This is a genomic window from Nocardia testacea NBRC 100365 (assembly GCF_000308775.1).
Classification (GTDB): domain Bacteria; phylum Actinomycetota; class Actinomycetes; order Mycobacteriales; family Mycobacteriaceae; genus Nocardia; species Nocardia testacea.
On sequence record NZ_BAGJ01000272.1, the window covers coordinates 1 to 57395 of the forward strand.

The 57395-nt window shown below is 69.3% G+C and carries 52 protein-coding genes, 1 tRNA gene, 2 pseudogenes and 1 riboswitch (1 of these 56 running past the window's edge); of the genes and pseudogenes, 22 read left to right on the forward strand and 33 right to left on the reverse strand.

The genetic code is table 11. The annotated features are described in order from the left end of the window. Nucleotides 1-679: pseudogene (locus ON38_RS31400) on the forward strand (glycosyltransferase); the annotation flags it as partial. Nucleotides 680-1205: 526 nt separating this feature from the next. Here ON38_RS31400 and ON38_RS31405 read toward each other — a convergent pair. The 4 genes from ON38_RS31405 to ON38_RS31420 form a co-directional block, all read right to left on the reverse strand. Then, entirely contained in the window at nucleotides 1206-1391 is a 186-nt protein-coding gene (locus tag ON38_RS31405) for a hypothetical protein (protein WP_039828820.1), read from the reverse strand. A gap of 64 nt (nucleotides 1392-1455) precedes the next feature. Continuing rightward, a complete protein-coding gene (locus ON38_RS31410) occupies nucleotides 1456-1863 on the reverse strand; it encodes a YciI family protein (protein WP_039828821.1) in 408 nt (135 codons plus the stop codon). Nucleotides 1864-2599: 736 nt separating this feature from the next. Further along, nucleotides 2600-3466, reverse strand: coding sequence for a hypothetical protein (locus ON38_RS31415; protein WP_157182022.1), 867 nt, complete (start codon nucleotides 3464-3466; stop codon nucleotides 2600-2602). 215 nt (nucleotides 3467-3681) lie between these two features. Beyond that, a complete protein-coding gene (locus tag ON38_RS31420; RefSeq protein WP_039828951.1) occupies nucleotides 3682-4326 on the reverse strand; it encodes a recombinase family protein in 645 nt (214 codons plus the stop codon). Between the two features lie 991 nt (nucleotides 4327-5317). Between ON38_RS31420 and ON38_RS37810 the strand changes: the two genes are divergently transcribed. Genes ON38_RS37810 through ON38_RS31440 form a run of 4 tightly spaced genes read left to right on the forward strand, consistent with a single transcriptional unit; the run spans nucleotide 5318 to nucleotide 10110 of the window. Beyond that, nucleotides 5318-6295, forward strand: a complete 978-nt coding sequence (locus ON38_RS37810) for an ornithine cyclodeaminase family protein (protein ID WP_039828824.1) — start codon at nucleotides 5318-5320, stop codon at nucleotides 6293-6295. Further along, nucleotides 6286-7632 (forward strand): type III PLP-dependent enzyme domain-containing protein, encoded by a 1347-nt coding sequence (locus ON38_RS31430; RefSeq protein WP_039828827.1) that lies wholly within the window; start codon nucleotides 6286-6288, stop codon nucleotides 7630-7632. The genes ON38_RS37810 and ON38_RS31430 overlap by 10 nt, the downstream gene beginning before the upstream one ends. After that, nucleotides 7629-8699, forward strand: a complete 1071-nt coding sequence (locus ON38_RS31435; protein WP_083873253.1) for a PLP-dependent cysteine synthase family protein — start codon at nucleotides 7629-7631, stop codon at nucleotides 8697-8699. Before ON38_RS31430 ends, ON38_RS31435 begins: the two co-directional genes overlap by 4 nt. A 7-nt stretch (nucleotides 8700-8706) precedes the next feature. Beyond that, nucleotides 8707-10110: an MATE family efflux transporter gene (locus tag ON38_RS31440; RefSeq protein WP_039828829.1), complete on the forward strand. Its 1404-nt coding sequence runs from the start codon at nucleotides 8707-8709 to the stop codon at nucleotides 10108-10110. A gap of 107 nt (nucleotides 10111-10217) precedes the next feature. On the opposite strand, the gene ON38_RS31445 is transcribed toward ON38_RS31440, so the two are convergent. Then, nucleotides 10218-10631: a MarR family winged helix-turn-helix transcriptional regulator gene (locus ON38_RS31445; protein WP_039828830.1), complete on the reverse strand. Its 414-nt coding sequence runs from the start codon at nucleotides 10629-10631 to the stop codon at nucleotides 10218-10220. A 78-nt stretch (nucleotides 10632-10709) separates the two neighbouring features. Here ON38_RS31445 and ON38_RS31450 point away from each other — a divergent pair, with 78 nt between their 5' ends. The 4 genes from ON38_RS31450 (at nucleotide 10710) to ON38_RS31465 (ending at nucleotide 13456) form a co-directional block, all read left to right on the forward strand. Further along, nucleotides 10710-11237: a winged helix DNA-binding protein gene (locus ON38_RS31450; RefSeq protein ID WP_157182023.1), complete on the forward strand. Its 528-nt coding sequence runs from the start codon at nucleotides 10710-10712 to the stop codon at nucleotides 11235-11237. Nucleotides 11238-11420: 183 nt separating this feature from the next. Then, nucleotides 11421-11684, forward strand: coding sequence for a hypothetical protein (locus ON38_RS31455; RefSeq protein WP_039828831.1), 264 nt, complete (start codon nucleotides 11421-11423; stop codon nucleotides 11682-11684). A 215-nt stretch (nucleotides 11685-11899) separates the two neighbouring features. Next, on the forward strand, nucleotides 11900-12670 hold the full coding sequence (locus ON38_RS36540; RefSeq protein WP_157182024.1) for a VOC family protein: 771 nt from the start codon (nucleotides 11900-11902) through the stop codon (nucleotides 12668-12670). Nucleotides 12671-12787: 117 nt separating this feature from the next. Next, nucleotides 12788-13456 carry a hypothetical protein gene (locus tag ON38_RS31465; protein WP_039828832.1) on the forward strand — a complete coding sequence of 223 codons (669 nt, stop codon included), beginning with the start codon at nucleotides 12788-12790 and terminating at the stop codon, nucleotides 13454-13456. A gap of 14 nt (nucleotides 13457-13470) precedes the next feature. Here ON38_RS31465 and ON38_RS31470 read toward each other — a convergent pair whose 3' ends face one another. Further along, on the reverse strand, nucleotides 13471-13704 hold the full coding sequence (locus ON38_RS31470) for a hypothetical protein (protein ID WP_039828833.1): 234 nt from the start codon (nucleotides 13702-13704) through the stop codon (nucleotides 13471-13473). Between the two features lie 18 nt (nucleotides 13705-13722). Here ON38_RS31470 and ON38_RS31475 point away from each other — a divergent pair, with 18 nt between their 5' ends. Next, nucleotides 13723-14379, forward strand: a complete 657-nt coding sequence (locus ON38_RS31475; RefSeq protein WP_039828834.1) for a hypothetical protein — start codon at nucleotides 13723-13725, stop codon at nucleotides 14377-14379. Between the two features lie 45 nt (nucleotides 14380-14424). Here ON38_RS31475 and ON38_RS31480 read toward each other — a convergent pair whose 3' ends face one another. Further along, on the reverse strand, nucleotides 14425-14751 hold the full coding sequence (locus ON38_RS31480) for a histone-like nucleoid-structuring protein Lsr2 (protein ID WP_039828958.1): 327 nt from the start codon (nucleotides 14749-14751) through the stop codon (nucleotides 14425-14427). Between the two features lie 289 nt (nucleotides 14752-15040). After that, on the reverse strand, nucleotides 15041-15415 hold the full coding sequence (locus tag ON38_RS31485; RefSeq protein ID WP_039828835.1) for a WDGH domain-containing protein: 375 nt from the start codon (nucleotides 15413-15415) through the stop codon (nucleotides 15041-15043). A 67-nt stretch (nucleotides 15416-15482) separates the two neighbouring features. Here ON38_RS31485 and ON38_RS31490 point away from each other — a divergent pair, with 67 nt between their 5' ends. Then, on the forward strand, nucleotides 15483-16451 hold the full coding sequence (locus ON38_RS31490) for an ADP-ribosylglycohydrolase family protein (protein WP_051165530.1): 969 nt from the start codon (nucleotides 15483-15485) through the stop codon (nucleotides 16449-16451). Nucleotides 16452-16533: 82 nt separating this feature from the next. Here the strand turns inward: ON38_RS31490 and ON38_RS31495 are convergent, their stop codons facing one another. Next, nucleotides 16534-16887: a UBP-type zinc finger domain-containing protein gene (locus ON38_RS31495; RefSeq protein ID WP_039828960.1), complete on the reverse strand. Its 354-nt coding sequence runs from the start codon at nucleotides 16885-16887 to the stop codon at nucleotides 16534-16536. A gap of 319 nt (nucleotides 16888-17206) precedes the next feature. Here ON38_RS31495 and ON38_RS31500 point away from each other — a divergent pair, with 319 nt between their 5' ends. Further along, on the forward strand, nucleotides 17207-18583 hold the full coding sequence (locus tag ON38_RS31500; RefSeq protein WP_039828837.1) for a cytochrome P450: 1377 nt from the start codon (nucleotides 17207-17209) through the stop codon (nucleotides 18581-18583). Nucleotides 18584-18632: 49 nt separating this feature from the next. On the opposite strand, the gene ON38_RS31505 is transcribed toward ON38_RS31500, so the two are convergent. Both ON38_RS31505 and ON38_RS31510 read right to left on the reverse strand, forming a co-directional pair. Then, a complete protein-coding gene (locus ON38_RS31505; protein WP_039828839.1) occupies nucleotides 18633-19040 on the reverse strand; it encodes a four-helix bundle copper-binding protein in 408 nt (135 codons plus the stop codon). Between the two features lie 117 nt (nucleotides 19041-19157). Beyond that, nucleotides 19158-20105, reverse strand: a complete 948-nt coding sequence (locus ON38_RS31510) for a helix-turn-helix transcriptional regulator (RefSeq protein ID WP_039828840.1) — start codon at nucleotides 20103-20105, stop codon at nucleotides 19158-19160. Between the two features lie 463 nt (nucleotides 20106-20568). Between ON38_RS31510 and ON38_RS31515 the strand changes: the two genes are divergently transcribed. Next, on the forward strand, nucleotides 20569-21390 hold the full coding sequence (locus ON38_RS31515) for a SigB/SigF/SigG family RNA polymerase sigma factor (RefSeq protein WP_051165531.1): 822 nt from the start codon (nucleotides 20569-20571) through the stop codon (nucleotides 21388-21390). A gap of 198 nt (nucleotides 21391-21588) precedes the next feature. Next, nucleotides 21589-22002, forward strand: coding sequence for a nuclear transport factor 2 family protein (locus tag ON38_RS31520; RefSeq protein WP_039828841.1), 414 nt, complete (start codon nucleotides 21589-21591; stop codon nucleotides 22000-22002). 201 nt (nucleotides 22003-22203) lie between these two features. Here ON38_RS31520 and ON38_RS31525 read toward each other — a convergent pair whose 3' ends face one another. Genes ON38_RS31525 through ON38_RS31545 form a run of 5 tightly spaced genes read right to left on the reverse strand, consistent with a single transcriptional unit; the run spans nucleotide 22204 to nucleotide 26722 of the window. After that, nucleotides 22204-22692, reverse strand: a complete 489-nt coding sequence (locus ON38_RS31525; protein WP_245564456.1) for an OsmC family protein — start codon at nucleotides 22690-22692, stop codon at nucleotides 22204-22206. Beyond that, nucleotides 22689-24038 carry an LLM class flavin-dependent oxidoreductase gene (locus ON38_RS31530; RefSeq protein WP_039828843.1) on the reverse strand — a complete coding sequence of 450 codons (1350 nt, stop codon included), beginning with the start codon at nucleotides 24036-24038 and terminating at the stop codon, nucleotides 22689-22691. The genes ON38_RS31525 and ON38_RS31530 overlap by 4 nt, the downstream gene beginning before the upstream one ends. A 25-nt stretch (nucleotides 24039-24063) precedes the next feature. Continuing rightward, on the reverse strand, nucleotides 24064-25137 hold the full coding sequence (locus ON38_RS31535) for an NrtA/SsuA/CpmA family ABC transporter substrate-binding protein (protein ID WP_039828844.1): 1074 nt from the start codon (nucleotides 25135-25137) through the stop codon (nucleotides 24064-24066). Further along, complete coding sequence (locus ON38_RS31540) at nucleotides 25134-25889, reverse strand: ABC transporter ATP-binding protein (RefSeq protein ID WP_039828845.1); 756 nt, start codon at nucleotides 25887-25889, stop codon at nucleotides 25134-25136. The genes ON38_RS31535 and ON38_RS31540 overlap by 4 nt, the downstream gene beginning before the upstream one ends. Continuing rightward, the gene (locus ON38_RS31545) at nucleotides 25886-26722 is read right to left on the reverse strand and encodes an ABC transporter permease subunit (protein ID WP_083873256.1); all 837 of its coding nucleotides are present in this window, start codon (nucleotides 26720-26722) and stop codon (nucleotides 25886-25888) included. Before ON38_RS31545 ends, ON38_RS31540 begins: the two co-directional genes overlap by 4 nt. Before the next feature lie 177 nt (nucleotides 26723-26899). Here ON38_RS31545 and ON38_RS31550 point away from each other — a divergent pair, with 177 nt between their 5' ends. Beyond that, nucleotides 26900-27535, forward strand: a complete 636-nt coding sequence (locus ON38_RS31550; protein ID WP_039828847.1) for a GntR family transcriptional regulator — start codon at nucleotides 26900-26902, stop codon at nucleotides 27533-27535. Between the two features lie 122 nt (nucleotides 27536-27657). Here the strand turns inward: ON38_RS31550 and ON38_RS31555 are convergent, their stop codons facing one another. From ON38_RS31555 to ON38_RS31565, 3 genes are all read right to left on the reverse strand, one after another. Then, a complete protein-coding gene (locus ON38_RS31555; RefSeq protein ID WP_039828849.1) occupies nucleotides 27658-28836 on the reverse strand; it encodes an acyl-CoA dehydrogenase family protein in 1179 nt (392 codons plus the stop codon). A 165-nt stretch (nucleotides 28837-29001) separates the two neighbouring features. Beyond that, entirely contained in the window at nucleotides 29002-29844 is an 843-nt protein-coding gene (locus ON38_RS31560; RefSeq protein ID WP_083873257.1) for an IclR family transcriptional regulator, read from the reverse strand. Nucleotides 29845-30038: 194 nt separating this feature from the next. Then, nucleotides 30039-30740, reverse strand: a complete 702-nt coding sequence (locus ON38_RS31565) for an SDR family NAD(P)-dependent oxidoreductase (protein ID WP_083873258.1) — start codon at nucleotides 30738-30740, stop codon at nucleotides 30039-30041. A gap of 73 nt (nucleotides 30741-30813) precedes the next feature. Here ON38_RS31565 and casG point away from each other — a divergent pair, with 73 nt between their 5' ends. Beyond that, the gene (gene casG / locus ON38_RS31570; RefSeq protein ID WP_039828851.1) at nucleotides 30814-32478 is read left to right on the forward strand and encodes a steroid-24-oyl-CoA synthetase; all 1665 of its coding nucleotides are present in this window, start codon (nucleotides 30814-30816) and stop codon (nucleotides 32476-32478) included. Here casG and ON38_RS31575 read toward each other — a convergent pair. Then, nucleotides 32468-33088, reverse strand: coding sequence for a TetR/AcrR family transcriptional regulator (locus ON38_RS31575; RefSeq protein ID WP_039828853.1), 621 nt, complete (start codon nucleotides 33086-33088; stop codon nucleotides 32468-32470). The two genes, casG and ON38_RS31575, sit on opposite strands and share 11 nt — an antisense overlap. Nucleotides 33089-33352: 264 nt before the next feature. On the opposite strand from ON38_RS31575, the gene ON38_RS31580 reads away from it, so the two are divergent. Next, nucleotides 33353-34195 carry a mycofactocin-coupled SDR family oxidoreductase gene (locus ON38_RS31580; protein ID WP_039828854.1) on the forward strand — a complete coding sequence of 281 codons (843 nt, stop codon included), beginning with the start codon at nucleotides 33353-33355 and terminating at the stop codon, nucleotides 34193-34195. 133 nt (nucleotides 34196-34328) lie between these two features. After that, nucleotides 34329-35201: a P1 family peptidase gene (locus ON38_RS31585; protein WP_039828855.1), complete on the forward strand. Its 873-nt coding sequence runs from the start codon at nucleotides 34329-34331 to the stop codon at nucleotides 35199-35201. Nucleotides 35202-35272: 71 nt separating this feature from the next. Here the strand turns inward: ON38_RS31585 and ON38_RS31590 are convergent, their stop codons facing one another. Then, complete coding sequence (locus ON38_RS31590) at nucleotides 35273-36016, reverse strand: hypothetical protein (protein WP_157182025.1); 744 nt, start codon at nucleotides 36014-36016, stop codon at nucleotides 35273-35275. A gap of 289 nt (nucleotides 36017-36305) precedes the next feature. Between ON38_RS31590 and ON38_RS31595 the strand changes: the two genes are divergently transcribed. Further along, nucleotides 36306-37154 (forward strand): DUF4253 domain-containing protein, encoded by an 849-nt coding sequence (locus ON38_RS31595; RefSeq protein ID WP_051165532.1) that lies wholly within the window; start codon nucleotides 36306-36308, stop codon nucleotides 37152-37154. 479 nt (nucleotides 37155-37633) lie between these two features. Here the strand turns inward: ON38_RS31595 and ON38_RS31600 are convergent, their stop codons facing one another. The 6 genes from ON38_RS31600 to ON38_RS31625 form a co-directional block, all read right to left on the reverse strand. Continuing rightward, nucleotides 37634-38971 (reverse strand): NAD(P)/FAD-dependent oxidoreductase, encoded by a 1338-nt coding sequence (locus ON38_RS31600; RefSeq protein ID WP_245564464.1) that lies wholly within the window; start codon nucleotides 38969-38971, stop codon nucleotides 37634-37636. Nucleotides 38972-39052: 81 nt separating this feature from the next. Next, nucleotides 39053-40279: an ATP-binding protein gene (locus ON38_RS31605; RefSeq protein WP_245564466.1), complete on the reverse strand. Its 1227-nt coding sequence runs from the start codon at nucleotides 40277-40279 to the stop codon at nucleotides 39053-39055. Between the two features lie 168 nt (nucleotides 40280-40447). After that, on the reverse strand, nucleotides 40448-41395 hold the full coding sequence (locus ON38_RS31610; RefSeq protein ID WP_218000875.1) for an alpha/beta hydrolase fold domain-containing protein: 948 nt from the start codon (nucleotides 41393-41395) through the stop codon (nucleotides 40448-40450). Continuing rightward, entirely contained in the window at nucleotides 41382-43406 is a 2025-nt protein-coding gene (locus tag ON38_RS31615; protein WP_039828858.1) for a CocE/NonD family hydrolase, read from the reverse strand. The genes ON38_RS31610 and ON38_RS31615 overlap by 14 nt, the downstream gene beginning before the upstream one ends. A 214-nt stretch (nucleotides 43407-43620) precedes the next feature. Beyond that, nucleotides 43621-45771 (reverse strand): catalase, encoded by a 2151-nt coding sequence (locus tag ON38_RS31620; protein ID WP_083873260.1) that lies wholly within the window; start codon nucleotides 45769-45771, stop codon nucleotides 43621-43623. Between the two features lie 204 nt (nucleotides 45772-45975). Beyond that, complete coding sequence (locus ON38_RS31625; protein ID WP_039828859.1) at nucleotides 45976-46587, reverse strand: LysE family translocator; 612 nt, start codon at nucleotides 46585-46587, stop codon at nucleotides 45976-45978. 206 nt (nucleotides 46588-46793) lie between these two features. On the opposite strand from ON38_RS31625, the gene ON38_RS31630 reads away from it, so the two are divergent. Next, nucleotides 46794-48017 carry a globin domain-containing protein gene (locus ON38_RS31630; RefSeq protein ID WP_039828977.1) on the forward strand — a complete coding sequence of 408 codons (1224 nt, stop codon included), beginning with the start codon at nucleotides 46794-46796 and terminating at the stop codon, nucleotides 48015-48017. A gap of 10 nt (nucleotides 48018-48027) precedes the next feature. Here ON38_RS31630 and ON38_RS31635 read toward each other — a convergent pair whose 3' ends face one another. Further along, the gene (locus tag ON38_RS31635; protein WP_051165534.1) at nucleotides 48028-48780 is read right to left on the reverse strand and encodes a MerR family transcriptional regulator; all 753 of its coding nucleotides are present in this window, start codon (nucleotides 48778-48780) and stop codon (nucleotides 48028-48030) included. A gap of 27 nt (nucleotides 48781-48807) precedes the next feature. On the opposite strand from ON38_RS31635, the gene ON38_RS31640 reads away from it, so the two are divergent. After that, a complete protein-coding gene (locus tag ON38_RS31640; protein ID WP_039828860.1) occupies nucleotides 48808-49278 on the forward strand; it encodes a DUF6194 family protein in 471 nt (156 codons plus the stop codon). A gap of 131 nt (nucleotides 49279-49409) precedes the next feature. On the opposite strand, the pseudogene ON38_RS31645 reads toward ON38_RS31640, so the two are convergent. The 4 genes and pseudogenes from ON38_RS31645 to ON38_RS31660 form a co-directional block, all read right to left on the reverse strand. Next, a pseudogene (locus ON38_RS31645) lies at nucleotides 49410-50549 on the reverse strand (bifunctional 2-methylcitrate synthase/citrate synthase); the annotation flags it as partial. Then, complete coding sequence (prpB, locus tag ON38_RS31650; RefSeq protein WP_039828861.1) at nucleotides 50549-51463, reverse strand: methylisocitrate lyase; 915 nt, start codon at nucleotides 51461-51463, stop codon at nucleotides 50549-50551. The gene prpB and the pseudogene ON38_RS31645, both read right to left, overlap by 1 nt. Next, the gene (gene prpD / locus ON38_RS31655; protein WP_039828862.1) at nucleotides 51460-52965 is read right to left on the reverse strand and encodes a 2-methylcitrate dehydratase PrpD; all 1506 of its coding nucleotides are present in this window, start codon (nucleotides 52963-52965) and stop codon (nucleotides 51460-51462) included. Before prpD ends, prpB begins: the two co-directional genes overlap by 4 nt. 867 nt (nucleotides 52966-53832) lie before the next feature. Further along, complete coding sequence (locus ON38_RS31660; RefSeq protein WP_174372478.1) at nucleotides 53833-55260, reverse strand: short-chain fatty acyl-CoA regulator family protein; 1428 nt, start codon at nucleotides 55258-55260, stop codon at nucleotides 53833-53835. A gap of 297 nt (nucleotides 55261-55557) precedes the next feature. Next, a riboswitch (cobalamin riboswitch) is annotated at nucleotides 55558-55782 on the reverse strand. Nucleotides 55783-56337: 555 nt separating this feature from the next. Between ON38_RS31660 and ON38_RS31670 the strand changes: the two genes are divergently transcribed. Beyond that, a tRNA-Pro gene (locus ON38_RS31670) sits at nucleotides 56338-56411 on the forward strand. A 509-nt stretch (nucleotides 56412-56920) separates the two neighbouring features. On the opposite strand, the gene ON38_RS34520 is transcribed toward ON38_RS31670, so the two are convergent. Next, nucleotides 56921-57395, reverse strand: partial view of a hypothetical protein gene (locus ON38_RS34520; protein ID WP_051165536.1) — the 3' portion only. It continues 413 nt past the right edge of the window; only the last 475 of its 888 coding nucleotides appear in the window; the start codon falls outside the window, past its right edge; the stop codon is at nucleotides 56921-56923.

Genomic DNA, 57395 nt, shown 5'->3' on the forward strand with positions numbered 1-57395 from the left:
ACTCGGTGTGCTGGCCCGGCGCACCGAGACCGCCGCGGCGCCCCGGCTCGCGGCGGTGATCGCGAATTCCCGTGCGGTGGCCGACCGGGTCAGGGACTGGTGGGGGCTGCCCGCCACGGTCGTCTATCCCCCGGTGCACCTGGACCGCTTCGCCGCGGACCCGGCGGTACCGCGGGAGGACTTCCTCCTGTTCGCCGGCCGCCTGGTCCCCTACAAACGCCCCGACCTGGCCATTCGTGCCGCCCAGCGGGCCGGCCTGCGCCTGGTCGTGGTCGGCGACGGCCGCTATCGCCGCCGGTTGGAGGCGCTCGCCGGTCCGGAAACCACCTTCCTGGGCGCCGCCCCGGACGCTGTCCTGGCCGATATGTACCGCCGCTGCCGAGCCCTGCTCATGCCCGGGGTGGAGGATTTCGGCATCGTGCCGGTGGAGGCGATGGCCTGCGGGGCGCCCGTCCTCGCGGTGGGCGCGGGCGGCGCCCTGGACACCGTCGTCCCCGGAGTCACCGGCGGGCATATCGCGGCCGGCGCCGACGAGGAGGTGATCGACGGATTCGCCGCTGCCCTGCGCGACCCGTCCACCACCGACCTGGACCCGGCCCGGATCCGCGGCCACGCCCAATCGTTCGCTCCCCCGGTGTTCCGGGCCCGTATGGCGGACACCGTTGAGCGAGTACTGCGAACGCGCGACGCCACGGTGGTGCCGGACGCCCACAGCTCCGGCCCTTCCGCCGCTACTCCGCGCCCCGGTTCCGGAACGGTGCGTACCGATCCCGGGGACGCCCCTGGATTTTCCGTATCTCCGCGACCGTATCGTTGACGATCGCGAAACTGGTGAAGGTGAGCGGATAGTATTCCGCCGACATGGCGTCCCGGCGGGTCGGCACGCGCAGCTCGCCCTCGGCTCCGTCGTACGTCTCCAGCACCGCCCGGAAACCGGCCTCCTCGTCCTGGTGCACCACCGATGTCCGCCGCCCGCGAGGCGCCGCGAAGGTCAGGCGCCACACCGTCTCCCACCGGCCTCTCTCGTCCGCCTGGAAAGCCGATCGAGTGCTACCGGAACGTTTCGCGCCGACGTTCCTCGCCCCGGTCTCGCCGAAGGCTGTGGCGGAGACGGCGATCAGCGAGTCCTCGCGCGGCCACCTGGTCAGGCCGCGGCGATACAGAGCGCCGCTCGGCGTGTATCGACGTGAATGACCTCGGCGAACTCAGTGCGCGGCGACCTGGTCTGCAATCACCACCGACTCTTCGTATCCCGGCAGGAAGAAGGCGACGACGAACGCGGCGAGCGCCGAACCTGCGGCAATGATCATGAGGACGCGGAAGGCGTTCTCGGTCGGAACCGCCGTGCCCTCGACAGCCATGGTCATCTCGGCGAGTACGAGACCGGTCACGGCACTGGCTGCCGAAGTCCCACCGCCAGCACCGCGGGAACCAGCTCCCGCAGCAGCGCGTCGTTCACTCGGCCGCCGAAAGCGTCTCGGTGAGCAGCGGCCGGATCTCGAGCCATTCGTAGATCGGTTCACCGCGGTACCCGGGCGCGGCGGACAGCTCCGCCGCCAGTTCGAGTGCTCGATCCCAGGATTCCACGTCGATCACCATCCACCCCGCGATGAGGTCCTTGGTCTCGGCGAAGGGCCCGTCGGTTACCGGCGGGCGCCCGGCGCCATCGCCCCGCACGAAGGTCCCCTCGGGTGCCAGCGCCCGTTCGTCCACGAACTCGCCGTTGTCCCGCAATTTGTCCGCGAAATCCCGCATGTACTGGATATGCGCGTCCACCTCCTCCGGCGTCCAGCGGTCCATCGGCACAAAATCACCAACGGGGGTGGGGCCGCCGCGGTAGTGCTTCAGCAGCAGGTACTTCATGACGGTTCTCCTTCGTCGTCGCGACCCTCGTGGCCGCTCTCACCCCTGAGACGGAGCCCGCACGGCGTTCTCGACATCCCCGGCCCGGCGAATCCGAAATATTTTTCCGGCGCCTCGGGCAAACCTGCCACAGCACTGTCTCCGCGGCCGGCCGGACACAGTTGCTCGCACTCGACCCCGGGCATTCCCTGATCCAATGTCCCGTCTGCCGCCGAGTCGTTTGGCATGGAGTCCGCCAGCGGGCCGATGCCGTCTACTGCTCGACAGCATGTGAGAGCAAGGCGGCGCGGCAGCGACGACGGTAACCATGACGGACAGCGGTAACGAAACCGCTCCATTCCGGAGCCGCGATCTCACAAGGGATCGAGTCGCCACGAAGGCACGCACGCGGCGGATGTCTGGCGGCACCAACGTGCGGGTACACCCGCTTCACCAACAGGCCCGCACCTCGGCGAGGCGGCCGCCGGTCACCGTACCAGGGGGTCCGGTAGCAACCGCCGAAAAACAACGGATATGCCCGTTCTACCTGGTTGGTGCGGGCGCAGAGAGGAGGTTGAACGGGTCGGAGCGGACTTTCGGCAGTGCTCTCGTCAGGAGATATGTCATATCTGCCCGATTTTCGGCCGATACTACGGCCTCTCTGTGGAGACGCGGGCGTACCCGATGAGCGCTCCTCCTCCGCCATCACGGCAAGATCGAGTGGCGGTGCGCCTTGGCGGGTGTCCGCTCCCGCTTCTCAGGGGGATGGTTCTGTTTCCTCGGGCAGTGTTCGGGGGCGTTGCCGGAGTTGTTCGGCGATGGATGTGGCGAAATCGTCGACGGGGATGAGTTTCTCGCCGGGGGAAGCGATGCCGAGCTGGGTCAGGCCTTCGGCGTAGTTCTGGTTCCGCAGGGGGTAGACCGCGAGATCGGCGGTGGTGCCGTCGCCGGATTTCAGGGTGAAGTAGGCGGGCTCGAGGTTCGTCCGGCCCGCCCAGAGTCGGGCGTCGTTGACCCGGCCCTGATGCCGGATTTCGATGTCGTTGTTGTGCCGCGCCACTTCCGGAGGCGAGGCGGTGTCGTAGGGGGCGAGGTCGCGTGCCAGCTTGGAGTAGTCACGGGACCGGACCACGATGGCTGTTTCCCCGTCAACACTCAAGCGCAGGTACCGGTGTGGGTCGATCACCTGGTCCAGCCATTGCGGAAGTGGGCGGGTCTCGGGCATGCGCAAGGAAATTTCCCTGGTCCAGCCTGTTTCGCCGGCAGGGTGCAGCCGGAAGTCGAGGTGGCCGTGGACCGTGTCGTCCAGGACATCCTGTGGTGGTGCGTTGGTGCCGGTATCGCGGACAACAGCATGTAGTTCCCGGTTTCCGCGGTCGCCGGTACTGCGCAGTTCCACCTGAACCTTTCCCCGCGTGGACTGCAACGCGTAGGAAACGGTGTCGGCCACGGTCAGCCCGGCGTCATCGACCCGCTTCACAGGCCAGTCGGGCAATTGCCCACGCATCCAATCCCATACCCCCGCGTCGGTATGGCGTCGTCCGCCGAAGTCGACGGAGCGCACAGCAGCTCGATCGATATCGAGCACTACGGTGCGGGAAGCCCGGTCGGCGGAAGTCGCCACGCCGGCCGCACCGCTGCCGGGTGAGCCGTCGCCACCGCGCCGCACGTGATCGGCTCCCTCCACCGAGGCATGTCCGATGACATGATCGGCCTCTCGGACGCCATGGGCCCGCCGGTGTATCCAGTCGCTATGCCCCTCGGACCGGACACGAAGCAGCGCTCGTAGATCATCACGCAGACGCCCGATCAGGTCTCGAGCACTGTCGCCTGCGCCCTTCATCGGACCGAGGAAGCGAGCCCCAATTCGGGCAGATACTTGTATAGCGTGGTCCGCGAGACCCCCAGCAGGCGCGCGATCGAAGACACCGACTCATCCGGCCGGGTCAACAGCGCGCGGGCCTGCCGGATCTGCTCCTCGCTCATCGCCGGAGGCCGGCCCAGGCGCTGCCCACGGGCCCGCGCCGCGGCCAGGCCTTCATGGGTGCCCTCGACGATCAGCTCGCGGATGAACTCGGCCAGCGCGGCGAACACGTGGAACACCAGGCGCCCGCCCGGGGTGGTGGTGTCGAGAGATTCGTGCAGCGACCGGAACCCGATCCCGCGGCGGCGCAGGTCGGCCACGATCGAGATCAGATCCTGCAGAGAGCGGCCGAGCCGGTCCAGGGAAGCGACCACGAGGGTGTCGCCGGCGCGCATGTAGTCCAGGCACGCCGACAACTGTTCGCGCTCGGCATCCTTCCCGGACTTCTTGTCAGCGAACACCTTCTTGCAGCCGACGGCCTTCAGGGCTCGGGTCTGCCGGTCCAGGTTCTGGTCGCGGGTGGAGACGCGGACGTATCCGATCAGCGCTCCTCCCCCGCCGACCGGATCCAGGGCATCGCCGTCGAGGGAGAGTGGTTCGAGCGCATCGGTATCCGTCACCCCCGAATCGTACATAAAAGGATGATCCGCCGTTGTTGAACACTCAAACTTTGCGACATGTTTTTGAACAACGCCGTTCTCGGTCGACCTGGACATTCGGGCGCCAGAGCCCGTTTCCGCCCGACTGTTCAAAAAAATCGACTAATGAACAACTCTGTCGGGGGTTGCCTTTCGTGCCGGGTACTCAGTTCCGCCGCTTCAGGAGGCGCTGCCCGAGAAACGCCTCGTCGTTCAGCTTGATGTCGGCGACGGTTCCCAGCGCTTTCGCCGGACCGCAAGGTTGGGAGCGGCGCGCTGTGGTGTCTCGCTCGGCGTCGGCAGGCGCATGCCTGGAGGCCCATTCGCCGGCCGGTTGCGTAGTGAGACCCCTTCGACGTACAAAGTGGTCGAATGCGCATATCCATGTAGCCGAATACAGTTCGTCGATTGCGGAAGTTTGTGCAGCGACCGCAACTCGTCTGCGTAATCTGCGAAACCCGTTGCGGCAGAATTCTTATCGACTCACCCGCGAAGGGCCAACCGGCACTGTCGCGGCCCGTCGAGGGCATCGGCGGCCCCGGCCGACGGGCACCCGGCCACGGCTTCGACCGGCCGCCGACGCGGCTCCGCCGGTCGATACGTGTCACACATCACCACTACCAAACGCTAACGAAAACCATTATCGTTAACGTACGATGCTGGACATGATCATCACGCGGCACCGAAGATGTTCGGCCGCAATATATCTCGGCCCCGGCCGTGACCTTCCTCGGAAGCCTTCGCCCGGCTCGGCCGCCCCCGGACCTTCGGCGACGACGGATCCGGCTCGCCCGGTGACCGCCCGCGCTGTCGGGCGCGCGCCACCGGGCGCCCGACCGGCGTCACCGCTGAAAGCGTCTCCGTCCCACCGGTCCCTGCCACCCGCCCCGGGCCTGCTGCCGCTGTACCGCATTCGGACGAACGCCTCGCGCGCCGGTTCCCGCCTCGTCGAACCACACGACATCGGAGTTCCATGAGTAACGCCCTGCACATCCTGACCCGGACCGATCTGGCCGATATCGATATCACCCCGGACGAGGTGATCGAACTCGTCGAGGAGGGATATGCGGCCTTCGCCCGCGGTGAATCACGCTGTCCGGTCAAACTCATGATGTCGCTACCGGATACCGAACGCGACGCCGTCTCCTATTCCATGCTCGGCTACGACGGTTCGCTCGAGCACCTCGGTTTCAAGACCTCCTACCGCCAGGGCAGTACCAGCGCGGAGAAGTACTACACGACCATCAGCCTCTACGACGACACCACGGGCCTACCGTTCGCGTTCATGGACTGCCAGCGCGTCGGCGCCGCGCGTACACCGGCCACCACCGCCATCACCGCGAAACACGCTGCCCGCGAGGGCGCGACGAGCGCCCTCATGATCGGCACCGGCGTCCAGGGCCGCAACACACTCCCCTACCTGCTCACCGCCCTGCCCGGTCTCGAGCGTCTGCGCCTGTACGGCACCCATCCCGACGGCATCGCCGAGAGCCGGGCGGCGCTGCGACGCTGGTTCCCGGACCGGGAACTCGAACTCGTCGACGATGTACCCGCGGCGGTCGCCGAATCCGACATCGTGGTGGTGGCCTCCGGGCGCGCCGCCCATCCGAAGGTGCGGACCGAATGGCTGCGTCCGGGCGGCCTGCTGATCTCGGTGGCCAGCAAAGGAGTCGAGAGCGGCGCCCTGCGTGCCGCGAACTACACGATCGCGACCAGCACCGGCCAGCTGGGCGTCACCGGGACCCGCCTGGCGGGCGCGGACGGCGAACTGGTCATCGATGCCGAGCTCCCCGAGATCGTGGCCGGCCGGGCCCCGGGCCGGCGGGACGCGGACGACCGGGTGTTCGCCTTCTCCAGCGGGATGATCATCACCGATATCCCGGTGGCGCACGCCCTGGCGACCCGGGCCGTGGCGGCCGGTCGTGGACAGCAGGTGCGGTTGTGGACCTGACCGCGACGGTTACCCTGCCCACCCTGCCCGCGATCGAACCCGAGTGGCAGCGCACCCTGCGGGCCGACCGGCGCGTACTCTTCGATATCCACCACGCGACCGGCGGACCGTTCCATCTGGTCCATCCCCCGAGTTTCGCCGCCAATCTGCGCGCTTTCCAGGATGTGCTGGCCCGGCACGCAGTGCGCGGCCAGGTGTACTACGGCAAGAAGGCCAACAAGGCCGGATGCTGGCTCACGGTCGCGGCCGACCTCGACGCCGGAGTCGACGTCGCCTCCGAACCGGAACTCGTCCACGCGTTGGCCCACGGGGTACGCGGGCGCGACCTCGGCGTGACGGGCGCGGCCAAAACCGATGCCCTGCTGCGGTTGGCGGCCCGCCACGGCTGTCTGGTCGCCGTCGACGCGCTCGACGAACTGGACCGCGCCGCCGAGATCGCCCGCACGGCGGGCCGGTTGCGGATCCTGTTGCGGCGGTTGCCGCCGGGTGCGCCGCACAGTCGCTTCGGATTGTCGGATCCCGACCTCGAGCGGGCGCTCGGCCGGTGCGTGGAACTGCGGGAAAACCTCGAGCTCGCCGGGTTCTCGTTCCACCTCGACGGGTACGCGGTCGCGCCGCGGGCGGAGCTGGCCCACGACATGATCGAGTGGTGTATCCGGGCGCGCGCACAGGGGCTGCCGGCCAGCGCGATATCGATCGGTGGCGGGTTCGCCTGCCGCTACCTGCGCGACGAGGATTGGGCCGCCTTCGCCCGCGATCGGTGCGACGACTGGTTCCACGCGGGCAAACAGTTCGAGAAGTTCTATCCCTACGCGCAGCATCCGACCGGCGCGGCCATGCTCGACGCGGTACTGACCGCCCGGTCGCGGGGTCGCACCCTGGCCGAACGGTTGCGTGCCGCCGATATCGCACTGCTGCTGGAACCCGGTCGCGCGCTGCTCATCGACGCGGGTTTCACCGTGTTCCCGGTCCTCGGTTTCAAACAGCACGCCGACTACGGCATCACCACCGCCCACGGACTGAGCATGAGCGTCTCCGAGCAGTGGAAGGGTAGCGAGTTCCTGCCCGATCCGATCCTGATCCCGCGCGCCGCCGACCCGGAAGCCCGGCCGGTGGCCTCCTGTGTCGGCGGGGCCAGCTGTATGGAATACGACGTGCTCACCTGGCGCAAGGTCCTCCTCCCCCAGCAGCCGCGTCCCGGCGATCTGCTGCTGTACCCGAACACCGCCGGTTACCAGATGGACAAGAACGAGAGCGAATTCCATCAGCTTCCGCTTCCGCCGAAGATCGTGGTGACCGCGGCGGAGGATCGGTGGCAGTGGAGACTGGACCGGTGACCGCCACGATCCCGTTCGGCAGCGAGAATGTCGTGCGCCGCGCCTCCGACCTGATCGGCGCCACTCCCCTGTTCGAACTGGTGCGTACCGGGTCCGGTAGCAGACTGCTGCTCAAGCTCGAGCAGTTCAACCCGACCGGTTCGGCCAAGGTGCGGATGGCCCGGGAAATGGTGCTGGCGGCCGAACGCAGCGGCGATCTCGCCCCCGGCGGCCATATCGTGGAACCCACGTCCGGCAATACCGGCACCGGCCTGGCCCTCATCGCCCTCGAACGTGGCTACGCCTTCACCGCGGTGGTCGACGGCCATGCCGCGGCGGACAAACTCCGGGCCATGCGCGCCATGGGCGCGCGGCTGGTGACGGTCGACGGCGACGGCAGCGCCGGGCCGAGCAGCGTGCGGCGGCGGCACCTCGCCGCCGAGATCGCCGCCGCCACCGGCGCCTACCGGCCCGACCAGCACAACAACCCGCACAACAACGCCGGCTATCGGGAACTGGCCGGCGAACTGCGCAAGGACCTGGCGACCGATATCGACTACCTGGTCGGCGCGGTGGGCACCGGCGGATCGCTGTGCGGCACCGTGGAGGAGCTGCGCCGGCTGGGGTCGCGGGTGTACGCCGTCGGCGTGGAACCGGTGGGTTCCATCATCTTCGGCGGCGAACCCGGCTCCTACTGGCAGACCGGGGCGGGCAGTCCGGCCGGCTTCCCGGTGGGCGGCAATATGCGCTATGAGCTGATCGACGAGAACTGCCGCGTCGGCGATATCGACGCCTTCGCCACGGCCCGGGTGGTGGCGCGGCGTACCGGCATCCTGATCGGCGGCACGGCGGGCGCGGCCGTCCATGTGGCGTTGCGCCGGCTGGTCCGGGTGCCGCCGGGCAGCACCGTGGTGGTGCTGGCGTGCGACGCCGGCGAGAAATATCTCGACACCGTGTACGACGACGACTGGCTGGCCGAGCGCGGCCTCTACGATCGGGCCGCCCGGCAACGCATGGTGCGGCTCTGCCGCGCCTACGACGAATCGGTGCGACTCGCGGCCCTCGATCTCCGGCGACAGGGAGCGTGAGCAACAGATGACGTTTCGATGGCACCCCTATCGGGCGATCCTGGCGCTCGCCGCTCCGATCGCCGGAATCCAGCTCGCCCAGGTGGCGCTCACCACGGTCGATCTGGCGATGATGGGATTTCTCGGCGTGGCGGCCGTCGCGGCGGGAGGCCTGGCGCTGCTGCTGTACAACCAGTTGCGCACCATGTGCGTGGGTATGGTCACCGGCGTCGGAAACCTGATCGCGGCGGCGGCCGGAAGGGGCGAGAAACGCACCGGCACCGGCGAACTCGACGCCGCGGCGCGCACCGAGATCCACGGATACCTGCGCGCCGCGCTGTTCGTCGCCACCGTAACCTCGGTGGGCGGCGCGCTCGCGCTGGTCGCGCTCGGCTACGCCCTGCGCTGGATGGGGCAGGACACCGCGGTGCTCGAGCTGGCCCGCCCGATCATCTGGACACTCGCGCCCGGCCTGGTGCCGATGCTGTGGCTCAACGTTCTCCGGCAGTTCGCCGTCGGCATGCGCCGGGCGGGTTCGCTGCTGCGGGTCACGCTGTGGTCGGTCGGGGTCAACGCACTGCTCGACGCGTTGTTCGTCTTCGGCTGGTTCGGCGTGCCGAAACTCGGACTCGCGGGGATCGGTCTGGCCACCACGCTGGTCCAGTGCTGGACCTGCGCCGTCTATCTACGCAGCGTCCGGCGCGATCCGGTGCTCGGTGCCCTGCTGTCGCTGCGCGCCTGGCAGGCCGACCGTGCCACGGTGGTGCGTATCGTGCGCATGGGGACACCGATCGCGCTGACCTACGGTGCGGAAGCGGCGATCACCTCGATCGCCACCGTCCTGATGGGCGGATTCGGCGCGGTCGCGCTGGCCGCGAGCAATATCGTGAACCAGCTCGCCTATATCGTCTACCAGGTCAATATCGGCCTGTCGCAGGGCTCGTCGATCCTGCTGAGCCGCACCGTGGGCCAGGGCGACCGGGACGCGGTGGCCGCTATCGCGCGCCGGACGTTCACCCTCGGTTTCACCTTCATGACAGCGGTCGGCCTGCTCTACGTGCTGGCACCACATCTCGTGCTCGCCCCGTTCCTCGGCTCGCATCGCGAGGACACCGCGGTGGTCGCGGCCGCCACCACCCTGCTGTGGTTCGCCATCGTCCAGCAGTACTGCAAAGGCGCCCAGAATCTCTGCGTCGGTCTGCTGCGCGGGATCGGGAACACGAAGGCCGGTATGCAGAGCACCCTCATCGGATACTTCGCCCTCGGCGTGCCCGCGATGGCGGTGTTCGGTATCGCGCTCGGCTGGCACGGTCCAGGTGTCTGGCTCGGCCTGTGCCTGGGATTCGGAGCGACGGCGTTCCTGGTGCAGCGTAGGTTCCGGCGCGAGCTCCGGGACCGCGTGCCGGGTGGGCACCTGGCCGCGCGCACCTGAACAGGCCCCACCGGCTCGGGCGCGACGCCGCGTACCCGCGGGACCGTAGCGGGGACCGCAACACACCGGACCCCGGCGGTACCCCGGCGTTTCCACGGGCCGGGGTACTAGGGCATCGCCCGCACGAATCGATCGAGCAAACGCGCGAATTCGCCGCGCTCGTCCGCGGTCCAGCCGGTCATGGCGGTTTCGAAAGCGGCCCGGCGGCGGGCGTGGGACCGTTCGAGGATCTCCCGTCCACGCTCGGTGAGGACCAGCACCGAACGTCTGCCGTCGGCCTGGTCGGCGACCCGGCGGACCAGATCCTCGGCGACCGCGGCAGCCACCAGTTTGCTGGCCCGCGGCTGGTCCACGGCCAGGGCGGAGGCCACCGCGGAGACCGAGGGGTGCGGCGTCGCCTCGATCACGTCCAGCACGTCGAAGGATTGCCCGGCCGGTTCGCCCTCTTTCGCGAGCGCGCGCCGGGTCTGTCGGCGGCGGATCGCCACCATCGCTCGTTCTACGCGCTCGACATCATCCACCCCGACATGTTATTACGGACATATACATGTCCAATGACAACTAATTATGATTTGTCATGTATTCGAATGGAGACTCCGATGAACGTCCGCACCCTGCTGTTCGGCGCCGCCACCCTGCTACTCGTCCCGCTGGCCGCCGCCTGCGGCGAGCCCGCCGCCGACCCGACTCCGGCGGAACCGGCACCCGCCGGCGAGAACCGGCTCATCGGCTACCAGGTCAAACGGCTCGACCAGCTGATCGACCTGACCTTCGACCGGCTGGTCGCCGACGCCGGGCTCTCCCGGCGCGAATGGCAGACCCTCAACGCGCTCGCCGCCGGCCCGGCCGGGGATGCGGCATTGACCGATGCGCTCCGCCCGTTCTGGGAGGTCGAGCAGGAAGACCCGCGCGAGGTGGTCGCCGCGCTGGCCGAGCGCGGGTGGGTGGGCCGGGACTCCGACGGGCGCTACGTCCTCACCGAAGCCGGGCGCACGACCCGGGCGGCGGCAGCCGACTCGGTGGGCCGGATCCGTGACCTCGCCGCGACCGGCGTGAGCGACCAGGAGTTCACGCAGATGATGGATGTCATGGCACGCATCATCGCCAACCTCGAACAGGCCGCCTGAGCCTGCGCCCGGAGGCAGGCGCCGGGTTTCGTGCCGGTTGCGAACCCGGTGCCGCGCGGCAGTGCACTGTGAACGCCGGCAGCGAAATCGCAAGAGCACGTTTCACCGCATCGGGTCGGGCCACCACCGCCCCGAGGTGACAATGGCGATGGGCAACCCCGCAGGAAGAGACGAAAGGACAGAGTGCAGAACGGATATCGTTCCACGCTGGTGGAGCAGATGCGGAAGTACGCGCCCGCACTCCCTGCGGTGACGGCGGATTCGCTGCGCACGAAGGTGATGGTGGGTGAGCTCTCGCTCGCCTCCGTCGATCTCGTCAGCTCATTGGTCGACAACGCGGTGTCTGTCGACCCACAGGACGTGCCGACGCTGCGATGGCTGATCGAAAGCGTCACCACGCCCCCGGACACCCCGACAGACCTGGCCGACCGACTGGGGGTCGAGTAGGAGTCGCCGACTCGACCGCAGCGCGCAGGCACATCTTCTCGGTCGTGAATACTGGTGTCGCCACGGCAGGTCGACCCAGGAATGCCCCGGGCTGCGGTGATCCGGTATGCCAGGACATCAGTACGCCGACAGCCCCGCCAGGTCGGCCGTGGGCCCGCTGTCGCATCGGCCCCGTCCGGCGGCCCGTACCCAGAACCCGTGATCCGGAGGATAGTATGAGCGCGACCTCGATCGAGAGCATTCTCCTCGGCAGCACCGACCCCGGAAGTCTCCGCGCCTGGTATGCCCAGGTGCTGGGCGTCACGCCCGATATCGACGGCTTCCTCGACTTCGGCGGTGTCGGCGTACTCACCGACGCCCGCGACGATCTCGCCCCGCGTGCCGCCGAACCCGGGCGCGTGATCATCAATTACCACGTGCCCGATATCCACGCCGCCGCCCGACGGCTGGAAGCCTTCGAGGTTCCCTGGGTGTCCGGCGTGCAGTACCGTCCGGCGGGACTGTGGTTCGCCACGGTCGAGGACCCCGACGGCAACTATGTCCAGCTGATCCAGACCACCCCCGTCTACTGGGCCGAGAAGAAGCACCGCGCAGGCGCGACCGCCGGCCCGCTGGACAACGCCCGGGCGGCGGTCCGGCTTCCGGCACAGGATCTCCGGCGGGCGCGGACCTGGTACGCGCGGCGACTCGGACTCGAGCCCGCCGAGGAACGCGACGGCGGGCTGCGCTACCGCTGCGGCGGTACCGAGTTCGTGGTGTTCACGTCGACCGGTCGGGCTTCGGGCGACCACACCCAGATGGGGTTCACGGTGCCCGATCTCGAGTCGGCCGTCGCGGAGTTGCGGGCGCGGGGTGTGGAATTCGAGAGCGAAATCGTCGAAGTACGGGGCCACTACCCGTCGACCGGAGCGTCCGGGGAGCGCGCAACCTGGTTCCGGGACAGCGAAGGCAATCTGCTCGGTCTGAGCCAGTACGTCTACGACTGACCCTCGTGCCCGGTTCGGGGCGCCGCAACGCCGGGCACCGTCCGGCCGAACCCGGGAAACCGCCGCCGGGCAAACCGCGGGCGACGGCGTGTCGGGGTGAATCGATAGTCTGCCGGGATGGTCAGACCGGATCCGGCACTGCGGCGTCTGCTGCGCGAAACAGGAAAGTTGCTCCAGCCGTATGGTTTTCACGGCACCGACGCCCCATGGGTGCGGGTGGAGCCGGACGGCGTCGCGTCCGTCGGCCGCACCCGGGTGTCGCGGACCTGGGCCGACGGTCAGCAGGTCCTACGATTCGGTCTGCAGCTCGACGCCACTCCGCGGGCCTGGTGGGAATTCGGCAACTGGCGCAACGAACGGCTGGGCCTGGCACCGATCCCGCTGGAGCAGGCCGCCGGTCCCGATCTGATCGACGACCACGGCCTGCCCGCGGAACTCACCCGCCCATGGTCGCTGCGGGTCGACCCGGAGCAGCCGGGCGGGCACGCACTACAGGCCGATCTCGACACCATCCGCGCCGAACTCCCCCGCCGGGTCCACGCCTACGCACGCCGGGCGATCCAGCTCGCCGACCCGGACCGCTATCTGACCGAACTCCAGGCGCAACCCGGTGATCGAATCGGCACCCGCGAAGCGATCGTCGTCCTGCTCGCCGACCGCGGCCCCGGCCCGGAGCTCGACGTGGCGATCCACCGGCTGCGGACCTGCTTCGCCGACCGCCGGGCCTCGGAGTTCGCGGAGGAGGTCATCACCTACGCGCGGACCCGGGCCGCCACCGTCGTCTGAGCTGTACCGGGGTGTCAGCGGCGGAAGAGCCGGCGCACCCGGGCGCGAACCCGGGCCGCGCGTGATTCGGCTTCGGGTGGCTCGACCGCCTGCTCGGCGGCCACCGCCTGCGCGAACCGGGCGTGCAACTGCTCGCGGACCTCGTCCGGCGTGTAGGCGCGCCGGCGGCGTTCGGCACGCACCACCACCACACCGGTGGCCACCACACCGGCCGCTCCCGCCAAACCCAATACCTTCCACCACCTCATAACGCATAGGCTACGTCCATGGCGGGTGCGGATCTCGATCTCGACCGGGCTGTCGAGATCACCAGGACAGGTGACATCTGGTTGTTCCGTGGTCATTCCACGGCCGATCGGATGATCCGGATGACGACGAACAGTCCGGTCAACCATGTGGGGATGTCGGTGGTGATCGACGACCTTCCGGCGCTGATCTGGCACGCCGAACTCGGCCGGTCGCTACCGGATATGTGGTCGGGCACCGCGCACCGCGGCGCACAATTGCACAACCTGCGCGACGCGGTGCTGACCTGGGCGAACCGCTACGGTCAGCAGGCGTGGCTGCGCCAGCTCGAACCGCCCGCCACCCGGGAGATGGAAGACGGCGTGCTGCGCACGGTAGCGCGACTCGACGGCACCCCGTTCCCGTCCACCGCGGCGCTGGCCGGGCGCTGGTTCCGCGGCCGGGTCCGGTTGCCGCGCCGCCGCTCCCGGCGGCCCGCCGCCCGCGAAGTGGAGAACGCCTACTGCGCGGAGATCGTGGCGGCCACATACCAGGCGATGGGTCTGCTCCCGGATACCCGCAGCCCGGACTGGTACGACCCCGGCCGGTTCTGGAGCGGGGATCGACTGCGGCTGCGCGGCGGCCGGACGCTCAGCGGCGAGATCGCCGTACACGCCCCGCCCGAGCCGGCGAACTGATCGCCGGCCGGGGACGGCCACGGCCGCGTACCGTGCCGCCCGGGCTCAGCCGGCGGCGCGCTGATACGCCTCCAGCACGACACCGGGGATACGGCCGCGATCGGGTACCTCGTGCCCGTTGCGCCGCGCCCACTCGCGTACCGCTTTCGCCGATTGCGGACGGTCCGGTGTCTGTCCTTTCACCCGGCGCGGTTTGCCGACCCTGCGGGCGAATGGCACCCATTTGTTGAGCGCCGCACGGAATTCCCGCGCGTTCTCCTCGGAAAGGTCTATTTCGTACAGCAATCCGTCGACTCCGAACGACACCGTCTCCGCCGCGACGGATTCGCCGTCCAGATCATCGACCATCGTGACAACTACCCTGCGCGCCACACCCACGTCCCTTCACTCACTACACCACCGGCCGACCCGGCACGCGACACCGTACTGGTATCACCCACGAATACCGCCTCAGAAACGCTGAGAAACCAATGAGAAAGAGACACTTGGACTCTCGTCCGAATCCGCTGGAGGACGGCCACGCCACCGGGAGGGTCTCCCGGCCGTCGTGGAGAGGATTCGGCGGTACCGTTGCCCGAGCCTCCTCCAGCGGCGCCGCGACGGGCCCCACCTGGGCATTCGGTGCCGGCAGGCGCGGGTCGCCGATGCTGCGCCGCACCGATCAGCTCATCGGCGCACAGCCGGAGCCCGGTGGCGGCGGTTCGCGCAGGAATCGGAGCATACGCTCGGCGGCCTCGCGCGCGCTGTGCCCGTCCCACACGACCGGCACCCGCCGTTCCGGGATACGAAACAGCCCCCAGTGCCGCAGCCGGTAGTGATTGGCGATCTGCCCGGTCGGTAACGTCGCGTAGACGACGAACCAGCCACCGCCGAAACAGAGTTCACCGTCGCTGTGCCGGATACTCTTGTGCACGTCGTATCGGCCGCCGCGCGCCCATTCGTTGAACACGAGCGCGTTGTACAACATCCGATACTGGTACAGCTCGGCGAATGTGTGGACGCCGTCGCTGGTGTTCTCGTCCGCCTCGCCGGGCACGCCGCCTCCAGTTCGCTCGCTGTGGTGGTGTCGGGCCGAGTACCCGCTCCGGATACCATTCGACGCGATGCACATCGACGCGATGCTCGATTCGCTGGACGGACTCTCCGTGGGGGACGCACTGGGGCAGCAGTTCCCCGTCATGCGCCGGTCCATCGACGATCTCCGGGCCGGTGAGCTGCCCACCGAGCGGCACTGGGCGTGGACCGACGACACCGAAATGGCCTGCAGCGTGGTCGCCGAACTGCTGCGCAACGCGGCGATCGACCAGGATCGGCTCGCCGCCGCCTTCGCCCGCCGGTTCCGGCCACACCGCGACTACGGGTTCAACACGGTCGGCGTGCTGCGCCGGATCGGTGCCGGTGCGCACTGGCGGGACGCCGCCGGGGAGTTGTTCGAGGGCCAGGGCTCTCGCGGTAACGGAGCGGCCATGCGCGTCGCCCCGCTGGGGGCCTGCTTCGCGGGGGATCCCGCACGGATCGTCACCGAGGCCGCGCGGTCGGCCGAGATCACCCATGCTCATCCGGAGGGTATCGCCGGCGCGGTGGCGGTGGCGCTGGCCGCCGGACTGGCCGCCCACACGCGACGTACCGGCGTCCGGCCCGCCCCGGCCGAGTTCGTCACCGCCGTCGTGGACCGACTGGCAGACAGTGAGACGACCCGGCTGATCCGCCGGGCCGGGTCCATGCTGGACGTCTCCGCTGCGGAAGCCGCGCACGAGCTCGGTAACGGCTCGCTGGTCACCGCGCAGAACACGGTGCCGTTCACGATATGGGTGGCGGCGACCACCCTCGACGACTACCCCGAAGCGATCACCAGCTGTATCGCCGCGGACGGCGATATCGACACCACCGGCGCCATCACCGGCGGGATCGTGGCCGCCCACACCGGAACCGTGCCCGGCCGGGCCGGCGCGGTCCCGCAACCGTGGCTCACCGCCCGGGAAACGCTACCCCACTGGTTCGACCCCGATCGCCGGCCGCCCCGCCCGAACGCCTTCGCCCGCATACGCCGCCGACTGTCCGGCGGCTCGTGACGGCCGGTCGCGCGCACGTTCATCGACCGGTACCGATGGTGTACAGGCGACTCGGTGCGCGGGCGCGGCCGTCCGGCGATTTTCAGTGGATATGGTTCTGCCAGTCCGCCGGTACCCGCTCCCGCGGGCCGGGCACCGTCTGCGAGGCCGGATGATCCCGGGGCGGAGCGAGTTCCGGTCCGGCCCCATACATCTCACCGGACCGATAGTCCCAGAACCAGTCCTCCCCCGGTTCGTAACTCTGCACGAAGGGGTGCCCGGTCGCGCTGAAATGCGCGGTGGCGTGCTGGGCGGGAGACGAATCACAGCAGCCGACGTGCCCGCACTGGGCACACCGCCGCAGATGCACCCACCAGCCCCGCGCCTGTTCGCATTCGACACATCCCGGGCCGCTGGGCGGCACGGCCGGGTCGATACCCTCGATGGCCTGAGACATCATGTACCTCCGCATATGCCGATGGGACGCGTGCCGCACCGCACGCGAACCGCGCGCGGCGCGGGCCGGTAGCGGGAACTCCGACGCCGATCCGGCCACGAACCGAACCCTACCGCGTCCGCCGGCCCGGCCGGTGGGCCGGCGGTCCCCGCGCGCTCGGCTGCCCCGGCATCGGCCGAGGAGGCGGGTTCGAGGCCGGCGAGACGGTCTCGACCGTTCCCAGGATTTCCGGCACGCCCGTGGTCCGTTTCACCGGCCCGCGCCCGGGTACGCGCCGGTCACCGGCGGTCGCCGGGCACAACGACGGGAGGAGAGCGGCATGGCGGATGTGCACGGGCACCGGCTCACCGGAATCCGGGCGGCCACCACCCTGGTGGATCTGGGTTTCCCGGCGATCGCGGCGGGGGTGATCGCGCGCCGCCGGCCGATGCTCGGACTGCTGGAACGACTGCGCGCCGACGAACGCGCGATCGAGCGGATGCGGGCCCTGCGCGCGGAGTTCGGCCGCGGACCGGTCGAACTCGTGGTGCCCGGCCGCCGGATCGTCGTGGTGCTCGACCCCGAGGATGTCGGCCGGGTACTCGACCAAGCACCCGCCCCGTTCGACCCGGCGAATCGGGAGAAGCGGGCCGCGCTGGGCCGGTTCCAGCCACACGGCGTGCTGGTGTCCCAGGGACCGGTCCGCGCACAGCGGCGGGCGGTGAACGAGGCGGCGCTGGACACCGGCGCACCGCTGCACCGGCTCGCGGCGCCGTTCGCGGCGAAGGTCGCGGACGAGGCGCAGGATCTGCTCACCCGGGCGCGGGGGCGCGGGGTCCTGGACGCCGGAACGTTCACGGCCACCTGGTGGCGGTTGGTGCGGCGGATCGCGCTCGGCGAGCGGGCCCGGCACGACGACGCGATCACCGACGAGTTGTGGCGGCTGCGGTCGGCCGGGAACTGGTCGTTCCTGGCACCACCGCACCGCAAACGCCGCGACCGGTTTCTCGCCCGGTTGTACGACTATGTGGAAACGGCGGAACCGGACAGCCTGGCGGGCGCCTTGGCGGCAGTGCCCGCCGCCGGAGCGGTCGACCCGGTGGGCCAGATGCCGCAATGGCTGTTCGCCTTCGACGCCGCCGGTATCGCCCTTTCGCGGACCCTCGCTCTCCTGGCCGACCATCCGGACCAGCGGGCACGGGCCCGTGCCGAAGCCGAGGATCCCGGTACCGCCGGGCTGCGCCCCTATCTGCGTGCCTGCGTACTGGAATCGATCCGGTTGTGGCCCACGACTCCGGTCATCCTGCGCGATACGACCGAGTGGACCCGGTGGCGGTCCGGCTCCGCGGAGTTCGCGCTGGAGCCGGGTGCCGCCCTGGTGATCGTGGCTCCGGCCTTCCATCGTGATCGCGACACGCTCCCGTTCGCCGACCGGTTCGTACCGGAGATCTGGCTGTACGGGCGGGCCCAGGAATATCCGCAGCTCGTGCCGTTCAGCGCCGGACCCGCCGAATGTCCGGGCCGGGATCTGGTCCTGTTCGTCACCAGCGCGCTGCTCGCGCATATGGTCTCCGGACCCGAGCTCCGCCTGCGCTCGCATCCCCCGCTCGGCCCGGACGAACCGCTACCCGCCACCCTGAACAACTACGGACTCGAGTTCACGGTCGTCCCCCGCACCGGAGCGGCGAGAGCCGCGGAGAGCGCGCCGCCGCGATGAGCACGGCCGTATCGGCCCGCCGGCGCGCCCCCGTGGTCGCCGGGCCCGGTCAGCCGAGCGTCGCGAGCAGCGTCCGGCAGGCCAGTTCGCAGCGGCGGCATGCTTCGGCACACACCTCGCAGTGCTCGTGCATCCCGGCATGCCGCAGGCATTCGTCGCGGCAGGCCGCGCACGCGGCGGCACAGGCCTCGAGCAGTGGCCGGGTCGGCGCGGTGCGGCCACCGGTGTGCCGGGTGAGCACGCGTCCGGTGGTATCGCAGATCTCGGCGCAGTCCAGATCGGTGCGGATACAGGTCACCAGATCGGCGACCCCGGGTTCGCTGAGGCAGGAGTCCGCGCACGCGGTACACACCTGCGCGCACGAGAAGCATTCCTCGATACAGCGGGTCAGGGCGGCGCGGTCGATTCCGTCCAGGTCGTGCGGATACAGATCCAGCATCTCGGCGGCGTGCGTCATCGTGTGCTCCTCTGTCCGGTCGACGGATTACCCCGGGCGTGCTACCCAGCGGCCGAAATCACACACCTCGGCCGGTGGACCGTTCCCGGCGGAATACCACAGACCGCGCCACCGGACTCAGGTGTGCAGGACCTCCGACGGCGAGCGCCCGTAATGGCGGCGATAGGCGATGGCGAAGCGGCCCGGGTGGGCGAAGCCCCACCGGTAGGCGATGGTCGCGACGGTCCGCCCGTCTCCGGCCACCGCGGCCCGCAGGTCGTCGTGCGCACCGGCCAGCCGCAGCCTGCGCAGATACCGCAGCGGTGTGGTGCCGAGGTGGCGGCGGAACGCCAGCTGCAACGCGCGCGGGGTCACGAAGGCCGCGGCGGCCACCTCGGTGATGGTCACATCCTCGTGCAGATGCGATTCGAGATAGGCCACGGCCCGGCGTACCGTCTCCGGATGCGCGTCGCGACGGTCGGCGGCGTCGGCGTCGGTCACCGCCGTGGTCGGCATGGTGGCGAGTACGGTCGCGGCGAGGTAGTCGGCACCGGTCGCGGCCAGCAGGGGACTGTCCGCGGTGACGCGATCGGCGGCCACCCGTTGCAGGTGGGTGATCACCGCTGTCAGCTGCCGGTTCGCCGCCTGACTCACCGGCCGGTGGCCACCGAGCCGGACGGGTTCGGCCGGATCGGCGGTGGTCGCCAGCCGGTCCAGCAACTCCGGTTCGAACATGGTGATGTCGTAGCGCGCGGAGCGGATCACTCCGGTGTAGGGCAGATCGTGCGGGGTGAGCAGGCCGGAGTCGCCGGGGGTGAAGGTATCGCGGCCCAGACCGTGATAGTCCTCTTCCACCGTCCCGGTGTGCACCGTCACCAGGCATACCTTCTGGAGTGGGTCGGCGTCGTAGGCCATGTCGAAACCCAGATCCAGCCGGTCGAGACTGACCGGGCCGAGGACGTCGCGGCGGATGCGCGTGCGCACTCCGCGCGGGCTCTCGTTGCCGATCCGCATCTGGGTGTAGGCGTCGTTGAGGAATGCCTCGGTCGCGCCGAGGTCCTCGCTGTCGAACGCCAGACTCTGCATGAACAGCCTCTCGTCGGGTCGAACGCACCACCGGCCCCATAAGTGGAACGACGGTCGTTCTCTTCTACGACACCATGTGTGCCCGCCCGGACCAAACCGGCGGGCGAACACCGTGGCCCCCACGACCCCCCGATTTCCGACGGGCGACCCCTGGGAGAAGCCCGCACCACGCTCATGACCGCCAGGCACCGAGCCGTCGGCCGGCACACTGCCCGTCATGCTGTCGCCTCCGGACAGGCCGCCCGGAGGCGTCCAGTATTCGCGGACGGAGCCGTTCGGAGGTACCGAGCGCCCGGCCCACTCCCTCGACTGTACGGAAAACGAAGCCCCCCGCCCCCGGGTATTCACAATACGAAGAGAACGGACCGATCTTGATTGCCTGCGCCGGGAGGCGGTAGCCGGGGATCGTGTCGCCCTCCGACGGCGCCGATCGAGGCGGAGGCAACAGAAAGCGAGGTTCTCGATGACGACTGTGGCCGCATACGACTCCCCCACCACCGCGCGGCGGGCCAGCCGCGGTACCGACAGCTACGACGGGATCGAGCCGCTGCTCGAGCGGCTCGCGGCGATGGACACCGACGACCCCGGGCGTCCGGAGTTGCGCGAGGAGATCATGCGCCGCTGTCTGCCGCTGGCCGACCACATCGCGCGCCGATTCACCGGCCGCGGGGAAACCTATGAGGATCTGCACCAGATCGCCTCCCTCGGCCTGGTGCTCGCCGTCGACCGTTACGACGCTTCGCGGGGTTCGAGTTTCCTGGCCTTCGCGGTCCCCACCATCATGGGTGAGGTCCGCCGCCATTTCCGTGACCACACCTGGGCGGTCCGCGTGCCGCGGCGGCTGAAGGAGACCCAGCTCGCCCTCGGTCCCACCATCGAGCGCCTCAGTCAGGAGCTCGGCCGTACCCCGACGGCGCTGGATATCGCCGTGGCGATGAATCTCGACCTCAACGAGGTCACCCAGGCGCTGCTGGCCGGTAACGCCTATCGCACCGATTCGCTCGATGCCTCGGTGGAGCAGAACGACAGCAGCGGCGCGGCGGCCAAGAGCGCCGACGCCCTCGGCGACGAGGATCCGTCCTACGAGATCACCGAGAACGCCCTGACCATCGCGCCCCTGCTGCGGGAGCTCCCGCAGCGGGACCAGCGGGTGCTGCACATGCGATTCTTCGAGAACCGCACCCAGGCCCAGATCGCGGCCGAGCTGAACGTCTCCCAGATGCAGATCTCACGCATCCTCACCCGGACGTTGGCGGCCCTGCGCGCCCGCGCCCTGCGCGACTGACCGACGGGTCCGGGGTCTGGGCCATCGGCGCGGCATCCAACCGATGCGGCCGGCGACGACCGGAGCGGACGCGGGCGGCACCACGGCGGCCGAGGGTCGCGAGGTGATCACCTCGCGACCCTCTTTCGTTGGCAGATCCAACAAACTCGCATACAGTTGGGGACACCAACATTGGATGCTCCAACGAAAGAGGCACTTGTGTCCACCGATGACCTACTCGCCGACCGTATCGAAATCGCCGATCTGTTCACCCGTTTCGCGCGGCTGCTCGACGAGGGGCGGTACCGCGACGCCGCCACCGTCTACACCCGCGATGTGACCGTCCACTCGCCGCGCGGCGGTACGCTGCGCGGTATCGACGCCGTGGCCGACTTCATCCGGCGGTCCGAGGTCGACGGCGAGCACGCCCAGCACACGACCACCGACCTACTGGTCGAGGTATCGGGCGACCGGGCCGCGGCGTCGGCGAATTCGCTGGTCTACTACTACCGCGAGGGACGACCGCCCCACCGGACCGGTGGCCTGCGGCTCACCTCCACCGTCGTCCGGACACCCGCGGGCTGGCGACTGGGCGAGTTGCGGATCGAACCCGCCTGGGTCCGGGAGGGTTGAACGCCGGACCCCGTCGCCGACCGGCACTCTCAGCGATCGGACGGCGGGGCGGCGGCTCCCGAGGCCGGGCGGAGACGGCACAGGCGAGGCACGGGCCGGACGGGGCCGGGGTGGCGATCGCCCGCTCCCCGCGTCCGGCGCCGACCGGGCCGCACCTCGACCCGGCAGTACTTGTCGTCCGCCGACCCGGCGTACCGATCATCACCCGCGGGCACGGTCGCCGTCCGTCCCGCTCCGGCGCGCCGATCCGGCGGTCTCCGGCCGGCGACGGCCATTGAGGGTGACCTCGATGCCGCTGCCGCGACGCACCGTGTTGTAGATCGGGCAGGTGGCCACGAAGTTGTCCACCAGCGCCCATCCGTCCGGGTCGCCGACCCCGGTGATGCCGATCTCGAGAACGGTTCGACGATAGTAGGTCGGATCGTCCGCGTCGCGGGTGTGCGAGGCCGTCGCCGTCACCCGCACGGCAGGCAGACCCGCCTCCGCGGCACGGTCCTCGATATTCGCGAGGGCACACGACGCCAGCGCGGCGAGCAACAGTTCACCGGCGTGTATCGCCTCACCGTCCGCCAACCGGGAATCACTGACCAGATGGTTGGTCCGGGCCGAGACGATGAACCGGCCCGGTGCCGCGATCGCGGCCGCCACCACCACGTCACCGCGCGGCACACCGGTTTCCGGGCCGGTCACGCCGCGCCGCCCGCGCGCGTGGTCCATTCGCCGCGGGCCGGCCGGTCGAGCCCGAGATTCTCGCGCAAGGTCGCGCCCTCGTACTCGGTGCGGAAGAGTCCGCGCTTCTGCAGTTCCGGCACCACCTGCCGGGTGAAGGTCTCGAATCCGCCCGGCTGATAGGGAACCTGCAGGGTGAATCCGTCGGCGGCGCCATCGGTGAACCACTCCTCGAGCCCGTCGGCGACCTCCGCGGCCGTGCCGATGAAATCGCCCTCGGTCCGGCCGCCGTACTGTTTGCCCAACTGGCGCAGGGTGAGACCGTCGCGCTCGGTGATCTCCCGGACCTCGTGGTAATGCCCTTCCACACCCGGCACCTCCACCTCGGGCAGGCGTTCGTCCAGCGGGAAGGTGGAGAGGTCGACGTCGAGGTGATAGGCGAGCGTGGACAGGCCGCCCAGCGGCGGGACCAGTTCGAAGATCTCCGCGGCCAGTTCCTTTGCCCGCGCCGCGGTGGGCGCGACGATCGGGGTTATCGACGGCAGGATCTTGATCCGGTCGGGGTCGCGGCCGAAGGTCGCCGCCCGCTCCTTGATCTCGGTGTAGAAGGACTGCGCGGATTCCTTGGAGGCGTGGCTGCAGAAGATCACATCCGACCAGTGCGCGGCGAAATCCTTGCCCTTCGACGAGGCGCCCGCCTGGATCAGCACCGGATAGCCCTGCGGCGGCCGCGGCACATTGAGCGGCCCCTGCACGGTGAAGTACCGTCCCCGGTGGTCGATCCGGTGCACCAGCTCCGGATCGGCGAACAGCGGCGTCTGCTCGTCCAGGACCAGCGCGTCGTCTTCCCAGCTGTCCCAGAGTTTCGCCGCCACCTGCAGGAACTCGTCGGCACGTTCGTAGCGGGTCGAGCGGTCGAACTGCGCGTCGAGGTTGAAGTTCCGGGCCTCGGACTCCTGGAACGAGGTCACGATGTTCCAGGCGGAGCGGCCCGCGGTGAGGTGATCGAGGCTGGCGAAGGTCCGCGCGACGCCGAACGGCTGCGCGTAGCTGGTCGACACGGTCGCCGCGATACCGAGATGCCGGGTCACCGCGGCCATCGACGCCATCACCGGCAGCGGATCCACCCGCAGCGAACCCAGTGCGCCGTAGCGCAACTGCGAATCGGTACTGCCCCCGAAACGGTCGGGCACCGAGAGGATGTCGGGAAAGAACGCCAGGTCGAACCGGCCGTCCTCCAGGGTCCGCGCGATGTTGTGGTAGTAGGAGGCGTCCAGCCAGCCGGGAACCGACCCCGGATACCGCCAGCCGCCGGGCCGGCCCGGGCCCGCGGTGACGAAGGCGGCGAGGCGCATTTTCTTGCTCATCGATCGGTCTCCCGGTCTCTCTCGATCACGATTCGGACAGTTCGGCGCGCACGGCGTCGGCGACCGGCGCGAACCGGCCGTCGGCGAACCAGCCGCGCACATCCACCGCCTCCGGATACACACCGAGCCGGTGGAAGTTGTCGGCCAGATCCTGGGTGCCGTCGACGGCCTCGGGCCCGACCACGCCGAAATCCCCCGCGCCCGAGTACGAGAGGCGCTTCTGCTGGACCAGGTCGTAGTAGACGTCCTTTTCCAGGGTGGAATCACCGAATCCGCCCAGCGCCGCGAATTCGGCGACCGCGGTCTCCGGATTCGCCTCGATCCAGCGCTGCGCGTCGCGGACATTGCGCACCAGGGCGGCGGTCTCGCCGGGATGGTCGAAGGCGAATCGCTCGGAAGCGACGAAGAACGCGTAATCGTAGGTGCGCACTCCGGGCAGCACATCGGCATCGTGTTTGCGCCGGGCGAGTTCTATGGTGGGCTGCCAGTTGATCCAGGCATCGACGTGCCGCTGCGCGAACGCGGCTTCCGCGTCGGCGGCGGTGAGGTTGACGTACTCGATATCGTCGAGCGTCAGCCCGGCGGTCTCCAGATATTTGACCAGACTGTAGGTTCCGGTGGTGCCCTGGTGATCGGCCACCCGGCGCCCGGCGAGATCGGCCGCGGACTTGATATCGGACCCCTTGGGGACCAAGATATCGACCTCGTTCGCCGGCAGCGGATAGGCGACCAGCGGGACCACCGGCACCCCGCCGCCGATGGCGTAGATGACCGCGGTCGCGGTCGCGAAGGAGAATTCGATACTTCCGGCCTTGATCGCCTCCATGACCGGGAGCGACGCGGGGAACCCGGTCGGGAACGAAACCGGCAACCCCACCTCGGCGCTCACGTCGAAACCGCCCAGCCGGTGCGACAGGATCGTGCCCGGTTCGGCTTTACCGTCGCCGATCAGGGCGTACCGGATCTCGGTCAGCGCCGCGGGCGCCGAGGAACCCGGCCCGCAGGCCGACAGGGCCGCGGCGCCGGCGACGCCGAGCGCACCCAGGCCGGTGGCCTTCAGGAACCCGCGTCGGTTCAGCGATAACGGTGACGTGCTCATACTGCGGTGCCTTTCGGGAGTTGCCGCGCCGAACGGTCGGCGGCGAGGAGATCGGCGAGGAGACGCTGTTCGAGCTCGGCGAGCTGTGCGTCGCCGCGCCGATGCGGCCGGGGCCGATCGACGGTGAGATCGGTGGTGATGCCGTCCACGGTCAGCAGCAGCACCCGATCGGCCAGCATCAGCGCTTCCTCGACATCGTGGGTGACCAGTACGACGGTCCGCGGATCCTGCGCCAGCAGCGATTCGACGAGCTCGTGCATATTCACCCGGGTGATGGCGTCCAGGGCGCCGAACGGCTCGTCCAGCAGCAGGATATCGGGATGGTGCAGCAGCGCCCGGGCGAGCGCGACCCGCTGCCGCTGGCCGCCGGAAAGCTCCGCGGGCCAGTCCTTCTCACGACCCGCGAGACCGACCCGGTCGAGCAACCGGTGCGCCGCGTCCTCCTGGCGACGGGTCGCCAGCGTGACATTGCCGAGCACCGATTTCCACGGCAGCAGGCGATCTTCCTGGAACATCATCCGAGCCGAATAGGACGTCGCGCCGACCGGCGTCACCGTCCCCTCGGTGGGCGTCTCGAGTTGCGCGAGCAGCCGCAGCAGACTCGATTTGCCGACACCGCTCGGGCCGATGACGGCGACGAACTGGCCCGGTTCGACGGTGAGGTCCAGATCTCGCAGGACCCAGTTGTCGCGATACCGGATACCCACCCCGCGCAGCGTGAGGCCCACTTGCTGTTTCGTCCGCTCGCTCACGACCGCACCTTCCGCATCGTCGGATTCCAGCGCAGGGCCCGGCGCTCGATGAGCCGGGTGATCTGATCGGCGAGCAGACCCGCGAGGGCGTAGAGCACGATCGCCAGCACGATCCGGTCGGTGCGCAGCATCTCCCGGCCGTTCTGCGCCAGATAGCCGATGCCCTCGCGCGTCGCGATGGTCTCGGCGACCACGAGGGTGAGCCATGCGACGCCCAGCGCGTACCGGATCCCGGTCAGGATCATCGGCATCGCACCCGGCACTACGACATGACGGATGAGCCCCCAGCGGGTGAGGCCGTAGGAGCTGCCCAGCTGGATGAGTTTCTCGTCGACGGTGCGGATCCCGCTGACCGTGTTGAGGTAGACCGGGAAGATCACCCCGAGGGTGACCAGCACCACCCGCGGCGTCTCGCCGATACCGAACGCCGCGATGAGCAGTGGCACCAACGCCAGATGCGGCAGCGCGCGCACCATCTGCAGGCTCCGGTCGAAAACGCCCTCCGCCAGCCGGGACAGCCCCACCGCGAAGCCGAACGCCAGGCCGATGACGGCGCCGATACCGAAGCCGATCGCGACCCTGCGCAGGCTCACCAGGATGTGCTCGGGTAGTTCACCGCTGCGCCACAGCGTGCCCGCGGTGTCGAGCACCACCGACGGCGCGGGCAGGACCGCCGGCGAGATGATCCCGGCGCTCGAGGTCCACTGCCAGGCCGCGACGATGAGCACCGGCATCACCCAGGGCAGCAGGGCGCGCGGATGGCGGCCGAACCTGCTGTTCAGCGCCCGTCGGCGCGGTGCGGCCGGAGCCGCCGCGGCCACCGATCCGGTCATCGGCGGTCTTCGTTCAGTTGCGGATACATGACTCTCCTGTCGTGCTTCTGCAGGCACGGTAGAGCCGGAGCACGCAACTGTCGCCAGTTGTATACAGCTGAGTCCAGAAGTCTGTTCTTCCTGCCGCCGGTGTGGTATCGGTGAACGATCGCGTCCCCGTTCCGAGGAGAACCCCCTATGCCCGAATCCCGTGATCCATCGGATTCGCCGTACCACCGGCTGCGCGCCCGCATCGTCGGCGGGACCTACCCGCCGGGCACCCTGCTGGTTCCGGCGAACGTCGGCGCGGATCTCGGCGTCTCCCGCACCCCGGTGCGCGAAGCACTGATGCGGCTGGAGGTCGAGGGACTGATGACCAAGGAATCACGCGGTTTCGTCGTCCGGGTCCGCACCCCCGAGGAGATCCTCGATATCTGCGAAGCCCGAATCGCGCTGGAAGCCACCGTCGCTCGCAGCGCGGCCGCCCGCCGCACCGAGTTCGATCTCGCCAAACTCCAGCACCTGCTGGACTCCGCCCGGGGACTCGGCGGGCAGGAACGACTCGACCGCCACGCGGAATGGCACGTCGCACTCCGCCACGCCGCACACAACTCGACCGCGCTGGAACTCATGGCGCTCCTCGACGCCCGCCTGCGGGTCTACGACGGCGCGGTGTCGCGCACCCGGGACAACCTGGATCTCATCGAGGACGAGCACACCCAGATCTTCGAGGCGATCCGCGACCGCGACCCCGAACGCGCGGCGAAAATTATGGAGGCCCACCAATCCCGCACCCGCGACCTACGCCTCGCCGAGATGACCCACCGGCAGTAGCCCGCTTCCTGCGCGAACCGCGCCGAAAGTAGACCTGGGCGCGGTGGGACCGGGCCTTCGGCGATCAGGCGCATACCCTCGGTGAGCAGCGGCGTCACCCGGCCGGAATCGATTGCATCTGCTCAGATCATCGAGCGGTGCATGCCCTGTGGTTCGCCGCCCAGCTGGGTCAATGCCGAAGCGTGGAAGATGGACCCGGGCACATGGATCGCGTGGGCGAGTCCGGCGTGCGCGTCGCGGAAGAACCGCTGCATGGGGAACCGGTAGTGCAGCGCGCCGCCACCGGATCTGGCGAAGATCTCGTCCACCGCGCGGACCGCGCGCCACGCCGCCGCGGTCTGGGTGCGCCGGCCGATCGCTCGTTCCTCGAAGCCGATCTCACGGCCCTTTTCGGTGCTGTCCCAGAACCGGTCCACGTTCTCGAGCAGCGCCGCCCGGGAGGCGGCGATTTCCGCCGCCGCCTCGCCGATCGCGAACAGGACGTAGGGGTCCTCCTTGATCGGGATACCGGTCACCGCGACCCGCTCGCGCTGGGCGGCGATATGGCAGGCCAGCGCTCCCTCGGCGATACCGATCACCGCGGAGGTGATACCCAGCGGGAACATGCAGGAGAAAGGCATCCGGTACAGGGTCTCGGTGCGGCCCGCCCGACGTACGGCGGTGCCGTCCATGACCTCCGCGGCCGATAGGGTGCGGTAGGCCGGCACGAACGCGTTCCGCACGATCAGGTCCTTGGATCCCGTGCCGCGCAACCCGATCACATCCCAGGAGTCCGCGACGATCTCGTAGTCCGACCGGGGCAGGATCACGTGCAGCGAATCCGGTGGCAGTACCGGTTTCCCGTCGGCATCGCCGACCAGCGCGCCCAGGAAAGCCCACTGACAGTGGTCGGTTCCGGAGGAGAACGACCAGCGTCCGTTGAGCAGGTAGCCACCGTCGACGGGGGTCGCCACCCCCATCGGCGCGTACGGTGACGCGACCCAGGTGTCCGGATCGACGCCCCAGATCTCCTCCTGAACCCGGGAATCGGCGAAGGCGAGCTCCCACGGATGCACGCCGACGATACCGGTGACCCAGCCCGCCGCGCCGTCCATCGCGGCGATGGCCATGGTGGTCTCCGCGAATTCCCGGGGATGGCATTCGAATCCGCCGTAGGTTTTCGGCTGCAGCATCCGTATCGCACCGGCTTCGCGCAGCCGGCGCACCGAGGTGTCGGCGAGGCGCATGAGCCTGTCACCTTCGGCACCCGCGGCGCGGATCTCTTCCGCGTACTGCTCGATCCGGTCCGTTACCTGACCCATGACTCCAACTTCCTGTTCGATGTCCCGCGGCCGGGCGACGCGCGCCGGCCGCGGTTACACGGCGACGCGGTACACCCGGGCCCGCCCGCCGCCGAGGCTGCCAGCCGGTTCGCCGTTCTGTCACAGAACCTTCCGATGAGCGAGACGACACCGGAGTCCGGTGGCTCAGCGCGATCCCAGCGCCTCCAGCGGTCGAACGCCTGCTGTCGGTTCGATCCGGTCGGCCGGGCCGGGGAACAGGGTGCGCGAGATCTCCCGGGACAGGTTCATCACCAGCGGCGCGACCCGGTCGAGCCGCGCGGTGCGCGCGTCACCGCACAGCGAGACCGCGGCGACCGGACCGGCGTCACCGCGCACCGCGGCGCCGACACAGGCCACCCCGGGCGCCGATTCGCTGTCGTCGAAGGCCAGCCCGCCGCGCAGCCGGATACGGCTGAGCTCGTGGTGCAGGGTCGCGCGCTCGGCGATCGTCTTGCCGGTGCGGCGGGGCAGCTCGGGGCGATAGAGGCGGTCGACCGCTTCGGGTTCCAGGGCCGCCAGGATCGCTTTCCCACCGGCCGTGGCATACGCCGGGGCGGATCCGCCCACCCGGGAGGGCAGCCGGGTGGCGAACCACCCGCCGACCTTGTCGAGGTAGACGGTGTCGCCGCCGTCGAGCACCGTCAGGTGCACCACCAGACCGGTCCGCAGGTGCGCTTCGTGCAGCAGCGGGGCCGCCGCCGCCCGGATCCGGTCGTGCCCATCACCGCCGAGACCGCGCGCGCGGCGGCCGAGGGCGTAGCCGAGGGAGGTGTGCTCGACCCAGCCGGACTCGGTGAGCTGATGCAGGATGCGGTAGACGGTCGAGCGCGGCAGCCGCGCGCGCCGCGCGACCTCCTCGAGGGACAGCCGTGCGCTCCGATTGTCGAACGCATCCAGGATCCGGGTCATCCGCTCGACCATGGACAGCGGCAGATCCGGCTCGCCGGTCTGCTCGGCGGTGCCGTTCCCCGAATCAATGATGGTCATCGACTTCTCCAAAAGAGCTGCTCAGAAGCCTTTCATAGGCCAAAACTGAAATTGATTCTCGCATCACAGTAACACCCGACGGCTCCCGCGGAGCGGAAACGACGAGTTACCCGCGAACACAGCTCATTCCCCGGCCCGTCCGCCGAGGCCGGCGGTCGCCCGCGTACTTCTCCCCCGGCGACCGGCCCGCGCCCTCAGGACCAGCGCGCCTGCCCTCCGTCCAGCGGAATGGTCGCCCCGGTCAGATAGCCCGCGTCCGGTCCCACCAGGAATGCGACCGCGCGGCCGATATCTTTCTCGCAGTCACCGATCCGGCCGAGCGGGATGGTGGCGACGAATTCGGCCGCTTCCTCGGGATTGTGTTCGGTCCACCATTTCAGGCCCGGTGACAGGGCATGTGGGGCGACCGCGTTCACCCGGATACCGTCGCGGCCCCATTCGCTGGCGGCGGTTCGGGTGAGCGAACGCATGGCCTCCTTGGTGGCCGCGTACAGCCCGTACCCACTGGTATCCCAGCGCACCGCCGCGGAGGTGACCATATTGACGATCGACCCGCCGCCCCGGGCCTTCATATACGGATGGCAGGCCTGCATGAGCCGCAGGGTGGCGACCGGGCCGGTGGACAGCGCCTCGTTCATCCGCTTCGGCGTGATGTCGAGCAGGGGCCCGAGCGCGGTCTGGTTGGCATTGTTGATCAGGATGTCCACCCCGCCGAAGAGCGCGGCCACCTGCTCGACCAGGGATTCGAGCCGGTCGGTCTCGCCGATATCGCACACCACCGGCGCGGCCCGATCGTCTCCCACTGTCCGTTGCCTGCGGCACCGCGCGGCGCACGGTGCCGCGACGCTAGCCGCGCGGTGGTTCCGGCCACGGACGGTGGTCTCGCTCAGTGGCAACGCCCGCCGGACTTCGTGCCGCGCCGTGAGAAGTTGTCAGCCGCTACGCACCGTGAACGAGAGGGTCGCCACCATGACGACACCGGCAGACGCACAGCAGCGCCTCAACGAAGTCATCACGCGGCTGACCGGTCCGGGTGGCCGGTTCGAGATCACCGCGGAAGACGTACTCGGCGCCACCATGCCCGTGCTGCGGCACCGCGGGCGCGCGGTCGGCGACCTGGTGGCCGCGTCCCGTGCCTGGAAGGACCGCGACTACCTGGTGACCGCCGACCGCCGCATCTCCTACGCACAGCACGCGGATGCGGTCGCCGCGCTGGCCACCGCGTTGCGCGACGAGTACGGGGTGGGCCGCGGCGACCGGGTCGCGCTGCTGGCCGCCAACTGTCCCGAATGGGTGACGGCATTCTGGGCCGCGCAGTGCCTGGGCGCGGTCGCCGTCGGGCTGAACAGCTGGTGGATGCCCCGCGAGATCGAGTACGGACTCGGGCACAGCCGGCCACGGGTGCTGATCGTCGACGCCAAACGTGCCGCCCTGCTGGCCGGAGTCGATACCGCGGATATCACCGTGCTCACCGTCGAAGAGGACATCCCGCGCCTCGTCGCGGCCCACGCCGGCGCCGAACTCCCCCCCGCCGGGGTCGACGAGGACGATCCGGCTGTCATCCTCTACACCAGCGGGACCAGCGGCCGGCCCAAGGGCGCACTGCATTCCCAGCGCAACCTGCTCGCGGTCGTCGACTACCACCGCTTCTCCGACGCGATGGCGGCGGCGTTCACCGGGCGCGCCTACTCCGACACCGAGCCGAGCCCCCTGCGCTATCTGCTGACCTCACCGCTGTTCCATATCGCCAGCCTGCACAATCTGGTCGTGCCCCGCCTGGCGACCGGGAGCACCGTGGTGATGTACCAGGGCGCCTTCGACGCGGCCGCGGTCCTGGGACTGATCGAGCGGGAACGGGTCACCAATTGGGGCGCGGTGCCGACCATGGCCGCCCGCCTGCTCGAGTGCGGCGATATCGACAGATACGATCTCTCGTCCCTGACCGCGTTCGCGCTCGCCTCGGCCCCGTCGTCGCTCGCGCTGAAGGACCGGCTGCGGCAGCGGTTCCCGTTCGCCCGCGACGCCCTGGTCGACAGCTACGGGCTCACCGAATGCAGTACCGCGATAGCAGTGGCCACGACCGCCGAGCTCGAGCAGTACCCCGGCACGCTCGGCCGGCCGATTCTCACGGTATCGGTGGAGATCCGCGACCCCTTCGGGGAGCGGGTGCCCGACGGTACCGAGGGCGAGGTGTGCGTACGCAGCCCCTTCGTCATGCTCGGCTACTGGGCGGACGAGGCGGCCACCGCTGCGGCGATCACCCCGGACCGCTGGTTGCGCACCGGCGATTTCGGCGTCCTCGAGGACGGCCGGCTGCGGTTGACCGGCCGCCGCTCGGATCTGATCCTGCGCGGCGGCGAGAACGTCTACCCCACCGAGATCGAGCAGTGCCTGGACGAGCATCCCGCCGTCGCGGAGAGCGCCGCCGTGGGTGTGCCCCACGAGGATCTGGGGCAGGAGGTGGCGGCGATCGTCGTGGTACGACCGGGCGCCACCGTCGACGAGGCGCAACTGCACGAGTACGCCGCCGCGCGACTGTCGTATTACAAAGTGCCCAGCCGGTGGCGGATCACCACCGAGCCGCTGCCGCGCAACGCGACCGGAAAGGTGATCCGGCGCGGTCTCACGGCCTGAACGATTCCGGCCACTCCGCGAGGAGCAGATCGCACGCCGTCCGCAAATCCGCTTCGGCGTCGGCGATGGTGATCCGGCCGTTGAGGCACGACTGGATGATGCCGAAAACCGAATGGATCAGCACCCGCAGCAGGCGGGCGTCCCGTTCGGTCACCTGCTCGATTCCCGCGGCGTCGTACAGCAGTTCCCGGAAATTCCGGTCCACCCCGGCGGTATCCGGCACAGCGGACGCCCGGGCCGCGCTGTTGGATTGGATCATGGCGGTGGCCAGCAGCGGCCGGGCCAGCAGCACGCGGACCACCTGGAGCAACCGGTCGTGCACCGCGTCCCGGGCGCTCGGGCCCGGGTGGGGCCGCCGCGCGTACTTCGCGCGCATCCGGTCGATCTGATCGAGCATGACCGCCACGAACAGATGGGTTTTGGACGGGAAATACCGGTACAGGGTGGCGACCGCGACACCCGCGAGTTTCGCCACCTCGTGCATCTGCACCCGTTCGAGTTCCTTGTCGGTGGCCAGCGTCGCGGCGGCGTGCAGGATCCGGCCCACCCGGGCGTGCTGCTCGGTGGAACTCGGTGCCGCGGCATCGCGCGTCTCGGCGATCCTCGGCATAACTCCCCTTCCTCGTCCCACCACCCGGTAGCCGTCCCGCCGGCGCTGCCGCCCCGGACCGGCGGCGGGCTGCTCCGGTGGGACCGCCCGCCGCGGACTCGACGCTACCCACCCGGCACGACCGCCGGGTCGTCGCGGTCTCGGCCAGTGAGAGCACCGGCCCCGGCACCGGCCCCGCACCCCTACCGTGAGCGCCGCGGACCGCGCGCAGGTCGTGGCCGAACCCACTGCCGCGCGCGGTGCGCGCACCCGAGGAGGAACACGATGTCACAGGAATTCCGGGGCCGGGTCGCGCTGGTGACCGGCGCCGCACGCGGTCAGGGCCGCGCGCACGCGCTCGCGTTCGCCGAGCGCGGCGCCGATATCGTCCTCTGTGATCGCTGCGCGGACAGTCCCGCCCTGGACTATCCACTCGCTACCCGCGCCGATCTCGCGCACACCGAGCAGCTGGTCACCGCGCTCGGCCGGCGGTGTGTGAGCGTACAGGCCGATACCGCCGGCCGGGCCGCGATGGACGAGCTGGTGCGGCGCGCCGAAGACGAGCTCGGCTCGGTGGATATCGCGGTCGCCAACGCGGGCGTGACCGGGGTGGCGCCGATCGGTGAGCACAGCACCGAGCTCTGGCACGAGGTGATCGGGAGCAATCTCACCGGGGTGTTCAACACGCTGGCCGCGGTCGCCCCGGGCATGGTCGCCCGCAAGTACGGCCGCATCATCACCACCTCGTCGATGATGGGACGCGGCGCGAGCCCCGCCATGGCCTCCTATGTCGCCTCCAAATGGGGCGTGATCGGCCTGACCAAATCGCTGGCAATGGAACTCGCCCCGCACGGCGTCACGGTCAACTCCGTCGCCCCGGGCAATATCGCCACACCCATGGTGCAGAACGACGCCATGTACCGCCGGTTCCGGCCCGACCTCACCGATCCCACCTGGGAGGATGTGGCGCCGATCCTCGCCGGCCTGACCCACCTGCTACCCGTCGCGGCCCTCGAACCGGAGGAGGTCTCCCGGGCGGTGCTCTTCCTGGCCGCCGACGCCAGCGCCCACCTCACCGGCATGGTGTTCCCGGTGGACGCCGGAGCCGGCGCCAAGGGCAACGCCTGAACCGCCCGAAGGCGCGGCGCTCGAGGATAGCCGTTCCCCGACACCACCTTCCGCACGGCCGCTCGCCATCGGTGCGATGATCGCTGCGCAGAGCCCGGTTCGCCGGGCACAGCCTGGAGGACGGAGGCCACCGATGGGTATCGGAATTTCCGGAGTGAACGTCGGCCACTGGACCGACAGAGTGGGCCGGACCGGCTGCACGGTGCTCCTGCTACCGGCGGGCACCATCGCCTCGTGCGAGGTGCGCGGCGGCGCCCCGGCCAGTCGTGAGCTCGACGCCCTGTCCCCGGACAAGGCCGTGGTCTCCATCGATGCCGTCGTCCTGACCGGCGGGTCGGCCTTCGGTCTCGCCGCGGCCGACGGCGTCATGCGCTATCTCGAGGAACAGGACCGCGGCGTCCCCACACCCGCCGGGCGTGTCCCGATCGTCCCCACGCTGGCACTGTTCGACCTGGGCGCGGGTGATCCCGCCGCCCGGCCTACCGCCGAATCCGGTTACCTCGCGGCCCGGGCGGCCGCCGGGGAGCAGATCCTCGTGGGCCGCGTCGGGGCCGGCACCGGCGCCCACACCTCCCAGTGGCGCGGCCCGGAGCTGCGCCGACCGGGCGGCCTCGGTTACGCCGAGCGCCGGCTCGGTGAACTGGTGGTCGGCGCGCTGTGCGCGGTCAACGCCTTCGGCGATATCGACCTCGGCGCGGCGGATATCTCGCTGGACGCGGTGCTGCGGCTGGAGGGCGGGTTCGACTTCGAGCACGCCCGCGACCACACCACCATCGGCGCCGTCATCACCAACGCCCGGCTGGACAAACCGGGCTGCCGCATCGTCGCCCAAGGCGCCCACGACGGTCTTTCCCGGGCCCTGACACCGCCGCACACGCGCTTCGACGGAGACGGTTTCATCGCCGCCGCCACCGGCGCTATCGATGCACACGTCGATACGGTGCGGCTGATGGCACTGGCCGCCGTCGTGGACGCGATCCGGTCGGTCGCCACCCGCGAAACCTGAACCGGCCCGGACCGTTCGCGCCGTGAGCCGTCACCACCGAAAGCGGACCGGGCGGCCGCCGGTCTGTGGAATCAGCGGCCGAACACCGTGTTCATCACCTCCGCCGCGACCCGGTTCAGCGGCACCAGGACCCGCCGATTCAGGAATCCGAGCGGGCGAACGACGACGAAATCCCACCCCGTCGCGAGCGCGCGCAGCACCGGCCGCAACACGGTCCGGTAGACGAAAACGCACGGCACCACCACCAGCACCCGCACCACCGCGGTCGCCCCGCGCCAGCCGTAGGACACGATCGCCGCGAGGAGCATCCCGCACGGCCGCAACACCCAGCGCCACAGCTGCCGCAGCGGCCACACCACACACCACCGCCACAGCCACGCCACGGTCACCGCGAAAGCACCCAGCACCGGTCGCAGTACCCGGCGCCACAGCAGTTCGAGCCCGGGCAGCAGCAGCCGCCGCCAGAGCCATCGTTCGATCGCGTGCCGCAGCGGCCGCAGCAGCCAGTCCATCAGCAACGCCCCCAGCGGCGTGAGCACCATGCCCCACAGCACATGCCGAAGCGCCCACCCCCACACCAGATCCTTGACGAACAGCCACAGCGGCCGCACCACCCAGTACCAGAGGAACCGGCCCACCGGCACCAGCAACCGTTCCAATACATAGACGCCCGCCGCGACAACCGCCCGCCCGCACAGCTCGACCGCTTCCCAGAGCAACCGCACCGGCACCAGCAGCACCACCGCCAGGGCTCGCGCGACCCATTCGCCGATCGATACCCGTGGCCGGGGTTCCCGTGGATCTGTCGAAGACATCGAATCCTCCTCCCGCCCGGAATCATCGCACCCCGGGAGCCCCACCGTTAACGGGTAGTTCCCCGGCCCGGGGCCGAGTGCGGAACCGCGGGGCCGGCGCGACGGGGTCCCGGCGATGGCCGGCACCAGGCCGCGATTCACTCCGCGCCCGGCTGCCGCCGGCACCCCCGTGGAATCGCGGGAGCCGGGACCGCCCGGGTTATCGTTGTCTCGGATGCTGTCACCGGTTCGGAACGACAGGCGTGACGCGTCCGGTTCGCTGTGGAACAGAGGGGTCGAGGTACATCGTATGGGCGAGTTCCCACCGCCGTATTCGTTGCCCTGGGATCTGTATCCGCTGTTACCGGGTGGCGATGGAACAGGCCGGACACTGCCCGCCGCCCTTCCCCCGGGACGACTGGTCGTCTCTGACAACGGCGCCGGCGAGCCGGCGTACTGGCTCAGCGATGAGCCGGTCGACTATAACCTCTGGGTGCGGTTGGTGGCCGAACACGAGCAGACCGGGTTCTGGCCGCTGCTGCTCGGCCTCGACGACGAAGACTGCCGGTGGACCACCGGTGATGTGTCGTTCGAGGGTGTGACCGATCCCGGCGACCACGAGCCGGAGGCCGTACTGCGGCACTGGTGGTACCGCGATGTCGTACCCGGCGACGTCGACACGGCTCCGTTCGGGGCGCACTGGCCGGACGGCCGAGCACCCGAACCCTCGTACCGCGAAGACCCGGCCAAGGATGCGTTGAACCTCGGCGGGACGCTGCTCTACGACGATCCGTTGCGACTCGCTCTGGTCGCCGGAGGTTCCGCCGATTCCATTACCGCCATCGGCTGGCGAGGGGCCGCTGCACACACCGGTGACATCGCCCAGGTCTCCGCGGTGTTGCGGGACTGGGAGCGGCGTTACGGGACCCGCATCGTCGCGATAACCGCTCTGGGACTGAACCTGAGCGTTTCCGCGCCACCCGAAAATCGAGACGAGGCACTGCGCGTCGCGGCGGAACACTACGCGTTCTGCCCGGAAACCTGGGAAACGGACTTGGCGCTCATCGACAACGAGATCAGGCCGATCGCCGGGCGCGTACTGGCGAGTTACGCCGAAACGCTCATCAACGACAGGATCTGGTTCTTCCGCTGGTCCTGAGCCGCATCGGTGACCGGCCGGGCGATGTGAGCGCGGCGTCCGCGCGAATCCTTCCGCGATCAGTTCGAGGGCACGGCCGGCCTCGGCGACCGCGACCGGGTGCCGCTGTGCGGCGCTACGCCCGGCGGCCATCTCGTGCCAGTTGGCTTAGCACAGGTTGCGGCGCGCCGCGGTGATCGCGGCCGGTCGCGCGTCCAGGTCATCGGGCGCGCCGGGAGTTGTGGCGAGTGCGATCTCGCCGCTGCCGAGGAACCGAGCGAGCCGCGCGGTGAGCAGGTCAGCGGTTGCGCACCCGGACCAGTGTGCGCGGCGCCGCGGCAGCCATATGGCTGGACAACACCATCAGCGTGAGCACCGCGAATCCGGCGGCGGCCGTCGCGTAGACCATCATGGGGAACCTCCTCGTACGGTTTCCCGGTCCACCTTCCCCGCCGAACCTGGCAACAACCTGTGCGCCGCCGGGTAATGCCGTGTGTGTTCTAGTGACGGATTCCCTCGCTGCTGCCGAAGCTCGCCTCCTCCGGGCTCACCAGGCCCAGCAGGGTGAGCGGGCGCGCGGCGAACGCGTTGGTCAGGTAGGTCAACGTGATCGCCCAGCGGTTGATCCCGCGCGGCAGGGCGTAGGTGTGATAGGCGCGGGTCACCGCCTTGGCGGGCAGACCGGAGAGCCGGACACCCACCGGGTTCGCCACGGCGAATCCGGGCCCCAGATCCACCACCAGCCCCATATCGCGGTGTTTGTAGACCGTCTGGGTGCCGATGCCCAGACCGGCGGCCACATTGCGGGCCAGGACCTTGCCCTGCCGGGTGGCGTGCTGCGCGGTCGGCGGGGTGATCTTGCCCGGTTTCGTGAGATCCGGGACGGCGGCCGCGTCACCCCCGGCGAAAACGTCCGGGTGGCCGGGCACGCGCAGATCGGCGCCGACGGTCAGCCGCCCGCGTTCCATCGGCAGCCCGAGTGTGCCCAGCACCGGCGCGCCGGTCACGCCCGTCACCCAGGCGACGGTGTGGGTCGCGATACGGGTGCCGTCGGTGAGCACGACGTGGTCCTCGGTGAGTTCCTTCAGCGACATCCCGAGCCGGATATCGATACCGCGATTGCGCAGCACGGTGAGCACCTTGTCGCTGAGCTTCTCGCCGACCTCCGGCATCACCCGGTCGGCCATGTCGAGCAGCACGAAACGGACCTCGGCGGGGTCGAAACCGCGGCGCTTGGCGTAGGTGTCGGCGAGGGCCCGCAGCTGCGCGACGAGTTCGGTGCCGGCGTAGGACGCGCCGACCACGACCACGGTCCGGCGCGCCCGGCGCAGCTCCGGATCCTCTTCATGGTCGGCCAGCTCCAGTTGCCGCAGCAACTGTTCCCGCAGGTACAACGCCTCGGCGACCGTTTTGAGGCCGCGTCCGTGCTCGGCGAGGCCGGGAACGTCGAAGAGGCGGGTCACCGAACCGGGCGTGAGCACCAGACGATCCCAGGCCAGCTCTCGTGGCGTGTGATGCTCGCTGGTCAGGGTGATCGTCTTGTTGTCCAGATCGATCGATTCGGCCGTGGCGATGATCAGCCGGACCCGGGGCAGGGCGTCGGCCAGCGACACCGCCACGAAGCGCGGGTCGATGAGCCCGCCGGCCACATCCGGCAGCAGCGGTGTGTACAGCATGTAGTCGTTGGGCGTGACCAGCACGACCTCGGTATCACGTTCCTGCTTCGCCAGCAGGCGGCACAGGTTGCGGGCACAGGTGAACCCGGCGAAACCGCTGCCCACGATCACCACCCGCTGCGGCCCGGCACTGCGGTCGGCGGAACTCTCGACGTCCGGCACGGCCACCTCCTTGTTCGTCTCGGTTCCCTGGGCGGTTCCCGGAGGATCGCCGCCGAAACATGGCGATCCGGCCGTTGCCGGTCAGCCGGCTTCCGCGAACTCGAACGGCAGGGCGTCGATCGCCTCGCGGTACCGCCGTTCCAGCTCATCCGCGTCGGGGGCACCGATATAGAGGGTGGCCAATTTGTACCGGTAGGCGTCCTGGTTCGGCAGGTCGGAGAGACGGTCTCCGGGCTGCACCTCCACGTGCACCACCGTCCCCGGGAAACGACGCCGCAGTGCGGCGATATCGGCGTCGGTGGGCACCGCGCGCACGATACCGTCTTCGTACCGGGGCACCATGCACTGCGCGGCGACCGCGAACTCCCCCTTGCGATGCGGCATCCGGGGCCGCTCGCCGAGGGCGATATCGATGGCGACGCCGTGATTCGAGCTACCGTCGACCTTCGCGAACAGGTCGCTGTGCGACTGGGAGATACGTGTGTTGACCTCGATCAACCACAGCTTGCCCGTATCGGCGTCCCACATGAATTCCGAGTTGAAGCAGCCGTTGTCGTATCCGGTGTGCCGCAGATAGCGCTCGGTGACGTCGATCATCCGCTGCTGCACATCATCGGGGACGGTCCGCGCCGGATAGTCCAGATGGTCGAAGCTGTGCCCGGCCGCGTCCTTGCGCATATCGAACACGCCGTGCACATGGTATTCGCCACGGAACATCGTGCCCTCCGGCGCGGCCTGAGTACCGGTGACCACCTGCTCGGCCAGGCAGGTGCGCCCGCCCGCCACCCGGATCTCCGCCGGCACGTCCACCCGCTCGAGCGCGCGGTCGAAGGGTTCGGCGATACGGCCGATCTCGGCCCGGATCTGTTCGATGGCGGTGGCGAACACCTCGGCGTCGGTCACTTCGAATCCCAATTGCGAGGAATGGGATTTGATCGGTTTGACCCAGAACGGGAACGGAATATCAATCTTGTCCAGGGCGTCGGGGTCGAACGGATCGAAGGCACAGAAATCCGGTACACATTCCGGCACCGATTCCCGCTGCAATACGCGACTCCAATATTTGTGCTCGTTCTTCAGCACGCTTTCCAAACCGGGCGAGGGCAATCCGAATTCATCCGCCAGAATCGGCACGAGCACACTGGTCGGGAAATCCCAGTGGGCGATGATCGCTTCCACCCGGCCGTCGAAGGCACGCAGCTCCGCGCGGGCCCGGTCGAGCAGACCGTCGAAGTCGAACTCGTCGGCCGTGATCAAGGTGTCGTATTCGAGCAATCCATGCAGGGAAAATCCACCCGGAACTTCCACGGTCGAGATTTCCTCGCGTTGGGAATCGGTCAGAGCAGGTACGAAAATATTCTTCCTCACGCAGACCGGCTAGCCATATTCCACCGACTCAAACGCTCGGGCCGGCGAACGAAAGTCGCGCCCCCGGAACCGTCCGGTAAGCGAAGGTTCCGGAGACGCGAAAGGCCGTCACGACGGCGGGCGATCCACGATGCGCACCAGGTCACCCAGCGCCCGGCGCGCCTCCGGAATATCCGCGAGCGGCCACGCGTGGAACATCCCGGCGAATTCGTGATACTCGAGTCCGACGCCTTCGGCGGCACAGCGTTCCCGGAACCGGCGCGCGTCCGCGAGCAGGACATCCCGGGTGCCGATGAACAGGCTCAACGCCCCGGGGGTCGCGGCCGGTGCGTACAGCGGGCTGATCACCGGATCGGTTCTGTCGATCTCCCCCGCGTAGAGCCGGCCGGCCTCGGTCAGGCCGGCGACCCCGAGGTAGGGGTCGCCGGGGTCGAGCTCCCGGGCCCACGGGTCGGTCATGGTCACATCGAGCCAGGGAGAGATCAGCACGACCTCCTTCGGCTCGACCCCGCCCGCCGCCCCGAGCGAGCGGGCCAGGACCAGCGCCAGCGCTCCCCCGGCCGAATCCCCCATCAGCACCTTGTCCTGCGAGGCGGTGCCGGCGAAGGCCGCGTCGTGCGCGGCGAGCACCATGGCGACGGTGTCGCGCGGATGGTTCGCCGGAGCCAGCGGGTAGAGCGGTACCGTCACCGTGCAGCCGGTCTCGTCGACCAATCGCGACAGGAACTTCCAGTGGTCGCGCTGGATCTGGTGCACGTAGGCGCCCCCGTGCAGGTACAGCACGTGCCGGGAGGTGCCGGCGGCCCGGGGCCGGATCGTGTAGACGGGCCGCCCGTGTATCTCCCGGCAGGTGACCCGGTGCCGCCGCCCCAGCGCGGCCGGCGGGCGGTCCCGCGCGGGCCGCTGGCTCTTGCGAATGCTTTCGCGCAGCGCCTCGGCACTGGAGAACGGTTTCCCGGCCCGGGTCAGCCGCAGTGCGGCGATCAGCATCCGGCCCCGCAGACTTGTCGCGGCGGACTCCCGGGGGATCGCCGGACGCATCTCAGACGTGGTCACGAGGGATCCTCCTGTCCCAGTTCCGCGAGAAGGTGCGCTGCTCGCCCTCGAAACCGTCGAGTTCGGCGTGCACCAGGAAATGGGTGGGTGTACAGGTGACCCGGGTGCGGGTCTCGGTCCGGGTCCGCCAGTCCCCCCGCCCGAAGCTCATCGACCACGAGGTCTCCGCGGTGGCCGAACAGAAGTCGTCGGCCTGCCAGCCGTAGCGTTCCCGGACCTTCCGGTCCACTTCCAGCTCGTGTTCGTCGAAGCGGACGAGGCCCGCGTCCTTGACGATCTCCAGCGCGGACCGGTAGTCGACCAGATCGCGGGAGACGGTCCATTTCTGATCACCGGGGCTGATATGGGTCACCGCCATCGGTTCCGCGCCCTCGGGCTCGCCGAACGGTTGCCTCTCCGCTTCGTCGGCGTCCGCCATCGGCCGGACGGGCAGCCGCAGACTGCTCCCCGCCGTGTACACGGTGACCTGGGCCGGCTCCGGTGGCGGCCAGGCCAGCGGCCAGTACGAGGTCGACAGCGACAGCCGGATCCGGTGACCCGCCGGAAATGCCTGGGCCACGGCATTGAGTTGCACGGTGACTCGGTAGCGCTCACCCGCCGCGAGGGGCCGGGGATCGTCGTGACCGTCGCGGTGGGTCAGGTTGAGCAGACCGTAGGTCACCCGGGTCGCACGGCCGTCCGGCGCCACATCGGACAACCTGGCCGCGACCATGGCTACCGGTTTGTCCGCCGCCACCTCAAGGGTCACCGTCGGCGCACCCAGGATCTCGCACCGCTGCGCGAGAGCCTCGGTCTCGAAGACCAGTGAGCCGCCGTCCTCCTCGCGCTGGTCGTATGGCAGGTCGGGCGGAGCGTTGTAGGACGCCCATTTCCCCGCGAACTGCCCCACCGACAGCGGCGATTCGACCGGTAGCGCCACCTGCGCCACCTCCTCGCCGGGCTCGGCGATCCGGTACCGTCCCAGCGGGTATTCGGTGAATCGGATATTCGGCGACGGCCATTCCGGCTCCCCCACCCATCGGCCGGGCCGGTCCTCGTAGGCGGTCGACGGTGGCACGCTCTCCTGCATCCAGGTCTGCAACACCGGCCCGTCCAGCACGCCGTTGTCGACATCCTTGAGCCAGTGGTCCCACCAGCGCACGACTTCCTGGAGATACCCGATGGCGGGACCGGGTTCGCCCAGATGCGGATACTTGTGCGACCAGGGACCGATCAGCCCCTTGCGCGGGACGTCCAGATTGGCGAGCAGCCGGCCGACCGCGTTCGAATAGCCGTCGGCCCACCCGCTCGAAGCCAGTACCGGCACCTGCACGGCGGCATAGTCCTCGCACACCGAGGCCCGGCGCCAGTACTCGTCGCGGCGCTGGTGCTCGAGCCAATTGGCCGCCCACAGACTGCAGTTCTCCAACCGCTCGAACCACATATCGCGCCAGCGGTCGCCGACCAGCGCCGGGTCCGGCGGCAAGGTGCTGTAGGCGAACATGGTCGCGGATTCGGCGATATTGTCCGAGAGCAGGGCACCGCCCATGTAGTGCATATCGTCGGAATAGCGGTCGTCGGTGAACGAGGAGATGACGATGGCCTGCAGGTGCGGTGGTTTGCGGGCCGCGATCTGCAGCGAGTTGAACCCGCCCCAGGAGATGCCCATCATCCCGATCCGGCCGTCGCACCACGGCTGCGCGGCCATCCATGCCATGACGTCCTCGGCATCGCGATGCTCCTGTTCGAGGTATTCGTCCACGAGTACACCCTCGGACTCCCCGGTACCGCGCAGATCGACTCTGACGCAGGCATACCCGTGGCCCGCCATATAGGGGTGGTGAATCGAATCCCGGACCGCGGACAGATCGCGTTTCCGGTAGGGGATGTACTCCAGGATGCCCGGAACCGGGCGATCGTCGGCGGCGAGCGGCCGCCACACCTTGGCCGCCAGTCTGGTTCCGTCCGACATCGGGATCCACAGGTGTTCGTCCACGGTGATCTGCTGGGGCAGCGATGTCACTGTCCGCATCGATCCTCCTCGTCGTGCTCGCGATCCGGCCGCGCCGTGAACACGGCTACCCACCGCATGCGGACAGCGTCCCCGTGCGGTGGCCGGCGCGGATCTTCACTTCTCGTCGAACCCGCACACCGGCTACCCGCTCACATCCCGGCTACACCGGAGGCGGGCGCGGCGTGCGCTGGGCCGGTGCCGCCCCGGGCGGGACGGCACCGGCCCGCCGGCCTCAGGCCGGAATACTCTTGGTGTCCCGTTCCCAGATCCGGTGCCCCGCCAGCAGCGTGGCGAACGCGCCGGTGAAACCGTCGGATACCGTGTCCCCGCTGCGCAGTACGCCATCGGCCGGGGTGTCCGGCTGCGGGGGCTCGGCGATACCGCCCGCCCGCAGGACCTCGGTGCCCGCGCCCAGCGCGGCGATCGGCTTCGCGTGCTTGTACGCCTCGGTGACGAAATGCACGGCCGGCCCCGACGCGGCGAGGGCGCGCGCACAGTCCTCGCCACCGCTCACCACGACCGCGTCGTAGAGCACCGAGGCCATCGTCGCCAGCGTCCGATCCACTGTCAGCGAATCTCCGCCGGACCCGCGCAGTTCACCGCCGTGCGGTGCGAGCACCTCGGCGACGGCCCCGCGGTCGGTGAGGGCGCTGCGCAGCTGTTCCACACTCGCGGCATCCACGCCGTCGGTGGCCAGGATCGCGATCTGACGAGTGGCGATGGTCTGCGGGGGATCCTTCAGCTGGGACAGCGCGGGTGAGAGCGGCACCTCGGACACCTCCTGCGCGGCCGGAGCCGGCAGGCCCAGCTCCCGAGCCACCCGGTCGGACAGATCCGGGTCGACCTTCACCAGTTCCTCCAGAACCCGCGTCCGGATCTCGACCCGCCGGCATTTCCCGAGTTCGAAGGCGAACGCCTCGACGATATGGGTGGCCTCCGGCTCGGTCATACTGCGCCAGAACATCCGCGGCTGCCGGTAGTACTCCTTGAAGCTCTCGCTGCGGGCCCGGATCGTCTCACCCTCCACCCGGCGGGTGTAGTGGCGGTAGACATCCTCGTCGGCCAGCGCGGGACAGCCGCCGCCGATCGTGTTCTTGGTGTAGAACGCCTGCCCGTGCGGGATATCGTGCCGGCTGTAGCCGTCCTGCTGATGGGTACGGACATCGGCCAGCGGGCGATTCACCGGCAGATGCGCGAAATTCGGCCCGCCCAGCCGGATCAGCTGGGTGTCCAGGTAGGAGAAGTTGCGCAGCTGCAGCAGCGGATCGTTGGTGAAATCGATACCGGGCACGATATTGGCCGTATGGAAGGCGATCTGCTCGGTTTCGGCGAAGAAGTTGTCCGGGTTACGGTCCAGGACCAGTTCGCCGACCGGGCGCACCGGCACCTGCTCCTCCGGGATGATCTTGGTGGCGTCGAGCAGGTCGAAATCGAAGTCGAATTCCTGCTCCTCCGGCACCAGCTGCACACCCAGCTCCCAGCGCGGGAAATTACCGGCTTCGATATTGTCCCAGAGATCGCGGCGGTTGTAATCGGGGTCGCGGCCCGCCACCTGCTGACATTCGTCCCAGAGCAGTGAGTGCACGCCCAGGCTCGGCTTCCAGTGGAACTTCACGAAGGTTCCCCGGCCCTCGGCGTTCACCAGCCGGAAGGTGTGCACACCGAAACCCTGCATCATCCGGTAACTCCGCGGCAGCGCCGGGTCGGACATGAGCCACATGATGGCGTGCAGGGTTTCCGGCTGGGCGGCCACGAAATCCCACAGCGTGTCGTGGGCCGACTGCGCTTGGGGGATCTCGTTGTGCGGTTCGGGTTTCACCGCGTGCACGAAATCGGGGAACTTGATGCCGTCCTGGATGAAGAAGACGGGGAAGTTGTTGCCGACCAGGTCGTAGTTTCCCTGCGGGGTGTAGAACTTCGTGGCGAACCCGCGCACGTCACGCACCGTATCGGAGGAACCCCGGGAACCGGCGACCGTGGAGAACCGGACGAAGACCGGGGTGCGCAGTTCGGGGTCGGTCAGGAACTTCGCGGCCGTGTACTCGGCCAGCGAATCGTCGTACGGGCGGAAATAGCCGTAGGCGCCCGCCCCGCGGGCATGGACCACCCGTTCCGGGATTCGTTCGTGATCGAAATGGGTGATCTTCTCCCGGGCGTGGAAGTCGTCTATGAGGGTGGGCCCGCGCTCCCCGACGGTCAGCGCGTCGTCGGTGTGGTCGACACGCACCCCTTGCTGTGTGGTGAGATACCCGCTCTCCCGATCTTGCCGCAGCGGATCGAGCTGCCGCTGTTTCGGGTCGTCACCCCCGCGCCCTTCGCCGATCACCTGTTGCTGCGCATCGGACGCGGCGGGGTCGGCGGATGGCTGTGACGTTCGGTCCATAGTGTCCTCCTCGCTGGCGGGCTGACCTGGTGTCCCCGATCCGGGCGCACTCGGCCTGGTCGGGCGGCTTCCCCGGACGAGCAGTGCTAAACAGCGCCCGGTGAGCGCCCGGATCCCGCGGTTCTCCGATCTGTCGCGCGGCGCCGGGCCCGGGTCCCGCAACGGACCGGGTCCCGGCGGCGGGCACCGGCCGGACGCCGGGTGTCATTCGCCGGCCAGGCGCACCCCGAAGGTCACCAGGGCCGCTCCCGCCACGGCGTCCAGCAGCCGGCGCACCACCCGGCGGGCGAACCACGGCCGGACCCGGTGCACGAAGGCCGCGAGGCACAGCAACCACAGCGACCCGAGCACGGCCACGGTGTAGGCCGGCAGCAAGGCGTGGGCGATACCGGAATCCGCGTGCAGGAACTGCGGAAGGACCGACAGATACAGGGCCAGGATCTTCGGATTGGTGATGTTGCTGAGGAATCCGGCGCGTAACGCCCGGTCACCGCCGCCGTCGTCGGTGACCCCGCCGGCGGCGCCACCGCGGCAGGCGGACCACAGTGCCCGCGCCCCGAGATAGCACAGATAGGTCGCGCCGAACCACCGCACCGCCGTGAACAGTGGCTGCGATCCGGTGATCAGCGCTCCCACCCCCAGCGCCGCCGCGCTGCCCTGCACGAGACTGGCGGCGCAGATACCCGCCACCGCTCGCGCACCGCCCCGGAACCCACTCAGCACCGAGTGATGGAGGGTGATCACCGTATCCGGCCCGGGCGCCAAGACCACGAGAACCACCACCGCGAGGTAACCGGCATATTCGTGCACTGTCACCTCGCCGGACTACCCGCCGGGCGCACGCCGAACCGGCACCCGCGGACCCTCCGGCACGAACAGAGCCAACAAGTAACTCATCATTCTTCGCAATTGACATCCTGTAACTGGTCATATAGTCCACTATGTAAATGAGTAATCCGTTGAGTACAGCCACGGCGGGTGCGGCCACCGACAGCCGCCGCGGCGGAGCGAAGGAGGCCGATATGACAACCACGCCCGCCCCCGGTCTCGATACCCGGCACGCCGATATCGTGCGTGCCACGCTGCCGCTGGTCGAGGCGCATCTCGACGCGATCACCGCCACCTTCTACCGCGACCTGTTCGATCGGCATCCACAGCTCGGCCGAGATCTGTTCAACCGCGGCGACCAGGCCCAGGGCACGCAGCCGCGGGCGCTGGCGGCGTCCATAGCCCGCTTCGCCGCCCGGCTTGTCGACCCCGCCGCCCCGCAACCGGATTCGATGCTCGCGCGGATCGGCCACAAACACGCGTCCCTCGGGATCACCGCCGAGCAGTACGACGTGGTGCACGAACACCTCTTCGCCGCCATCGTGGCGGTCCTCGGTGCCGAGGTGGTCACCGAACCGGTCGCCGCCGCCTGGGATCGCGTGTACTGGTTGATGGCCGACGCACTGATCGCCCTGGAGAACCGGCTCTACGCGGAGTCCGGAGTCGAACCCGGCCAGGTCTTCCGGGAGGCGCTGGTGACGGCCCGCGAAGACGATCCCATGGGCGTCGCGGTATTCACCGTCGAATCCACCGATCCGGTCCGCCCCTTCCCCGGATACGCTCCCGGACAGTACATCTCGGTCGGCCTCCCGCAGGCGGACGGCGCTCGCCAGTTGCGGCAGTACAGCCTGCTGGGCGTGCCCGGCGACGGACGTCTCGTCTTCGCGGTGAAACGCGTCGATCCCGCGCCCGGGCGGCCCGCCGGAGAGGTCTCGACCCGGTTGTACGACCGGATCGGGCTGGGTGACACCCTCACGGTCACGCTGCCGTTCGGTGATGTCACGGTGGACCCCGGCGCTACGACGCCCCTCGTCCTGATCTCGGCCGGTATCGGCATCACGCCGATGATCGGCATCCTCGAATACCTGGCCGCTCACGCGCCGGGCCGTCGAGTGCACCTGGACCACACCGACCGCGCCCCCGGCACCCGGCCGCTGGGCAAACGGCTGTCCGCCCTGGCCGCCCGGCTCCCCGCGCTCGGCCTGCGCTGGCGCTATCGCGACCACACCGATGATCTCGGACGCCACACGTTCGACCTCGACGCTGCCGCTTTCCCCGGCGACGCCGAGTTCCTCCTCTGCGGCCCCACCACCTTTCTGCACACCGTCCGCGGCACATTGCTGGAGCAAGGCGTCCCATCCGGACGGATCCGCACCGAGCAGTTCGTCCCCACCGACTGGCGGGAGAGCACCGCGTAAACCGGGCGGATCAGCCGCACTCCGTCCGCAACAGCATGTGCAGCGCGGCACCGGCCTCCAACAGCGCCGCGGACCGGGCGTCGAGTCCGGCGTCCCGCGCCGCCAGGGCCCGGCCGATCTCGTCCCAGCCGTGGGCGCCCCGCAACCAGGGAATCAATTCCCGCAGCGCGGAGATACCGTAGCCGGCGAGGCGGAGCTGCTGGACCAGCCGCGCGATCCGGACGTCATCGGGGAGGTAGCGGCGGGTCGCGCCCTCGGCACGCTGTGGCACGACCAGCCCCTCGGCATCCCAGTGTCGCAGCGTCGAGGGCCGGACCCCGAGCGCGCGGGACAGTTCGGCGATGCTCATGGCGTCGGCCGGCCGGATATCGCCGAGGGGCTCACCGGCGATAACCCGGGCCGCCTCCCGCGCGAACGCGAGGTCCCGGCGCTCCCGATCCAGATCGGCATGTGCGCGATCCAGCAGCGCGAACAGCCGGGACGGCCCTTGCTCCCGTGCCTCGCGCAGAATCCGCTTCGCCTCGACCGGACCGGTACCGGCCGCCAGCGCGCGATAGGCCCGCACCGCCCACAGATGCGCCTCGCCATACATCCGGTAGCCACCGGGCGTGCGCGGCACCGGCGGGAGCACACCGTCACGTTCGAGGTTGCGGATCTGCTGGACCGAGTAGCCGGTGGCCCGGCCGATATCGGCGGTCCGCAGACCTGCGGAGTTGCGACTTGCGATCGCGATTTCCTGCGATTTCTCGCCACAACTCTCCATAAGCACTTCAATGTAACGCTCGAAGGCATGACATTCGACGAAATCATCGAATACCTCGGCGCCCGCGACGGCGTACTGATCCAGCGACCCCGCCCCGGCGACGGGACCCCGGAGATCGCGTGGGGTGACGCGTTCTTCTACTACGCACCCGACGGCGCGGTCCCGGCCAACACCCAGCCCTTCGCCACCCTCGTCACCAAGGACTACCCCGGCGACGAACGGTCCCGGCTCGACCGGCCCGGCGTCTTCCGGGTGAACATCCACGTCGGTAGGGAGTTGTTCACCACCTGGACCGGCCGCGCCCCTCGCGACCCGGAACCCGCCGGCACCGACCCCGCCGCGACCGACACCGTGATCGCCCATCCGGTGTACGGCGGACTCGGCTGGCTGGCCGTGGTCGCGCCGGGCCCGAACACCGCCGACACCGTGCGAGAACTTCTGGAGGTCGCCTACGACCGTGCCCGGGCACGTAGCCACCGACGGTCCGGGAACCGGTGACCTGCCCGGCCACGCGAAGGCGAGGGCGTCGGAGGTCGGAGGCGCAGGCTTGCCAGGCCTTACCGACGTCGCGCGGCGCACCGACGATCACCGCCCCGGCTCGGTAGTTCCGGGCCCCAGGCCACTACCGGGCGTTGCGCGACGCCCACGTATTCGCTCAGCGGCCGGATCAACGCATTGGATTCGCCCTGTTCGATGATGTGGGCGGTCCACCCGGTGATCCGGCTCATGACGAATATCGGCGTGAACACCTCGATATCGAAGCCGAGCAGGTGGTAGGCGGGGCCGGTCGGGAAGTCGAGATTCGGCTCGATCCCGGTGGCCTCGCCCATGGCGCGCTCGAGGGCCTCGTACATACGCACCCACCGCTGCCCATCGGTGGCCGCGGCGATATCCAGGAAGGCCTGTTTCATGGTGGGCACCCGGGAGTCACCGTTCTTGTAGACCCGGTGACCGAAGCCCATCACTTTCTCCTTCCTCGCCAGCTTGTCGCGCAACCACTGCCCGGCCAGCGCCGGATCACCGATCTCGATCATGTGCTGCATGACGGCCTCGTTGGCGCCGCCGTGCAGGGGGCCTTTGAGCGCACCGATGGCGGCGGTGACGGCACTGTAGATATCCGAGAGCGTGGAGGTGACCACGCGGGCGGCGAACGTGGAGGCGTTGAAACTGTGCTCGGCATAGAGGATCAGCGAGACCTCGAACGCCCGGACCAGTTCCCGCGCGGGCACCGTCCCGAAGCACATGCGCAGGAAGTTCTCGGCGTAGCCGAGGTGGGAATGCGGCGCGATCGGGTCGAGGCCGTGGCGGCGGCGGTGATCGGCCGCGACGATCGTCGGCAGCACCGCGAACATCCGCAGCGCCTTGGCGCGATTGGCCCGCGCCGAATTGTCCTCCTCGGCGGGGTCCTCGGCGCCGAGGTAACTGATGGCGGTCCGCACGACATCCATGGGGTGGCAGGTGTCCGGCAACTTCGCCACCAGCGACAGCAACGAGCGGTCGGCGCGGCGCGCGGCCCGTTCCCGTTGCCGGAACCGTTCCAGCTCGGCGTCGGTGGGCAGTTCGCCGTACCAGAGCAGGTGCGCGACCTCCTCGAAACTGCAGTGGGCGGCCAGATCCTGCACCGCGTACCCGCGGTAGGTGAGCGAGTTGGTTTCCGGCACCACCATCGAGATCGCGGTGGTGTCGACGACGACGCCCGCCAACCCCTTGTGGACGGTCGGTATCGCGGCCCCGGCCCCTATCGGATCGCCGAGCGACGCTGTGCTCATCACTGGTCCTTTCCCAGAGTGAAATCGAATATGTCCGAGTCGAATTCGTTGTAACGCTGGTACCGCAGCAGGTCGTAGAGCCGGCTGCGGGGCTGCATACGGTCCAGCAGGCCGGACTGCGTGCCCGTGGCGTAGATCTCGCGCAGGCCCGCCTCCGCGGCGTACATCGCCAGGCGCAGCGTGGAAACCGGATAGATGACCACGTTGTAGCCGATCGATTCGAGGGTGGCGGCCGGGATCGGCTCGGATCTGCCGAACTCGGTCATATTGGCCAGCAACGGAGTGGTCACCGCGGCGCGGAATCGCTCGAATTCCGCGGGCGTGCGCAATGCCTCGGTGAAGATCAGGTCCGCGCCGGCATCGGCGTAGGCCCTCGCCCGCTCGATCGCCGCGTCGATCCCTTCGATCCCCGCGGCGTCGGTACGCGCGCAGATCACGAAGTCCGGATCACGGCGGACCGACACGGCGGCGCGCAGCCGGCGGACCATTTCACCGGTCGGCACCACCGCTTTGCCGTCGAGGTGACCGCAGCGCTTCGGGTTGACCTGATCCTCGAGATGGCAGCCGGCGACCCCGGCATCCTCCAGGACGGTGACCGTCCGGGCGGCGCTCATCGGCTCACCGAAACCGGTATCGGCATCGATGAGGACCGGCAGATCGGTGACCCGGGCGATCTGCTGCCCCCGCCCCGCCACCTCGGTGAGCGTGGTGAGTCCGATATCCGGCAGTCGCAGTTCGGCGGAGAGCACCGCGCCCGAGATGTACACACCCTCGAAGCCGATCTCCTGGATCAGCGCCGCCACCAGCGGGTTGAAGGCGCCGGGGAAACGCTGGATCCGCCCGGAGGCCAGACCGGCACGGAACGCGGCACGTTTGTCCGCCGCCGACGTCGACGCCGCGAGCAGACCGGTCATCGGAACAGTCCCTTCGGGGAGCGCGGCGCGCGGGCGAGCACATCCGGCGATACGGTGAAACTCAGCTGCGGCAACTCGTCGGCGGACAGCTCCCCCGCGCGCTGCGCCACCTCGAGAAACCGGTCCTGTTCGGCCGGCTCGAGGACGCCTTCGGCGAGGGCCCGGAATTTCGCGAGGTACCGTTCGCGACCGAAGGGCCGCGCGCCGAGCGGGTGGGCGTCGGCCACGGCGAGTTCGCCGACAATCACCTCCCCGCTCTTCAGGGTGACCTCGGCGCGGGCGCCGAACGCTTTCTCGCGCGGATCGGTGGAGTGGTAGCGCCGGGTCCATTCCGGATCCTCGGCGGTGGAGATCTTGCGCCACAGCTCCATGGTGTCGGGACGCTGCGCGCGTTCGGGCGCATAGGACCGCTCGTGGTGCCAGGTGCCGTCCTGCAGAGCCACGGCGAAGATATAGGGCACCGAGTGGTCCAGCGTTTCCCGCGACGCCCGCGGGTCGAATTTCTGCGGGTCGCCGGATCCGGTGCCGATGACCACATGGGTGTGGTGGCTGGTGTGCAGCACGATGGAGGCGATCTGGTCAAGATCGCCGATCCGCTCGCGCATCCGGCGGGCGAGATCGATCGGCGCCTGGCTCTGGTACTCCGCGGAATGCTCCTTGGTGTAGGACTCGAGAATCGCCCGCTTGGGCTCCCCCGGGCCCGGCAACGGCACCGAATACTCGGCCTCCGGTCCCCCGAGCAACCAGGCGATCACCCCGTCCTCACCCTCCCAGATCGGGGCGGGCGCACCCTCCCCGCGCAGGGCGCGATCGACGGCCTCCACCGCCATCTTCCCGGCGAACGCGGGCGCGTAGGCCTTCCAGCTCGAGATCTCGCCCTTCCGCGACTGACGGGTCGCGGTGGTGGTGTGCAGGGCCTGGCCGATTGCCTGGTAGACGGTCTCGGTCTCGAGTCCGAGCAGCGTGCCGATACCGGCCGCGGCCGACGGACCGAGGTGGGCCACATGATCGATCTTGTGCTCGTGCAGGCAGATCGAACGCGCCAGGTCGATCTGGATCTCGTAGCCGGTCGCCAGGCCACGCAGCAGGTCCCGGCCGGTGCGTCCGGCATGCTGGGCGACCGCCAGGATCGCGGGAATATTGTCGCCCGGGTGCGAGTATTCCGCGGCCAGGAAAGTGTCGTGAAAATCGAGCTCCCGTACCGCCACCCCATTGGCCCACGCCGCCCACTCCGGCGAGAACCGGCCCTCCACGCCGAAAACGGTCGCCCCCGGCCGGTAGGGGTGCGCCAACGCCTGGTCCCTGGCGGTGGCGACCGGGCGCCGGCTCAGTGCTGCCGCGGCGACGGCCGCATTGTCGATGATCCGGTTGACGATCATCTCCGCGATCTCCGGAGCGACCTCCACCGGATCGGTCGCCACCTCGGCGATCCGCCACGCGAGATGTTGCTCGCGAGGGAAATGTTCCGCGGAACGGTGGGTACGGACGAGATGATTCTTCACGGTTGGGCCTCCAGGCGATCGATGTAATTCGCTCGATTCGCACGCTACCGAGGCTTCGGGATCGGGAAAATGGGTTGCAGAAAGCGAATTGTGCAGAACCGATTCTGCGAATTTGCGGAAGTTGCGTAATCCCTATAGGCGCCCGGACCTGCGCCGTCGCCGCCCGTAGGGGCCCGAGCTCACGTCCGGCACACCAGCAGAGCAAGACGAGAAACATCTGATTCAGCAGCCCGAAAGGATGTGCCTCGCCCGCCGAGAATATCTACAAAAGTTCTCGACAATTCCTGAATTCCCGAGATCGAGAATTGAGTCCGAACCGTTTCTGTAGCCATTCGGAAATGTACGAGAACCGGCCCGGAATTCCATCGGAGATTTCACAGCGCCGGTGTCGCCGGCTCGGCGCATGAACAGACAGGAGACAGTGCCGACGATGGTGGAAGAGCCCGTGCCCGCGGTCGCCGGCGGAGCCACCACGCCACCCTCCCCGGAGCCACGCCGCCGCAGATCCCCCGCACCGCACGGCCGCGGCCGGCCGCAACGCGGACGCCGACGGGCCGTTATGGCCAAGTGCTGATCCGGCGCATCATACGCCGTCCCCGCATGGCATCCACAGATCCCTGATCCCGTCGTTGCCGAAGGGCAGTCGGCCCTGCCGGGCCGGCGGCGGGGACTGGCGCTACCTGTCCCCGCGCCAGACCTGGACCGCTGCCTGGGTCACTGCCGCCCGAGCGGCGCCCATCCATCGATTCCCGGGCACCGGCCGCGCGGCCCACGGCCTTTCGCCCGACCCGACGCCCGTTCCCGGCAGACCGTGCAAACCTTCGCCACCCCGACGACCACCGCCGGTTGTTCTACGGGGCAGCCACCTCAACGACCGGTGCTCGCCGGTGCGTAGGGAGTGTTCGCCGGACGATTCTCGTCCGCCGCGAGCGGACGACCGATCTGCGGGAACGCCCGTTGCGCGCACGCGGTGCGTTCACAGACCCGGCAGCCGGCGCCGATCGGGACAGCAACCGCCGCATCGTGCACGGGCAGCCCGTGCGAGTAGACGAGCTTCTCCGCGAAGGTGAGGTCACAGCCGAGTCCGACAGCGAAATGCCGGGCGGGCGCGAGATAGCCGGGGTTGCTCTCCCCGGTGGTGCGCGCCAGCCAGAGATAAGTGCGCCCATCGGGCATCTCGGCGATCTGCGTGCGGATCCGGCCCGGGGTCGCGAAGGCGTCGTGCACCACCCACAGCGGACAACTCCCCCCGACCCGCGAGAAATGAAAGGCCGTGGCGGACTGCCGTTTGGAGATATTTCCCGCCCGATCGGTGCGGACGAAGAAGAACGGCACGCCGCGTTGCCCGCGCCGCTGCAGCGTCGACAGCCGATGGCAGACCGTCTCGAACCCGACCTCGAATTGCGCGGAGAGCAGGTCGATGTCGTAGCGCAACCGCTCGGCCGCATCCAGGAAACGCCCATAGGGCAGGATCAGCGCACCGGCGAAATAGTTGGCCAGCCCGATCCGCAGCAACCGCAGCGACTCCGCCGGCAGCGTCCCGGTCTCCTCGAGCAGCTCGTCGAGCACCTCCGACTGGCTCAGGAAGGCCAGCTGCGTGGCCAGCTGGAACGCACGCTGCCCGGCGGTGAGACGCCGCGCCAGAGTGAGGATGCGGGCCCGCGGATCGTAGACGCGTTTGGGTCCCGGCCGGCCCGGATCTTCCGACCGGATCCGCACGGCCACCCCGAACTCGTCGCGCAGCAGCCGCGCCAGCTGCAGATCCAGCCCGCCCAGCGTGAACCCGCTCCGGACGAACAACTCCTCCGCCGCGGTATCCAGAGCCGGAATGTGATTGCGCCGGTCGTAGAAGTAGTCCCGCACATCCTCATAAGGCATCGCGGCCCGCGGCGCCGCGGCCGGACCGTCGATCCCGGCAGTGAGGTGTTCCACCTGCTCGTCGGCCGTGCGCAGTCGCCGGTGCTGGCTGATCAGCAGCCGCGCCGCCGTCGGCGCCCGGCTCAGCAGATCGTCGAGTTCGCTACTGGTCACCGCGGCCGTCTCCGGATCCTCGGCGAACACTTCGTGCAGATCGGCGAGCAGCCGCGCATCGGTCTCCGGTGCGAAGAACCCCACCTCCAGATCGAAGGTCGAGGTCAGGCGCATCAGCACCGGCACCGTCAGCGGCCGCTGATCGTTCTCCAGCTGGTTCACGTAGCTCACCGACAACCCGAGCGCCTTCGCCAACCCGGACTGGGACAGCCCCCGCTGCTCACGCAGCGCACGCAACCGCCCCCCGCCGTACATCTTCTCCACCGCCGGCACCTTTCCTCGCAGGACGACTGACAGACATCGAACCGTCCGATACGGCGGTCCGCACGAAAACGACAGCGAGCCCGGGCCGACAGCACCCACCCGTCCTCCTGTGCGCGGAGCCACGGCGGCGCGTTCGCGTTCGCGCGGAACAACTTCGACGACGCCGGCACAGCGCACACTCCATCGGTAGCACCAACGACCACCACCCCTGCGAACGCGCGCGACCCACCGCACCCGGCCGGATACGTGGAACGCCGGCGTAACGCCCGATCCACGAGGCGACAGCCGCCGGACACGGCGTGCCCGGCACAACCGGCAGGTCTTCGGACTCACGGGCACCGACCACACTCGGCCGACCCGGGTCCGCACCCGGGCTGCTACTACCACGCCGTCGCTTCCCGGGCCCCAGCCCAGTGCATGTGACGGCGGTCGCTCCCGCTCACCGCTGCGGGACAGTCCCGGATTCCCACCGGGTTCCCTCTCACCCCGCCGTGCGGCATCACCGATATCGCACGTCGGGCTTCGACATCCCACGCCTCTTACGCGGCGCGAGATGAACCAGCTGCACGCGCCAGGATATGCCCGGCCCGACCCGCACTCCAGTGGGGCAACCGGCACGGCAGAGCAACGGCTCGGGCCGGTGTTTCGACCGGACGAGGTGCGATACCGGCAGCGGACAGCGAAACGCCGCCGGGCGTGCGGCCCAGCGGCGTTCGGTCGGGATGTCGGCGTCCCACAAGCGCCTCTCGGCGAGTGGTCGCTCGTAGCGACAAAGGGGTGAGGCCCGGGGCTGTCCGGACGCCGACACGGGGTTCAACAGGGACAGCCGGGGAGCTATTCCACCAGGCGGGTGACGTCGGCCACGGGGGTACCCATCGGTCGGTCGAACGGCCCCCGGCCGGACACCACTGTCGGTGGCGACCGACTGCGGCCGCAGTACGCCCGAGCCGAACTCGTGGTGCGCGGCACGCGGCCGATGAGCGGATGGAAAACCAACAACACCCCGCTCGAGCAGCCGATTTCCTCTCTCGAACACCTCTGAGGTAATCTCATCGAGCGCCGGAACACACGGCGCAACGGGCTGTGGCGCAGTTTGGTAGCGCACTTGACTGGGGGTCAAGTGGTCGCAGGTTCAAATCCTGTCAGCCCGACAAAGAAAACCCCTCCTGACCAGCGGCCGGAGGGGTTTTCTTGTTGTAGTGACCTGAGCGTTTCCCGCACGATCTCACAAAAATCTCACGTTTTCGCCCCTACCGGCCCCGCGCCCAGCGCTCCAGAACCTCCCGATTTTCGGGCACGGTCTCGGGGATATCGATGTAGTGAGCCTTGACCACCGCGCGAGTATTGCCGAGCTGACGGGCCGCGCGCTCGGGCCCGACGTAGGCATGGTCGACGGCGGTCGCCGCGCCCTTCCGAAGGGGCGCGGGCGTGACCCAGGCGAGGTTCTCGCCGCTAGCAGCACGCCAGGTGCGGCCGAAGTTGTTGGGGGTTGCGCAGCGGGCCGTTGCGCGCCGGGAACAGCAGGCCCGGGGTTCGCGCGACTGGGGGTGGTGATCACCTGGCCGGGAGCGTGCTTCTCGAACGGGAGGAGCTCCACGACAACAGGCAGCACCATATGCCGGTAGGCCGGTCTTCGCTCAACTGGACCCCACATTCCGGATCAGGGCCCCGCCGGCACGCCACCCGAGCATGCCTGGGAGGTGCCGGTCGAGGGCCCGGGGAGGAACGTGCCTTTGTCCAGGATGCTTTCGACGGCGTGGCTGTCGGCCCGGGTGAACCGGCCGTGCGGCAGTGGTACTCCCAGGGCCGAGGCCAGCTCCGGGAGTTTGACGTCGGTCAACGCTTCGACGAGGAGACCGAGTTCGGCGGCCGCGCGGCGAGCGGCGATCCAGGCCGAAAGGTAGAGAGCGGCTCCGACTGTGGCGGCCGGCCACCACAGTAGTCCCAGAGCCAAGTAACCGAGGGACCATGCGGCCCGCACCGAGGCCGCGGTGTACCGGTCCCAGGCAAGCTGGACGGGGACGCGTTGGCTGTCGTCACACAGGTGCCACAACCGGGGCCAGACCCGGACCAGCGCCACCTGATACTGGGCGTCCACCCGCTTCTCGGCAAGCAGCAGGTGGTCTCCGATGCGG

Bases quoted from the DNA above. Each gene is read 5' to 3' on its own strand.
- ON38_RS31410 (WP_039828821.1), bottom strand. From the start codon at position 1,863: ATGAAGTACCTGCTGCTGAAGCACTACCGCGGCGGCCCCACCCCCGTT.
- ON38_RS37810 (WP_039828824.1), top strand. From the start codon at position 5,318: ATGAGTAACGCCCTGCACATCCTGACCCGGACCGATCTGGCCGATATC.
- ON38_RS31440 (WP_039828829.1), top strand. From the start codon at position 8,707: ATGACGTTTCGATGGCACCCCTATCGGGCGATCCTGGCGCTCGCCGCT.
- ON38_RS31450 (WP_157182023.1), top strand. From the start codon at position 10,710: ATGAACGTCCGCACCCTGCTGTTCGGCGCCGCCACCCTGCTACTCGTC.
- ON38_RS36540 (WP_157182024.1), top strand. From the start codon at position 11,900: ATGAGCGCGACCTCGATCGAGAGCATTCTCCTCGGCAGCACCGACCCC.
- ON38_RS31465 (WP_039828832.1), top strand. From the start codon at position 12,788: ATGGTCAGACCGGATCCGGCACTGCGGCGTCTGCTGCGCGAAACAGGA.
- ON38_RS31470 (WP_039828833.1), bottom strand. From the start codon at position 13,704: ATGAGGTGGTGGAAGGTATTGGGTTTGGCGGGAGCGGCCGGTGTGGTG.
- ON38_RS31475 (WP_039828834.1), top strand. From the start codon at position 13,723: ATGGCGGGTGCGGATCTCGATCTCGACCGGGCTGTCGAGATCACCAGG.
- ON38_RS31490 (WP_051165530.1), top strand. From the start codon at position 15,483: ATGCACATCGACGCGATGCTCGATTCGCTGGACGGACTCTCCGTGGGG.
- ON38_RS31495 (WP_039828960.1), bottom strand. From the start codon at position 16,887: ATGTCTCAGGCCATCGAGGGTATCGACCCGGCCGTGCCGCCCAGCGGC.
- ON38_RS31500 (WP_039828837.1), top strand. From the start codon at position 17,207: ATGGCGGATGTGCACGGGCACCGGCTCACCGGAATCCGGGCGGCCACC.
- ON38_RS31505 (WP_039828839.1), bottom strand. From the start codon at position 19,040: ATGACGCACGCCGCCGAGATGCTGGATCTGTATCCGCACGACCTGGAC.
- ON38_RS31510 (WP_039828840.1), bottom strand. From the start codon at position 20,105: ATGCAGAGTCTGGCGTTCGACAGCGAGGACCTCGGCGCGACCGAGGCA.
- ON38_RS31515 (WP_051165531.1), top strand. From the start codon at position 20,569: ATGACGACTGTGGCCGCATACGACTCCCCCACCACCGCGCGGCGGGCC.
- ON38_RS31530 (WP_039828843.1), bottom strand. From the start codon at position 24,038: ATGAGCAAGAAAATGCGCCTCGCCGCCTTCGTCACCGCGGGCCCGGGC.
- ON38_RS31535 (WP_039828844.1), bottom strand. From the start codon at position 25,137: ATGAGCACGTCACCGTTATCGCTGAACCGACGCGGGTTCCTGAAGGCC.
- ON38_RS31545 (WP_083873256.1), bottom strand. From the start codon at position 26,722: ATGACCGGATCGGTGGCCGCGGCGGCTCCGGCCGCACCGCGCCGACGG.
- ON38_RS31550 (WP_039828847.1), top strand. From the start codon at position 26,900: ATGCCCGAATCCCGTGATCCATCGGATTCGCCGTACCACCGGCTGCGC.
- ON38_RS31555 (WP_039828849.1), bottom strand. From the start codon at position 28,836: ATGGGTCAGGTAACGGACCGGATCGAGCAGTACGCGGAAGAGATCCGC.
- ON38_RS31560 (WP_083873257.1), bottom strand. From the start codon at position 29,844: ATGACCATCATTGATTCGGGGAACGGCACCGCCGAGCAGACCGGCGAG.
- casG (WP_039828851.1), top strand. From the start codon at position 30,814: ATGACGACACCGGCAGACGCACAGCAGCGCCTCAACGAAGTCATCACG.
- ON38_RS31575 (WP_039828853.1), bottom strand. From the start codon at position 33,088: ATGCCGAGGATCGCCGAGACGCGCGATGCCGCGGCACCGAGTTCCACC.
- ON38_RS31580 (WP_039828854.1), top strand. From the start codon at position 33,353: ATGTCACAGGAATTCCGGGGCCGGGTCGCGCTGGTGACCGGCGCCGCA.
- ON38_RS31585 (WP_039828855.1), top strand. From the start codon at position 34,329: ATGGGTATCGGAATTTCCGGAGTGAACGTCGGCCACTGGACCGACAGA.
- ON38_RS31590 (WP_157182025.1), bottom strand. From the start codon at position 36,016: ATGTCTTCGACAGATCCACGGGAACCCCGGCCACGGGTATCGATCGGC.
- ON38_RS31595 (WP_051165532.1), top strand. From the start codon at position 36,306: ATGGGCGAGTTCCCACCGCCGTATTCGTTGCCCTGGGATCTGTATCCG.
- ON38_RS31615 (WP_039828858.1), bottom strand. From the start codon at position 43,406: ATGCGGACAGTGACATCGCTGCCCCAGCAGATCACCGTGGACGAACAC.
- ON38_RS31620 (WP_083873260.1), bottom strand. From the start codon at position 45,771: ATGGACCGAACGTCACAGCCATCCGCCGACCCCGCCGCGTCCGATGCG.
- ON38_RS31630 (WP_039828977.1), top strand. From the start codon at position 46,794: ATGACAACCACGCCCGCCCCCGGTCTCGATACCCGGCACGCCGATATC.
- ON38_RS31635 (WP_051165534.1), bottom strand. From the start codon at position 48,780: ATGGAGAGTTGTGGCGAGAAATCGCAGGAAATCGCGATCGCAAGTCGC.
- ON38_RS31640 (WP_039828860.1), top strand. From the start codon at position 48,808: ATGACATTCGACGAAATCATCGAATACCTCGGCGCCCGCGACGGCGTA.
- prpB (WP_039828861.1), bottom strand. From the start codon at position 51,463: ATGACCGGTCTGCTCGCGGCGTCGACGTCGGCGGCGGACAAACGTGCC.